Genomic DNA, 43124 nt, shown 5'->3' with positions numbered 1-43124 from the left:
ATCGTGGGAGATTGCAAAGATTGAATACGCCTACCAGCGGAAAAGGGCCTTCACGCGATCTTTCTCCGGCTCCCGCCAGTACGCCGTAGGCCGCACCACCACCCGATCAACCACCGTGCGTAGCGCCCGTTTCCGTTCCGCGTTCGTCATCTTTGGCCAAAGGACGAGCAGCGTGGACACCGCCGCCGCTTCGACGTCCGGGTCCGGGATGTCCACGACGGGGCCGAGTCGTGCCAGCTCCCCACTCAGCGCCGTCTCGCTGGCACGCAGTTCGGCGAGGGACTGCCGGTACACCTCGTCGGAGATCTCCTCCAGCGCGTTGCGGGTCGTCACCCGCACCATGCCCGCCCTGACTGTCTGCAGCTGCCGCTCCAGGCGGTCCCGGTCGCCTCGGGTCGCGGTGATCCGAGCCATCCGCGCGGCTCGCTGACCGGCGTCGGTACATAGCCGTGCCGCGTACTCCGCCACCTGCCGCAGGGTCTCCGCCTCGACAAGAGCGAGCAGGGGCCGGCCGATCCCCGGGCATGCCTCCTGGCCCTTGATGTCGCTGCGCTGGCGGATGCACATCAGCCGGTCGCCCTGGCGCTGTACCGAGTGGCCTCTCGGGCACTCGGTGATCCCAACCATCGGCCATGTGTGCTGCAGCACCCGGGGCGCGGTGCCGGCCTCCTCTGTGAGTCGATCCTGGACACGCTGCCAGGTGTCGGCGTCGACGAGCGGATCATGCTCGCCCGGGTAGACCTGATCTCCGGCGACGACCTGCCCGAGGTAGCTGGGGTTTCGGAGCATCTTCTTCACGTTCGCGCTGACCATCGTGGCACCTCGGGCCGCCGCGAGGTATGCGGTGACCTCGCCGATCGGCTCACCGGCGGCGTAGCGTCGGAACGCTTCGGCGATGGCTGGGCCAACGACAGGGTCAGGGACGAGCCGCTTTTCGCGTTTGACGTAGCCGAGCGGCCGGCCGTGATGCTTGCCCGTTTCGGCCCTCCGGGCGATGGCGTTGGACCAGCTGCGGCCGATCTCCCGCGCCCGGTACTGGGCAACGTTGAGCAGGTTGATGAGCATCATTTCGCCGGCCGGGCTGGAGGTGTCGATCTGCTCGCAGGCGGAGATGATGCGGACGCCAGACTGGGACAGCTCGCGCAGGATCAGCAGCGACTCCAGGACGTCACGGCCGAAGCGGGAGACGTCGTAGACGGCGATGGCGTCGAGCTGTCCGGTGCGGGCGAGCGCCCGGACGCGGTCGATGCCCTCGCGGCTGAAGTGGGTGCCAGAAACGTCGATGTCGTCGATGACGGCGACCTCGGTCATGCCCGTGGTGGCGCGGCGCATCGCGGAGGTCTGCACGTCCGGTGAGTGGAAGTCGTCGCCGCCACGGCCCATGAGGGCGCTGACCCGGATGTAGAGGACGACGCGGGTGGGGCGGTCGGGTACGGCGGCGAGACGGCGACGGGGCGGCATCAGCTGGCGGCGCGGCCTTCCCCGCGTTCGGCCTGGTCGGCGAGGTCGGCCAGGTATTTCAGGGTGCCCCGGATGGCTGTGCGCTCGGCGTCGCTGATGCCGGGTGTCTTCAGTCGGCGGATGATGGTCCGCAGGTCTTCGTCGAAGTCTTCCTCGATGGCGCCCGAGTTGCTGGCAGCCCGAAGGGCGTTTCCGGTGTCGTCGCCGAGGGCCTCGGCGATGGCCTGGACACTGGCCATGTTCGCCCCGCCCTTGCCGGAGATCCACTTGAAGATCGTGGCCCGGTGGATCTTCGATTCGCGGGCCAGTTTGGCGACGCTCCAGCCCGGGCGGTCGGTCATCCGGCGCAGGTACTCCGACCAGCTCTCCCGCAGCTCCCTACCGTCGCCCATGGGTACACGGTAGGCCGACGCATACGGATCTTGGTTGTTCGGTGGGCGTCGCTGTTTCGCGGCGCTAATCAGCAGGCCACCGCGCCTCCTGATCAGTCGCTGTCCGGCGACGTTTTGTATCTGGGCCATCGTGCAAACCTCCTCGTGTGTCGTGTCGACGCGACGATACGGCAGGCGTCGCCCGGCTGACTAGCCCTCGGCCAGATGGGTGCGCCCGTCGCCATATGGCGTCATCCTCTTGCGTCGCGGTATGGCGACGGTCTACGGTGCTGACATGCAAGCGACGCACAAGCGCGACGCTTCTACCCCTCAAAGCGACGCGAAAATTCGTCTCCGACTTGAGGTGTACGACGCGCTCGCGGTCACCCGGAACGTCCGGCGAGTCGTGGCCCAGGCCCGGCTCCACGGGATCGGAAGGCAGCACATGTTCAACATCCGGAGCGGCCGGCACCTGCCGAGCCTCCCGCTGGCCATGCGGATGGCCTCCGACATGGGAACCACCGTCGACGCCCTCTTCGAGAAGGTCGCGGAGCGATGACGCACCCGCCCAGCGCGCCTATTACCCCGCCGCCGCCATCCGGGCCTCGCGCCCCGCGTATCACGCCCCTCGACCCGGACAGCGAGGCCGGCCGGCAGGCCGCCGAGGCCATGTCTCAGGTCCTCGCCGAGATCCAGGTCGCCATCTGGCGGCGCAAGGCCGCTGCCAGGCAGCAGACCGCCGCCTAACCCCTCGCCCCACCCCGACCGAAAGGACTCGCGTGACCGACATCGTCCGCATCCCGTTCCACGGCACCGACCTGCTCGCCGTCGAGATCGACGGCCGGCCGCACGTCGTGCTCCGCGCCGCCTTCGAGGCCATCGGCCTCGACGCCGACCGGCAGATCGCCAAGGTCAAGAGTCAGCCGTGGGCCTCCACTGCTGTTACGGCAGTGCAGGTCCCGGGCGACGACCAGACCCGCAACGTCGTCACCGCCGACGTCCGCACCTTCCTCATGGCCCTCGCGACCATCCCCGCGTCCCGCGTCGCCGAGCACGCCCGGCCCCTCCTGATCGCCTACCAGGCGGAGGTGGCCGACGTCATCGAGGCGTACTGGACCCGGGGCGGCGTCATCAACCCGCGCGCCACCGGCGACCAGCTCGACGCCATCATCGGCCACGCCGAGCGGCAGATGCGCGTGCTGCGCCTCGCCGACGGCCTCGTGGACCGGCGGTGGCTGGAGGTCAAGACCCGCCACACGGTGGCCCGCGCCCTCGGCGAAGAGCCCGAGGTGCCGACCGAGATGCGTCCGCTCACGACCGGTGAGTACCTGGAGGAGCGCGGCGTCACCGGCTCCGACCTGCGGTCCATCGGTTCGGTGTTCGGCAAGCGCCTGAAGGCGGCGTTCGTCACCGCGCACGGCGAGGACCCGCCGGCGGTGGAGCGGTTCATCGGCGGCACCACCCGCCGGGTCGCCGGCTACACCGAGGCGGACCGGCCGCTGTTCGACCAGGTCTGGGAGGCCTGGTACGCGGCGGACTACGACCCGCCGATGGCGCTGATGTCCGCATGAGCGCCAAGCCGTCCACGCCGGCCCCGATCCAGCCGGGCCGCCCGGGCCAGTCCGGGCCGAACGCCCCGAAGCCCACCCCCCGCACCGCCGCCTGAGCCCTGTCCGGGCCGCCCGGCCCGCGACACAGATCAGCGCCCCGCATCCCTGCCAGGACACCGCGGAGCGCCAGACCCCAGGGAGTATCCCATGAACCACCCGACCGCCACCCCGACCCCGACGCCCGACCTGCTCGAGGCCGTCCGCGCGGTGATCGCCGCCGGGCACCTGGACGCCAGCGCCGGCGTCGGCGTCGACGTCGAGCTGATCCAGGGCCAGGCGTACGCGTCGCTGGCCGCCGCGTACGAGGCGCACCAGGCCAGCGCGGCTGCCCCGGCCGTCGGCGACGTCGGCCGTTGCCCCCGGTGCGGCCAGCAGACCCGCTCCTACTCGCGTGGCTGTTCCTACTGCGGCTACGGCACCCCGACCACCCAGGCTGTCGACCAGCTCCTGGACGCCATCCGCCTGATGACCGTCCGCTACGGCGAGGCCACCCACGCCTACGCCTACGCGGTCGACGCCTCCCGCGACGTGCGCATGCGCCACCACCGGGCGACCAACCGCCGCTTCCTGGCGCTCCAGCGCCTCGCCGTCGCCCTGACCGCGTACGGGGCGGTCACCGGCACGTCCGTCGTCATCGAGGACGAGGTGACGAGCGCATGACCGTCTCCGACTGGTCCCGGCGGTACGAGGCCAACGCGAAGGTTCCGTACCTGCCGACCGACGACTACGACTTCGACCACGCGCTTTCCGAGCTGTGCATCGCGGTCGAAGAGATCGACGAGAGGGCCGCGGTCTCCAGCGTCCTGCGGATCCTGCGACAGCGCCGGGGCCTGGCCGCGGAGGTCCTGCACAAGCACGAGCCGACCTGCCGAAGCTGCGGCGGCAACAAGCAGTGCGTGGGCTGCGACGACATCCGCCCGAAGGCGGAACAACTGGCCCCGGGCTGGCAGTTCTTCTCCCGGCTGGGCCGGTGGGAAACCGTCGAGCGAATCGAGCAGGCCAACGAGTACGCGCCGATGCGGGTGTGGACCGACAAGACCGGCCCCGACTACTCGTGGTCCATCCCGGGCTGGCGTCAGCTCGACGCGGTCGCCCCGCCTAGGCGCCCGCACGGCACCCCCGAGATCCGCATTTGCGAGTACCGCTACGACCGCGCCGCGCCGATGTACGCGGTGGTCACCCTCGACACGGTCTACCACGCCGAGAACAAGGATCCCGTGGCAGAGGCCCACTACAGCCGCGAGGGCGGGTGGACGGTGCGCCACCGGCCCGACGGTGGCGGCGACGTCGTCGTCATCAACTGTGGCCCGAGCAAGGCCAAGGCCCGCACCGCGCTGCGCGCGGCCGCCCGCCAGCACGCCAAGGCCCTCGGCGTGAAGGTCACCTTGGAGCCCGCCGGCGGCACCCGGTGACCGCCCCCGACCTGCCCCCGGTGCGCCCGCTCGGGCCCATCCCCGGCACCACGGGCGGCCCCACCTTCTTCCCGGCGACCGCACCACTCATCCCCCTCATCACGGCGGAGACCATGCCCCACCCGTTCACCCTCGCCGACGACCCCGACTTCCCGCGCGGCACCGACCCGGCGCTGCTCGGCGGGTACGTCGAGATCACCCCCGAGAGCGTCGGCCTCGCAGACGACCCGGTCGCGCACGCCCTCTGGGCGCTGGGCCGGCTCACCCCCGACCAGCTCGCCGAGACCCTCGCCTACTACCAGCCGGCGCTCGCCGGCGGGATGCGGTGGGCCGCGTGACCACCGCCGAGCGGTACCTCACCGTCGCCCTGGCCGTCGCCGTCGTCGTCGCGATCGCCGCGGTGGCCCTGGGCCGGATGGACGCACTCGACGCCGACCAGCTCGCCGGCGAGCGCGACGACCTCCGCCGGGACCTCACGGCCGCCCGCCGCGAGCTGCTCGACGCCCATCGCCGTGAGGGGCCGCTCCGGGCGGAGCTGTCCGCGCTGCGGCGGGCCGACACCGCCCAGGCCGCCCTCACCCCCGACGCCGACCTGCTGCCGGCGCTGGACATCCACACCCTCCGCCAGGTCTGGGCGTGCTCGCCCGCCGACTTCAACACCCCCGGAGACGCCCGATGACCGCCACGTACCGCGAGCTGCTGGCCGTTCGCCGGCCCAACGCGGACCACCGCGACCTCCCCACGGCCATCCTGCCCACCGCGATCCGCCGGCCGACCACGGCCCCGACCCCGACCCGCCCGGCCGGCTACACCGGCGAGCACCGCCGGGGCACCCGGTGAGCCCCCGCCAGGTGATCGCCGCCATCACCCGCCGCAGCCCCGGCAGCGGGCCGGAGCCCGACCCCATCGAGCAGTGGGTCGACGGCCTCCGCACCACCACGCCGGCCGGGGCGCTCGCCGACCTCGCCACCACCGCCCCCGTCGACCCGGACGCCGTCCTGGCCGCCACCCGGAAGGAGCAGGCATGACCGCCCCCGCCATCACCCGGACCACCCGCTACCCCGACACCCCCGACCGCAGCTGGCGACTCGACGGCAACTGCGCCACCAGCAGCATCAACATGCACCCCGACGACGGCGACCACACCGGCGAGCAGGCCGCAAAGAAGGTCTGCGCCAGCTGCCCCGTCGCCGCCCACTGCCTCGCCGAGTCCATCGCCCTACGTGACTGGCACGGCATCCGCGCCGCCCTCACCGGACCCGAACGCCGCAACCTCGCCAGCCAACGGCAGGCCCGGCGGTGCGCCCGCTGCCACGACCTGTTCGTGCCGCGGCTGACCACTCAGATCCGCTGCCGGCCCTGCGCCCGCACCAACGACACCCGCTCCCGCCGGAGGAACCGCCGATGACCGCCCCCCGCGCCCTGTGCCGCAAGTGCGGCACCCGGCTCGACCCCGCCGCAGCGGCCGGCCACGACGGCACCCCCGCCGTCTACGACCGGCACCCCGGGTGCGAGCCCGCCGGGCGGCCGCTCCGACTCATCAAGGGAGGACGACGGTGACCACCACCGAGGTGCTCGTCATCACCGAGCCCGGCATCTACCCGGACATGACCGACGCGACGTACCACGCCGACCCGGTGCCCGCCGGCAGCCTCTCGTCGTCCGGCGCCCGCAAGCTCCTCACCACCTGCCCCGCCCGATACGACTACGACCGGCGCCACCCGCCGGCACCCAGCAAGGCGTTCGACGTCGGCCACGCCGCCCACCAGATGATCCTCGGCACCGGGCCGCACCTCGAGGTCGTACCCGGCGACCGGTGGGACACCAAGGCCGCCAAGGCGACAGTCGCCGAGATCCGGGAGGCCGGCGGTGTCCCGCTCAAGCAGGCCGAACACGACGCCGTCCAGGCGATGGCCGACGCCGTCCACGCCCACCCCCTCGCCAACGCCCTGCTCTCCGACGGCCAGCCCGAGCAGTCCCTGTTCTGGCCGGACGACCGAACCGGCATCTGGCGGCGGGCCCGCCCGGACTTCCTCCGCGGCGACGCGATCGTCGACCTCAAAACCTGCGAGTCCGCCGACGAAGAGCACATCCGCAAGGCCATCGGCCGCTACGGCTACCACGCCCAGGGCGACTTCTACCGCGAGGCCGTCCGGGCGCTCCTCGGCCAGGACCTGCCCTTCCTGTTCGTGTTCGTCGAGAAGTCGCCCCCGCACCTGATCCACGTCGTGCAACTCGACGCCGACGCCCTCGCCGCCGGCCGGTGGGTCAACGACCAGGCGCTCGACGTGTTCGCCGAGTGCACCCGGACCGGCGACTGGCCCGGCTACCCGGCCGACATCACCACCATCTCGCTGCCCCCGTGGGCCACCCGCACCGAGGAGTTCACCCGATGACCGACATCGCCGTCCGCAACGACCAGCACCTCACCATCCCCACCGGACACCAGCCCGGCACCGCCCAGCTCGCCCAGTGGGCGCAGGCCGCCGACGCCGCATACCGGCTCGCCGAGACCCTCTGCAACACCCAGTTCGTACCTGCCGCGTACAAGGGCAAGCCGCAGGAGGGCTGCGCCGCGATCCTCGCCGGCGCCGAGGTCGGCCTCAGCCCGCTGGCCTCGCTGCGGGCGTTCGACAACATCCAGGGCACCCCCGCCCCCAAGGCCATCACGTTGCGGGCCATCGCCCAAGGCCTCGGCCACGACATCCGCATCGACGAGTCCACCCCGGAGCGGGCCGTCGTGTCCGGCCGCCGCCGCGGCGACCCCGACTGGCAGACGTCCACCTGGGACCTGGAGCGGGCCCGGCAGATGCAGCTCCTCGGCAAGGACCAGTGGAAGCGCCAGCCCGCCGCGATGCTCATCGCCCGGGCCACCTCCGAGGTGTGCCGGTGGATCGCCTCCGACGCGATCATGGGCATGCCCTACACCGCCGAGGAAATCCGCGACCAGGGCGTCACCGTCGAGGCCCGGCCCGCGCCGCGGATCGTGTCCGCCGCCGACTTCCTCCCCGCCGCCGAGCCCGCGCCCGCGATCGAGGCCAGCGACGACACCATCGCCCCCTGGGAGCCCGGCGAGCGCGACGGGCTGATCACCGCAGCGGACATCCTCGCCGAGATCACCGACGCCGCCACCCAGGACCGCCTCGACGAGATCAAGGCCCTCTGCCTCGACCGCGGCATCCGCGACCCGCAGGTCACCGCCGCCTGGCGGGCCCGCTCCGAGCAGATCGCCCAGGCCGCCTGACGGCCCGCCCCGCCCGGATGAGGCCGGCACCGCGCATCGAGCGCGCGACGGGGCGCCACCCACACGACCAGCACCACGACGACCAGGGGGACCTGATGCACCCGACATACAGCACCACCGAGGTCCACACCCTGCTGTACACCGCCTACCTGCGCGGCCGGTACGACGCCGACATCAACGACCTGCGCGGCACCTGGGCGGAGATGGCCGAACCGCGGGCCACCCGCGAGCAGCGCGTCCAGGCCCGCCTCGACGACATGGACCAGGTCGCCCGCCTCGCCGCCCTGCGCGCCGACCGCCCGTACCGGATCTACCCGGGCGGGCCCGTCGACTGGGAAACCGGCCGGCCCGTCCGGCACCTCGGAGCGGTGGCGGCGTGACCGACATCAGCCTGTGGGAGGGCATGGACACCGTGGCACCGGCCGAGCCCAACCCCTTCGACCCGGCGGAGCACCCGGCCGAGCACGCCGCGTGGGAACGGCAGACCGACGCCGCCCGCACCGAAGTCGAAGCCGCCCGCGCTGAGGCCCGCACCATCCGGGAGCGGCAGCTCCTTGCGGCGGAAACCGAACGGGAGCTGGTCCGGATCAAGGCCCGCGCCGCAGCCGAGGCCGCATACGCCGAAGAGCAAGCCGCCCTCGCCAAAGCCCAGGCCCGCGACGAGACACGCGTCCAGGACGGCGCAACCTTCCTGCTCGACATCCCCCCGACGCCGCCAGCACTGTGGGGCAAGGGCGAGGACATCCTGTGGGCACGCGGCGAAGCGCTGATGATCGCCGGCCCGCAGGGCGTCGGGAAAACGACTATCGCCGGGCAGATCCTGCGGGCGGCAGTCGGGCTCCCCGGCGACGTCTTCGGCTTCCCGGTCGAGCCGTGCACGCGGCGGGTGCTGTACCTCGCCATGGACCGGCCCGAGCAGGCCCGCCGCAACCTGGCACGGATGTTCACCGACGCCGAGGAGGAGCTCGGCCGGGGCTACCTCGCGGAGATCCTGCGGTTCTGGTCCGGCCCCCCGCCAGCCGACTTCGCCGCCGACCCGGCCGCCCTGCTCCGCCTCGCCGAACAGCACGACGCCGACGTGGTGTTCGTCGACAGCCTCAAGGACGCCGCGGTCGGCCTGTCCAAGGACGAGGTCGGGGCCGGGTACAACCGGGCCCGCCAGCTTGCCCTCGCCGAGGGTGTCCAGCTCGTCGAGCTGCATCACACCGTCAAGAACGGTGCGGACGGCGGGAAGCCCAACAACATCAACGGCATCTACGGGTCGACGTGGCTGACGTCGGGTGCCGGGTCGGTGGTGCTGCTGTGGGGTGAGCCCGGCGACCCGGTCGTGGACTTCGTGCACCTTAAGCAGCCCATGAACGAGGTGGGCCCGCTGAAGGTGCTGCACAACCGGGAGACCGGCCTGGCGGAGGTCTACCACGACGAGGACACCGACGTGGTGGCGCTGGCACGACGGTGCGCGTCCACGGGCGTGTCGGCGCAGGAGGGCGCGGTCTGCCTGTTCTCGACGGAGAAGCCGAGTCGGGCGCAGGTGGAGAAGGCCCGCAGGAAGCTCCGCGAGCTGGTGCGCCACGGCCTGCTGATCGAGCGGGGGGCGACGGACGGGCAGGGCGGTCGGGGTCACGGGGACCGCTGGTTCCCGGCGGCGTCGGCCGGGTGGACGAGCGATGAGGAGACCCCCGATGACCGATACGTCTAGTGACGTGAGCGCGACTCACGGTGTTGAAGAAAGTCACGGAGAAAGTCACACGTCGATGTCTGACCAAAAGTCACGGAGAAAGTCACACATCGATGCGTCCGGCGCATCACCGCAGGTCAGAAAGTCACGCGGCCCAGAAGAGAAAGTCACGCGGCCCCTCCCTCGGAAAGTCACGTTTTCCGCCCTTCCTTTAGGGAGGGCGGAACGTGACCCGAGAGGGGGGAGGGATCAAGAAAACACCCCCGCCGCGCAGCCGGCCGACCCGGACCTCGCCGCCCGCCAGGCCGCCGCCCTCCACCGCCTCGCCCGCCAGAAGCCCGCCTTCCGCACCAAGGAGCAACCGTGACCCCCCGCCGCCCCCGCGACATCGGCACCGCCGCCGAAACCGCCGCCGTCCGCCACCTCCACACCGCCGGCTGGCCCCACGCCGAACGACGCGCATTGCGCGGCCACCTCGACGCCGGCGACATCACGGGCTGCCCGGGCGTGTGCATCGAGGTGAAAGGCGGCGACGCAGCCCGCACCGCCAGCGACCTCACCATCAGCCGCTGGATGGAAGAGCTGGCCCGCGAAGTCGTCAACGCTCGCGCCGCCGTCGGCCTGCTCGTCGTGCAACGCGCTGGAGTCGGCCCGGCCAACGCCGGCCGATGGTGGGCGTACATGCCCGCCTTCCAGCTCGCCGCCCTGGTGTGCGAGTCACCCGGCCCCGACGACGACCGCGGCGCCTTCCCGGTGCGAATGCTCCTCGCCGACGCCACCGCCCTGCTGCGCGCCGCCGGCTACGGCACCCCGCCGGTCGCCCCGGACGCCGACACCACCCGGCCCGTCGTCGGCAACTTCGACGGCCGGCGCCGCGACGACACCACCACCGTCCACCTGCCCGCCGCCGACCAGACCGCCTGAGGAGACCGCCGCCATGACCTACGCCGACCGCATCCCGCTCACCCGCCCCGCCGGCCCGCCCACCGGCGGATGGCCCACCGGCGGCACGCCCGTCGCCGGCTGGCACCTCTGCACCCCCTGCGGCGACAGCATCTACCCCGGGGAGCACATCTACGACAACGGCGGGAGCGGCGTCCGCTGCGCTGTCTGCGAGGTCAAGCACCGGGGCGCAGGCACGGCGCCCACCGACACCGACCGGCTCGCCGCCACCCGCACCTGCGGCCACACCGACCAGCAGCACCGCCACGACGACGGCCAGGACGCCGACACCCGCAGCCAGGACCGGGCGGTACGGGAGCTGACCGCCGAGCGCGACCAGGCCCGCGGCGACCGGGGCCGCCTGGTCGACGCCCTCGGCCGCATGATCAGCCTCCCGCCCGCCGCCATCGCCCGCGCCTACAACGTCACCTACACCGGTGCCACGCCCCACGCCGCCGCTGAGCCGCCGCACAGCACCCACGGGCACACCGGGGAGGGTGACGGCGGGACGGACGCGTACGGGGGCGCTGAGGGCGGCGACGAGCGGGACGACTGCGAGCGCCTCGCCGACGCCATGCACCGCGCCGAGACCGTCCGGGTCGACCGCGACGGCGTGCTCTGGTGGCCCGCCCCCGACGGACGATGGACGTTGCGGAGCTGCTCCAAACCGTTGACCCTCGACGAGATCGAGGCCGACTACGGCCCCACCCGAGCCGCCCTGCTGGTCGACGTCGACGACGAGAGCGACACCGACGCGCCGGAGACGCAGGAGGAGTTCGTCCTCCTGCCGCCGCATGGCTGGCTGAACCGCATCGACGAGGTGCTGTGCTGGCACCACGCAGCCACCGGCCACGGGTCGCTGCTCAGTCAGGCCCTCGCCCGGCTCATCCGCTCCTGGGAGGGTCCGGCCGCCCGGACCAGCCCGACCGCCCTCGGGCCGGATCACTGGGGCCCGCGCACCAAGCAGGACGACGTCGCACCGCCCCCCGGTTCCGGCCCGGACCGCGTGCAGGACGACATCGCCGACCGGCTCGCCGGGTGCCTCGCCGACGCCCTCGGCCGCCTCTACCCACGCCGGGACGGCACCTGGGCCGGGCTATACCCCGCCACGGAGATCGACCGCTGGCGGTCGCTGCTCGCCGAGCACGCCGACCAGGCCGCCGACCACATGACCGCCACCAACCCGGCCACCAACCCGGCCACCAACCCGGCCACCACGGAGGCCTGACATGACCGCGCCCACCCTCACCATCCCCGCCTGCTGCATCTGCGACCCGGCCGCCTGCCTGGCCGACGACACCGGGGAGCACTGCGAGATCCGCTCCTGCGGGTCGTGCCTGCACGGCTGCCCCGCCCCGGACGGGCAGTGCTGCGACGCCGACGCCCCGGCCGACCCGCCGGCGCCCCCGCCGGCCGCGTCCACAGTGGAGCTCACCCTCGACGGGGCGGGCTGGCTCGCCCCCGACATCCCCAACGCAATGCGCTGGACGCCCGCCCCCGCCGGACCGCCCGCGTGACCCGCCGCCTGCTGGTCGCCTCCGCCACCGCACTGGTGGCGGGGGCGACCGCCGCCCTCGCCCTCGACGCCGCCACCCGCAGCCCCCGTACCGCCATCTGCGTCGCCCTCGCCGCCGTCTGGCTCAGCCAGGCCATCGGGCCGCTACTCCGCCGGATCATCCCCACCCGCACCGCCGCCCGAGGAGCCTCGTGACCCCGTACCACCTGCACGCCGTCGCCGCCGCCTGGTCCCTCCAGGCGGCGCTGGCCGCCCTCGAGGCCGCCGCCAAGGCCTCGCTCACCGGCGCCATCGACGGCAGCCGCGGCGACCACGACATCGCCATCCCCTCGCAGGTCTTCGGCCGCCGTCACGGCCTCGGCGGCCACGGCGACCCCACCGCCGACCTCGCCCTCGGCGCATGGGCACCAACCCGACCCGACCCCCGGGCCGAAGCCCTCGGCTCGATCCTCCGCGAGCTGGACCCCATCGCCGGCCTACTCCCCGGGGCACCCGGCATGGACCCGGTCACCCGCATCCGGCGCGCGGTGCCGGCGATGTCCGCCCACGCCGCCGGGCGGACCGCCGTCGCCCTCGGCCACCTCGACCGCTCCGCCCGGCGCACCCTCGGCATCGGCCCCGCCCGGGAGCCGCTGGTCGGCATCGCCAGCACCTGCCCCGACTGCGGGCAACGGCGGCTGGAGGTCACCACCGCCGGCCCCGAGGACGCCCGCGCGGTCGTGTGCGGCGCCTGCAACGGCATCTGGCCCCGGGCCGTGGTGCTCAGTGCGGTCGCGGTGACCCGATGAGCCACGCCGTCCAGGTCGACGAGGCCGCCATCGGGCCGGTCGAGGGCGGGCGCTGGTGGGCCATGTTCCGCCGCTACGAGATGGACGGCCGAATCCGGACGACGGCCGGGCTGGCCGAGGTGGCCTGCGAAAGCCGCGCCCACGCCGAGTGGCTCGCCGCTCACATGGTCGACCACGGCGGGCTGCCCCGAACCGCCGTCCGCGTGATACCTGCTGGTGCGGTCGCGGGGGCCGCACACGCCCAGACCGAAGGAGAAGCCCAGCCATGAGCACCACTGTCACCATCACGGTTACCGACACGAAGGTCTTCGGCGTCGGCGGCCCGGAGACCAAGATCACCGTTACACGACCGTCCAGGGCCGCCGCCATCGCCGAGGCGCTCACCATGACCGCCGCCGCGCACCGCCCCGAGATGGACCGTGCGTGGACCGAGATCCGGGACCAGGTAGAGCCGCTGCTCGCGGCGTACCGCGAGGTTGCTGCACCCCGGGTCGCAGCGACTGAGGGGCCCGTCTGACCGTCCGGCCCGGGGCGCGAATCCACCTCACGCCCCGGGCCGCCGGAAGCGCTCAAGGTCAACCATTCACAGCAAGCACTCAGCCAAAGCCCAGAAAACGCGCACCATAATGACGGTTATGCGCGGCCGAACCACTTCAGCCTAGGAAGGTACGATCAGGACCGTGGTCGCTGACGAGAACGAGAACGCCCGCGCCGCCCTGAGTGTCCTCACGGCTTGGGTCACCGAGGGGGAGGACTTCGCCGCGCAGTACGGCGCGCAGCAGATGCTAGGTCCGGACGGAGCGGTTTCCGTCGAGGCCGTCGTCGCCATGGCCACGGGGAACCTTCGCCTTGCTGCTCTGCTCGTCTACCACTTGGCGATCGCGACCGACTCCACGTCGCAAGAGGTCTTGCAGCGGCTTGGCCAGGAGATTGCCAAGTGATCCGAGTCGACGGCCGGGAGTGGGGCACCGCCGTCCAGCTCGCCGAGCGCCTCGGACCCGACGTCACCGAGGCCATGGTCCGCCGCTGGCGCGACCGCAAGGGACTCACCACGGTTGAGGGCTACAGCCCTCTCGACGAGGCCGCCGCCATCGAGGCCACCGTCCGCCGCTCGCCACGCGGACGACCTCGCCGACTTGACCTTGCCGCCGTCTGACCGCATGATTTGTTCACACACCGCGCAGGCGGAGTGTGCCCGCAGCCCGGTAGAGCCTCACCGCTCCCGGGCTGTACTGCGTCCGGGGACGGGACGCGCGGGGAGAGCGGGCCGGCTGCTGCGGCGGCGGCCGGCCCGCACACCGTCCACCCCACCCATCCCCTGACCGGCCAAGGGCCGTGACGAGGTGACCCATGTCCAGCCCTCGCCCCGTCACCCAGGCCGACCACGACCAGGTGCGCGCCCTGCACGCCCAGGGCCTCGGGCGCAACGCCATCGCGAAGGAACTCCGCCGCTCGGGCAAAACCATCAGCAACATCGCCGCCGAGATGGGCCTCAGCTTCGAGCGCACAGGGGCAGCCGCAGCGGCCACCGAAGCGCGGAAGGCCGACGGGGCCACACGCCGCGCCCAACTCCAGCTCGACGCCCTGAACGCGGCCAACCGGCTCATGGGCCAGATGTTCCAGCCAGCCCTCGTCTACAACTTCGGCGGCAAGGAGAACGACTACAACTCGACCACCCTGGACGAGCCCCCGTTCGCCGACAAGCGGAACATCGCCACCGCCATCCAGGCGCTCGCCGGCACCGCCCTGAAGCTCGCGGAGTACGACAAGGCCACCGGCAACGAGTCCGAGAAGAGCATGCTCACCGACCTGCGGCAGGCCCTGATCGACGCCCGCAAGAGCGGCACGCCGTGACCGGCATCGACATTCGCGGCCTGCCCCTGTCGGAGAAGCAGATCGAGTACGTCTGCGAGAGCAACCTCTTCGTCAACCTCGCCGAGGGTGCGATCCGATCCGGCAAGACCGCGTCGGGGCTGCTGCGCTGGTTGATGTACCTCGCCGACCCGAAGACCCCGAAGAGCGGGGACCTGGTCGTCACCGCCAAGACGTACGACACGGCGGTGCGGAACATCTTCAACCCGCTTCGGGACCCGGTGCTCTTCGGCCCGCTCGCGAAGGCGACCACCTACACCCGGGGCGCACCGACCGCCACGATCCTCGGCACGCAGGTCGAGGTCATCACCTTCAACGACGAACGCTCGGAGAACCGGCTCCGGGGCATGACCTGCCGTGGTGCGTACGTCGACGAGTGGTCCCTGATGCCTCGCAGCTTCCACGAGCAGCTCCTCGGCCGGTGCTCGGTCGACGGGTCGCAGGTCTTCGGGAACACGAACCCGGACAACCCGCGGCACTGGCTGATGACGGAGGGCATCGAGCGCGCTCGCCCGGGTGGCCCGCTGGCCGGCGACTGGTACGTGCTGAAGTTCCTGCTCGACGACAACCCGGTGCTCTCTGAGGCGGTCAAGGCGCGGTACCGCCGGCAGTACACCGGCCTCTACTACCGGCGGAACATCCTCGGTGAGTGGTGCGTGGCCGAGGGCACCGTCTACGACGGCTGGGACGAGAAGAAGCACGTCGTCAAGACCCTGCCCGGCATCACCCGGTGGATCAGCCTCGGCGTGGACTACGGCACAACGAACCCCTTCGCCGGCCTACTCCTAGGCGTGGGCGCCGACGGGAAGCTATACCTCGCCCGGGAGTGGCGGTGGGACTCCAAGCGGCAGCAGCGGTCCCTGACCGACGCGGAGTACTCCGCCCGGCTGCGTGCCTGGCTCGACCAGCTGGGCATCCGACCGGACTGGATCTGCGTCGACCCCAGTGCGGCCAGCTTCAACACCCAGCTCTTCCGTGACGGGATGCTCCCCACCTCCGCCGACAACAGCGTGGCCGACGGCATCCGGCTCATCGCCTCCCTCCTCGCCGAGGGCCTGCTCTACGTCCACGAGTCCTGCACCGGCTGGATCGAAGAGATCCCCGGCTACGTGTGGGACGAGAAAGCCGCCCTGTTGGGCGAGGACAAGCCGGTGAAGGTGGGCGACCACTCGCTCGACGCCGGCCGGTACGCGATCAAGACCCCCGAGGTGCTCTGGCGTCCCCTGGTCCGGGGGGCGCTCGACCTCGCAGCCTGACTAAGGAGGGCCTGGTGCCGATCCCTACCGGCGGCGCCTGGCCGCCGCCCGCCCACGAGCCCGCCTACGACGCATACGGCGACTGGGACGCCTGGTACGTGGGCGACCCCGGCGACCTGGCCCAGGTCTACCGTGGGCGCGCGACCACCGGCGGCCGGCCCCGGCCCAGCCAGTACGCGGGCGGTGTCGTGGGGGCGCTGTCCCGCTGGCTCTGGGGCACCCCGCCCCGCGTCGGCGAGCGCGACACCCGGCTGCACGTGCCCGTCCCCGCCGACCTCGCCGCCACCTCCGCCGGGCTGCTCTACGCCGAACCGCCCGCCCTCACCTGCGACACCCCGGCCGTGCAGGAAGCCGTGGAAAAGCTCATCGAGGCGGGGCTCTACACCGTGCTGCGGCACGCCGCCGAGGTCGGGTCGGTGCTCGGCGACGTGTACCTGCGCCCCGTCATCGACCGGGAGGTGGCCCCGAAGCGGGCGATCCCCACGGCGGTGTCGGCCGACGCCGCGATCCCCGTCATCCGGTGGGGGCAGCTCGTCGAGGTGACCCTCTGGTCCACGGTCCACGAGAGCAGCAGCACGGTGCTGCGGCTGCTGGAGCACCACGACGTCGTCGGCGGGGCCGGCCGGATCACGTACGCGCTGCACGAGGGCACCCCGGACGAGCTGGGTCGGGCTATCCCGCTCACCGAGCACCCCGACGTGGCGCACCTCGCCGAACTGCTCGACGCCACCGGCTCGCAGCCGACCGGCCTGGACCGCCTCGACGTCGTCCGCATCCCCAACGCCGGCCCGCAGAGGCGCTGGCGGAAGCTGGGTCCGCTCAAGTACCACGGGCGGAGCGACCTGGATGGCAACGAACCGCTCTTCGACCGCATCGACGAGGTGTGGACGAACTGGATGCGGGACATCCGGCTCGCCCGAGGCCGCATCACCGTCCCGGAGTACATGCTCCAGTCGAACGGGCCCGGCCAGGGCGCGACGTGGGACCCCGACCGGGAGGTGTATTCGGCGGTCAATGGCCTGCCCAACCCGGCAGGCGAGAAGCTCACCGCGACCCAGTTCGAGATTCGGCACGTCGAGCACAAGGCCACCATCGACGCCCTGATGGAAGTGGCCATGCGGCACGCCGGCCTGTCGTCGCAGACGATGGGTGAGGAGGGCGACGTTGCGATGACCGCGACGGAGGCCACCGCCCGCGAGCGACAATCGTTCGTGACTCGCGGGGATCGCACCACGACGTCGAAGCCCAGGCTCGCCGATTACGTGGAGATCCACCTCGCCCTGGAGCGGATCCACTTCGGCGGTCCGCCAGAAGAGCGGCCGAACGTCGAGTTCGGCGACAGCGTCAGCGAGTCCCCGGAAGCAACGGCTCGCACAGCTCAGCTGCTGAGCGCTGCGGGGGCGGCCTCGACGGAGACTCTGGTGCGGATGGTGCACCCCGACTGGGGCGACAAGCAGGTGGAGGAGGAGGTCGACCGCATCAAGGGCGACCAGCCGCCGACCGTCGAGGTGGGCGGGGCGCTCGGCGCGCTCGCCGGCAACGACCCGACCGACGACACCGAGGACCAGGACGACGAGCCGGCGCCCGAGGAGTAACCCGTGGCCCTCACCGGCGAGCAGATCGAGGACGTCACCCGAGGTGCGGTCGACCTGTACCGGGGTGCCGAGCAGGCCATCCTGGCCGAGGTGACCCGCCGGCTCGCCGCCGGCCAGGATGCCCCGGACTGGGCGCTCACCCGAATGGCCGCGCTGGGCTCGCTCCGGCAGGCCACGGAGCGGGTCCTCGCACTGGTCGCCGGCCGCGCCCCGGACCTGATCCACGAGATGCTCGCCGGGGCATACCGCTCCGGGCAGGGGATCGCCACCCGGGACCTGTCCGCCGCCCTGCTGCGGGACGCCCCGGACCTGACCGGGGTGCAGCAGGCTGTACCGCGCATCGCGGTGGTCGAGAACCTGGCCAGCGCGCTGGTGGCCGACATCGAGGCCAAGCACAGCGCCGTGCTGCGCCGGGCGATCGACGTGTACCGGCAGGTGATCGCGCAGGCGACCGCCGTGTCCGTGGCCGGCGGGATGACCCGCCGGCAGGCCTCGCAGTGGGCGTACCAGCGGTTCGTCGACCAGGGCGTGTCCAGCTTCGTGGACTCGGCCGGACGCCGCTGGCGGCTGTCCAGCTACGTGGAGATGGGCGCCCGCACGGTCACTCAGCGGGCCGCCGTCCAGGGCCAGACCGACCGGCTGACCACCCTCGGCGTGGACACCGTGATCGTGTCGGACTCGCCTCGGGAGTGCCCGCGCTGCGCCCCGTGGGAGGGCAAGGTGCTCACGATCTCCGGTGGCCAGCGCGGGCGGGTCGAGCTGTCCAGCATGGTCGCCGCTGGCACGGTGACGGTGGACATCGCCGGCTCGGTGGAGGATGCCCGGGCCGCGGGGTTGCAGCACCCGAACTGCACGCACAGCCTGAGGTCATACCTGCCTGGGGCGACGAAGCGGCCAGTCCGGCCCACGGCCAACCCGCGCGGGTACGAGGCCAAGGAGAAGCAGAGGGCCATCGAGCGCGGCATCCGGAAGTGGAAGGAGCGGGAGGCAAGTGCCCTCGACGACACGGCCAAGGCGAGCGCGGCGGGGAAGGTCAAGGCGTGGCAGGGCGCAATGCGCGACCACCTCGCCGAGCACCCGGAGCTGAAGCGGCTGCCGTACCGGGAGCGGATCGGCGCGGGCAACACCCCACCGACCCGGACGACCCCGAGTGTCCCGGCAACCGCGCCCCGGCCGACGCCCGTCACCGGGCAGGCCGCGCTCGACGCCGCACCGATCAACGTCCGCAGCGACGCCGCGTACACGCAGCTCACGGCCGACGAGCGGGACGCCGTCTACCAGTACCGGGGCACTCTGTACGCCAACCTCAACGGGGCGCTCCGCAGGCAGGGTGGCAAGCTCCCAGCCGGCTTCGCCTTCGACTTCCTCCGGGAGGCCACAAGGCACCTGGACCGGGCGCTGCGAAGGTCGAAGCTGACCGCCGACGTGGTCCTCCACCGGGGCATCCAGGACCCGCTGAGCGTGTTCGGCCAGGCCGCAGCCCGCGCGCTGCCGGTCGGCACCCGGTGGACGGAGCACTCCTACGTCTCCAGTACGGCCAGCCGCAGCGTGGCCGAGGAGTTCGCGCGCGGCGGCGCGATCCTGACCATCCGGGTGCCGCGAGGCACTGGGGCGCTCCAGCTCTCCGGGGCGGAGTACGAGAGCGAGCTGCTACTCCAGCGCGGGCTCCGGCTGCGCGTAGTGTCCGACACGGGGCCCGGTCCGGGCCGGGAGATCGTGGCGGAGGTAGTGCGATGACGCAGCCCGAGCAGGACCAGGGCGACGACGACCGTCAGGCCGCCGCCGACCGGATCACGATGGACTACCGCGTCGAGCTGGAGATGCCCGAGCCCGACGAGGACGAGCAGGACTAGGGGCAGAGGTACTTCTTCACCACCGCGTTGATCTTCTTCGCCACGTCGTCACCGAACCCGTTCGGCTGCTCCGGGGACGTGAACCGGGCGTTGGCGAACATGAGTACCTTGTCTTGGTCGTCGGGGAAGTCCTTGATGGTGCGGCACTGGTCCCGGCCCCGGTCGATGATCCGCTCGGGGTCCTTGTCGCCCACGATGTCGGGGTCGATCTTCCGTAGCGCAGCCAGGTAGGCGTCGGCGGTCTTCTGGTCCGGCTTCGGCGGGATGCCGGCCGCCGCCTCGGCTGCGGCCTTTGCCTCCGCGCTGAGGCCCCCGGACGTCGTCGAGACCGCCGCCGGCTCCTCACCGCCGCCCCCGCAGCCGGCCAGAGCGCCGACCAGCGTGGCGACCATCCAGATGTGACGTGCCCTCATCGATACCTCCCGTAGGTGATGACGCGGGCACGGTACCGGCCACCCGCAAGGCGCGGTGGTCACCGATCCGACACGACCGCCTCAAGGAGGCTTCCGTGCACATCCCCGCCGTGTTCACCAACCCCGTCACTGGCCAGCTCGTCTACCCGGGCAAGATCATCGGGTATCGGCGCGACGGCCGACCGATCTACGTCATCGCCGGCGGATCCGGTGAGGGCGGCGGCGGCGGTGGCGCCGGCGACAGCGGATCCGGCGGCGGCACGGCCGGAGGCGAGTCCGGCCAGGGTGGCAACGACGGCCAGGGCGACGACACCAACACCAGCGGCAAGCCGAACATCGAGGGCGAGTTCGACGCCGCCCGGGCGAGCCGAGCGATCCAGGCCGCCCGCGAAGCCGAGAAAAAGGCCAAGGGCGACGCAAAGGCCGCCAAGGACCAGGTCACGGCGATTCTCGCCGCCGCCGGTCTCAAGCCCGACGGCACCAAGGACCCGGCCGAGCAGCTCAAGGAAGCCTCGGCCAAGGCCACAGGGGCCGAGGCGAAGGCCCGCAACGCCCAGATCGAAACGGCCGTCCTGCGCCGCGCCGGCAAGGCCGGTGGAGACCCGGACGCCCTCCTCGACAGCACGTCCTTCATGAACAGCATGAAGGACATCGACCCGGACGCCGCCGACTTCGGCGACCAGGTCACCGCCGCAATCAAGGCCGCGGTGAAGTCCAACGGCAAGCTCGCCGCGACCGGCCAAGGGCCGGGTCGTCAGGGGGCCGACCACACCGGAGGCGGGACCAGCAGGGGCCGCTCCGCCAACCTGACCGATGCCGTCAAGCGCAAGCTCGGCGGCTGACCCGAGAGGGCAAGCCCATGCCTACCAGCCTCGCCGAGGCCAGCAACAACGCGCAGGAGGACTTCGACGCCAGCGTGATCGACGAGTTCCGCAAGGAGTCGACGATCATGGACATGCTCGTCTACGACGACGCGGTCAACCCCGCGGGCGGCGGCGCGACCATGACCTACGGCTACCGGCGCCTGGTCACCCAGCCGACCGCCTCGACCCGTGAGCTGAACACGGAGTACGTGGCCAGCAACGTGCAGACCGAGAAGCACAACGTCGACCTGGCCGTGATGGGCGGCGCGTTCACCGTGGACCGGGTCATTGCCCGGATCGGTGCGAACGCCTCCGGCGCGGTGGCGCTGAACCTGGCGCAGAAGATCAAGGCGACTCGGACCACCTTCCAGGACATGGTGATCAACGGTGACGTGGCCGTCGACGCCGCCGGCTTCGACGGACTCGACAAGGCGCTGACCGGGTCGAGCACCGAGATGAACGCGGCCACGGTCACGAACTGGTCCGACCTCGACACGAACGCCGCGACCAAGTTCACCGCCCTCGACCTCCTGGACGAGTTCCTCAGCCTGCTCGACGGCACGCCCACGCTACTGCTGGGCAACACGAAGCTCCTGGCGAAGATCCGGGGCATCGTCCGGCGGACCGGGCTCTACACCCGGGACCCGATCGAGGGCCTCCTGGGCCCGAACGGGCGGCCCATCACCCGGGAGAACTACGGGTCCGTGACCTTTGCCGACCCGGGCAACAAGGCGGGCAGCAACGAGCCGATCATCCCGGTCGAGACCCGGAACATCAGCGGCAACCAGACCAACCTCACCGACCTGTACGCGGTCCGGATCGGCCTCGACGGCTTCCACGGTGTGACGACCGTGGGCAGCCAGATGGTGGCCACCTGGCTGCCGGACTGGTCGACGCCGGGCGCCGTCAAGTCGGGCGAGGTGGAGCTGGGCCCCGTCGCGGTCGCACTCAAGGCGACCAAGGCGGCGGCTGTCCTGCGAAACATCAAGGTGGGCTGACATGCACAAGATCACCACGCCCGTGGAGGGCTTCAACGGCATCGTTGCGGGTGTGCACTTCCGCGACGGCCAGGGCCAGACCGACGACGACGGCGCGGTGGCCTACTTCCGCCGTCACCGTTACGGCGTCGAGCCGATCGACCAGCCGACGGTCAACCCGGAGGCCTCGCCCGAGCAGCCGGAGCGGCCCGCCCGTGGCGATTCCAAGGCCAAGTGGGCCACCTACGCCGTGAGCCCCGACGGGGGCATGACCGCCGACGCGGCCGAGGCCCTCACCCGCGACCAGCTCGCCGAGAAGTACCTCGGCCCGAAGGAGGCGTGACCGATGACGGTGCACGGCCGCTCCAGCATCCCGGTCGCCGACAGTGCGGCCCACGACCTGCCGTACAACGCCCTTCCGGGGGTGCCGCAGACCTCGTTCGCGCGCTCCAACATCCCGGTATGGGCGTGCACCAGCGACCTGGCCGCGACTGGCACCGGTGTGGCCATCGGCGTCCGGATCTTCCTCCGGGCCGGCGACGTCATCACCAACGTGGCGTTCGTCGCGGGCAACACGGCGCTGGCGACCGGCACGGCCGGCTGGCACGCGCTGTACGACCCGGATGGGGCGATCCTCGCCCAGTCGCCGGCGCAGGGCGCAACGGCCTGGGCGGCGAACACCGCCCGCAAGCTGGCGCTCAGCAAGCCGGTCACGATCACGAGGGACGGCTGGTACATCGTGGCCACCTCGGTGACCGCGTCGACCGTTCCGACGCTGATCGGGTGCGCGCCGGTCGTGACCGCCACTGCGGCGGTCGTGGCGGGCGTCTCGAAGGCGTTGGGCTTCACGTTCGGCAGCGCGACGGGCGACGTCGCTCCGGCCTCCACGGGGGCGCAGACCGGTGTGGCGAAGTGCCCGCTGGTGCTCGTGTCCTGACCTGATCGAGGGCCCGGCCGTGCACGCGGTCGGGCCCCCACCTGGACGCGCGAGGGAGTGCTGATGGCAGCGACCGGGTACACCGGGCAGGTCGGCGGCGGTGATGGCGGGGTGGCCTCCGTCAACGGCCAGGCCGGCGCGGTCGTCCTCGACGCCGGGGACGTGGGCGCGGAGCCGTCCGGCGCGGCGGCCACGGCGGTCAGCGCGCACGCGGCGGCCACCGACCCGCACGGCGACCGGGCGTACGCCGCCGGACTGGCGGCCGGCCTGCTGCCCCGGGCCGCATCGGTCGCGGGCGACCAGACGGTCACGGTCAACCGGCCGCCCACCGGCGCCGAGCAGGCCGACGTGTGGCAGGCGCAGTACGCCGGCGCTCGCGGCATGTACGCCAACGGATACGGATGCGCGCGGGCGCGGGTGCCGAACCACGCGGACGCTGCTGATCAGTACGCGTTCCGTGCCCAGTGCCACTCCAGCAAGGACGGCACTGGGCAGCCAATCGGCAGCTTCGCCAACAGCGCCAACGTCGACCAATTCCACACCCGGGCGAACGGCGACAGCTACGCCGCCCGGGACCTCCACGTCGGCCGTGGCCTAGTCTTCGACTCCGCGCCGGCCTGGCTGGCCGTCACGCTCGGGACCGGGGTCACGTGGGCGGGTGCCCCCTACCCGACCCCGGCGAGTCAGCTCGGCCTGCTCGACCGGGTGCACCTCAAGGGCCGCATCTCCTGGGCGGCAACGATCGGCTCCGGAGCGACCCTCCTCATCCTCGACGCGGCTCACAAGCCGACCGAGGTGCAGACGTTCAGCGTGCGGACCGGCGCCCCGTCGAACCTTGCCGCGATCCTGACCATCGACACGGCCGGGGTGGTCGTCCTCGCGGTGTCCACGGGCAACGCCGGCTACCTCGGGTTGGACGGCCTCAACTTCTACCGGGGGGCCTCGTGACCTTCGTGGCTGGCCGCACGGCCACCCTTACCGTGCAGTGGTACGCCTACCCGGGTGGCCCGGCCGCCGTGGTGACCGGTGTGCAGGTCCGGATCGCGCCGGCCGGCGGCGGCACGGCCGTGGTCGGGCCGACCAGCAGCGGCGTCACCGCCGAGGCGACCGGGCTTTACTCGTACCGGTGGGAGGTGCCCGCCGACCAGGCCGCCGCGGACTACGTGGTCACCTGGACCGGCCTGGATGGTGACGGGGACGCAGTCACCGCCTCCGAGGTGATCAGCGTCGCCTCGCCACCGGTCGCGGGCGGGTACGCCTCCGTGGACGACCTCACCGAGCGGCTCGGCCGGACCCCGGCCAACGCCGAGCACCTCATCGTCCGGGCGTCGCGGGACGTGGACCGGGCGCTGTTGTGCGCCGTCTACGACCCCGACGACCAGGTGGTGATCGACGCCCTGCGCGAGGCGACCCTGGAGCAGGTCGCCGGTCGCCTCGACGCGGATGCCCGGGCGGGGCGGCGCGCCGGCTTCACCATCGGCCGGCTCAGCGTCCAGGCATCCGCAGACCCGGGCGACCAGCCAGTGCTGATCGGCGGCCTCTGGGAGCAGGCGTGGACGGTCCTCCAGGCGGCCGGCCTGACCGGCCACGGCCCGCAGAGCAGGTGAGCCGTGACGTGGGAAGAGTTCTGCGAGCTGCACATCCCCGAGCCGCGGACCATCCAGGTGGCTGCGCTGACCGGCTCCGGCGCGTACGGCGACGAGTACGCCGACCCCGCCGACGTGGGCCCGTGCGTCGTCGACGACACCACCCGCCGGGTCGTCGCCCAGACCCAGGACGCCGAGGGCGCTGAGGCGGTCAGCTCCACCGCGGTGTTCGCGCCGATGGCCACCGTCGCCCCGCCCGGGTCGCTGGTGACCCTGCCGTGGACCGGCCGGACGGCCCGGGTGCTCGCGGTCAGCGTGATGGAAGACCACGGCCTCGGGCTGCCCGAGCACGTCGAGCTATCCCTGGAGTGACCATGGCCGACGATTTCCGGCTCGACTGGGACGGCGACAAGGTGCTCGCCGCGCTGTCCGGTGCGTCGTTCGACGGCACCGAGGTGGCCGCCGAGCACCTGCTCCAGGTGTCGTCGACCCTCGTGCCGCACGAGGAAGGCGACCTGGAGCGCAGCGGGGAGGTTTCGAGCGACCGCAGCAGTCAGACCGTGGCCGTGTCGTACGACAGGTCCTACAGCGTCCGCCAGCACGAAGACATGACCCTGCGGCACGACGACGGGCGGCAGGCGAAGTACTTGGAGGAGCCGATGGGCACCGAACGTGCCGTCATGCTGGCGCTGATCGCGAAGGCCGCCCGCAAGCCCCTGGGAGGCTGACGTGGACACCGGTGACGGCTGGACGTCTCGACTCGTGACCGGCCTCGCCGAGCACCTGGCCGCCGCCGACATCGGCACCTGGCGGCCGTCTGGCAGCTACCCGGCCAGCGAGGTCGGCATCTACATCCGCGCCATCCCGCCCAGCCCGGACCGGATCATCACGCTCGCCCCGTACGTCGTCGCCTCCCCGCCGGGGACGGCCGACTACACGATGGGCGTCCAGATCCGCGTACGCGGCACCAAGGACCCGCGCACCACGGAGGACGTGGCCGATGCGGTCTTCGACGCGCTCGACTCCGCCGCTGCCCTCACCTGGGGCGGCATCCCGATCGTCCAGGTCTACCGGCAGTCGTACGCCGCCCTCGGGGCGGACGCGAACGGCCGGTGGGAGACCAGCAGCAACTACTACGTCGAGGCCATGCGCCCGACCAGCAACCGCACCGACTGACCCGAGGAGTACGTCATGGCGACGACCCCCACCGACCGCAGGACCATGCTCGCCCGGCGCCTCCGGGTCGACATCGACACCGCGGCCTACCCGACCAGCCTCTACCAGCAGCTCATGGGTATCCAGGAGCTGAAGCCCGTCGACGAGCTGCGCACCGAGTCCGACGAGGCGTACGAGGACGACGGCGCGGGCCGCGAGTCCGTCACCGGCTACAACTGGCGGCTGGAGATCAAGCTGCTGCACTCGACCAACGCGGCCGGGACCAGCTTGGACCCGTTGCACGCCTTCCTTCGCACCAAGTTCCTGGCCGCCAAGAGCAACGTACGGCTCGGCGAGTTCGGCGTGCGCTGGTACGACCGTAACGGCATCGGCGAGGCCCACGAGGGCCGCGCCTACGTCAAGCAGTGGTCGCCTGACGGCGGTGGCGGCGGCGCGCAGGACACCGTGTCCATCGTCATCCAGGGTCAGGGGCCGCTCGCCTCCGACGTCGCCAACCCGGCAGCCAACCTCACCCCGGTCGTGACCGGGCTGGCTCCGACGGGCGGCGGCACGGCCGGCGGCACCCTGGTCAACGTCTACGGCGGGCGCTTCGCCGGCACGAGCGGCGCGACGGGCGTGAAGTTCGGTGCCACCAACGCCACCAACTACACCGTCGTGTCCGACTCGCACATCGTGGCGGTCGCCCCCGCCGGCAGCGCAGGCACCGTCCAGGTGATCGTGACCAACACCGGCGGGGCCAGCCCGAACGTCGCCGCCGACAACTACCTGTACGCCTGATGGGTGCGAAGCTCGCCGACCTGGACGAGTACTGGTCGCCGGGGCTGGAGCTGACGGTGCGGGGCCGCAAGTATGTGGTCCCGCTCGCCAGCGCCGAGCTGGGGCTCTGGTGCCGACGGCTGGCCCAGATCACCGGGGACGTGCACACCGCCTCCACGGACGCCGACATGCAGGCCGCGGTGGAGCGGATTGAGGCCCTGCCGGAGTTGCCCGGCGGGCCGGACGTGTCCCTGCCGGAGCGGGTCCTCGGCCCGGTCTACCAGCAGATGGCGGGTGACGGAGTCGAGGACCCGTACATCCAGTTCAGCGGACAGGCCGCCTACATCTGGATCATCGGCGGCGAGGATGCGGCCGAGCGGTTCTGGACCTCCGGTGGTCGCCCCCCGGAAGCATCGGGCCCGACGAACCGCAAGGAGCGTCGGGCCGCTGGGAGCAGTACGGGCGGGGCCGGCAAGACCCGCACACCGGCCTCTACGAGTGGTACGAGGTCCCCGAAGAAGTCCGCCGCGAGCGGGCCGGGGAAGGCGTCTCGTGGACGGAGATCCTCGCCCACTGGCGGCTGATCGAGGCCGACCTCCACGACGTGTACGGCGTTGACGTGGAGAACCGCGGCCTGATGCGCCGACGGTCGTGGCGGTGGCTGGAGGTCCGCATCACCGGCCTGCTCGCCGCTGACACCCGCCTCTATCGGGCGCTCGCTCCGGAGCCGGAGACACCGTCTATCCCGGGACTGCCCGGGACCTGAGCCCGGAGGGAGGGCGTCGTGGCGCTCAAGCTCGGCGAGTTGGTTGCGTACCTGAAGGCCGACGACACCGCCCTGGACCGGACCATCAAGGCCGCCCGGGGCAAGCTGGAGCAGGCTGGGCAGAAGGCCCGCGAGTACGGGCCGATGGTTGGTGCGGCCCTCGCGGCCGGTATCGGTGCCGGGCTGCTCGGCGGCCTGGAGCTCGAGGGCGCGCGGGCGAAGCTCGCCGCCCAGATCGGTGACCCGGTGCTCGCCAAGCAACTCGGCGACGTCGCGGGGAAGGTGTACGGCCGCGGCTTCGGCGAGTCGGCCGCCGACGCCATGCTCGCCGCCCGGGCCGTCATGCAGGGCGGGCTCCTGCCTCCGGGTGCCGACGCGGCGGTCATCGAGGACATCACGGTCAAGACGCAGGCGTTGGCGCAGGCCTTTGACCTGGACGTGACGCAGGCGGCCCGCGCCGCCGGGCAGATGGTCAAGAACGGGCTCGCTCGCAACGCCGAGGAGGCCCTGGACCTCATCACCAAGGGTTTTCAAGAGAGCGGCGACCAGGCCGGTGACCTGCTCGACTCGATGTCGGAGTACAGCACCCAATTTCGCAAGCTCGGCTTGTCCGGGGCGGACGCGATGGGCCTGATGAATCAGGGCGTAAAGGCCGGTGCCCGCGACCTGGATACGGTCGGCGACGCATTGAAGGAATTCGCTATCAGGGCGGCGGACGGCAGCAAGAGCAGCGCGGAGGGCTTCGAGGCCATCGGCATGAACGCCGAGAAGATGACCAACATTTTCGCCAAGGGCGGGCCCAAGGCGCGTGAAGCTCTCGGCACCGTGCTGGAGCGCATCCAGGCGATGAAGGACCCCACGGAGCGCGAGGCCGCCGCTGTGGCCCTGTTCGGCACCAAGGCCGAGGACCTTCAGGGTGCTCTCGGGGCCCTGGACCTCGACACCGCAGCGAAGTCCCTCGGGGAGGTCGGCGGCGCTGCGGGCCGGGCCGGTGACGCCCTGGAGCAGTCGGCCGGTCAGAAGCTGGAGGCCTTCAAGCGGCAGACTCAGGCCGCGCTGGTCGAGAAGCTCGGCGAGGCGGTCCCCTACATCGAGTCGACGTTCGGGTGGTTGCAGAAGAACTCGGGCTGGGTGACGCCGCTGGCGACCGGCCTCGGCATCCTCGCCGGGGCCATCGCGCTGATCGTTGGCGCGATGAAGGTCTGGGCGGTCGTGCAGACCGTCCTCAACCTCGCGCTCTGGACCTCCCCGATCACGTGGATCGTCCTGGGGGTGGTCGCCCTGATCGCCGGCATCGTGTACCTCGCGACACAAACGCAGTTCTTCCAGACCATCTGGGAGGCCGTCTGGGGTGCGATAAAGGCCGTATTTGATTTTGTCGTCAACTGGATCGTTGGCGGCTGGACGTGGCTTTTCGAGACGGTCGTATCACTGGCTAAGGGCTGGTGGGCCCTGTTCAGCGGCTTCTGGGGCATGATCGGTGACTTCTTCGTCGGCCTCTTCAAGCGCTGGTGGGGGCTGTTCACTGGCTTCTGGACGACCATCTTCGACGGGGTGGCCGCCGGGTGGAAATGGGTGACCGGGAAGGTCGGCGCATTCGTTTCGTTCGTCGGATCACTGCCGGGCAAGATTAAGGCGAAAGCGCGCGGAATGTTCGACGGGATCAAGGACGCGTTCCGGACGGCCCTGAATTGGATGATCGGCAAATGGAACGGCTTCTCGCTGACGCTCGGCGGCGGGTCGATCATGGGCATGGGCATCCCCTCGGTCACCTTGGCCACCCCGAACATCCCGATGCTCGCCAAGGGCGGTCACATCCTCGGCGCGGGCACGGCGGTGGTGGGTGAGCGCGGTCCGGAGCTGGTGCACCTCGGCCGCGGGGCCACCGTGCAGCCGCTCGCCGGCGGATCGGCGATGGCCGGACTGATGCGGCTCCTGATCAGCGGCGAGTTTCGCATCAGGGGCGGGGACCTGGTGCTCGTGCTGCGGGAGCAGGTGCAGCTCAAGGGCGGCGGCAGCGTCCAGGCCGCGCTAGGACAGGGGTAATCGTGGGCAGAGACGTTCGGATCCGGATCGCGTTCGGGGCCACCATCGCCTCGCCGCCGGACACGTGGTCGTGGACGGATGTGACTCCGTACTGGCACACCCCAGACGACGTCACCGTGTCGTGGGGCACGTCCAGCTCCGCGAGCAAGGTGGAGACGGCCACCCTCGGGCTGTCGCTGAAGAACAACGACAGCCGCTTCACGCCGTTCAGCGGGCGGTCGCCGTACTGGCCGCACGTGATCGAGTGGACGCCGATCGAGTACGCCATCGACCTGGGCGACGGCGCCGGCTGGCGCACCCGATTCAGCGGCTTTGTGCGGAGCTGGTCCGTGGCGTGGCCGGGGCGGAGCGCGCTGATGGCCGTTGCCCGTATTCAGGCGGTCGGCATCCTCGGCCGCCAGGAGCGTGGCCGGCCGCCGGCCCGGTCCGCGATGCGCCGCGCCACCATGGCCAGCAGCCCTGGCGCGTACTGGCCAGCGGAGGACGGTGGGGACTCCACCCAGGCCGCCTCCGCGATCCCGGGGCACCCGCCGATCAGCACATCGGGCGTGGTCCAGTTCGCCGACCTGACCGTCGAGACATCCGGCGGCAATGCGGCGATCGGGAGCCTGCCGCTGCCGGACCTGTCGGCCGGTGGCCGCCTGGTCGCGGCCATCCCAGGCGACGTGACCACCGCCTGCACGGCGGCAGGGCAGTACGCCATCGGGTTCATGGCCGAAGTGGAGGACAGCTCGCTCGCCGGGGAACTGGCCCTACTGGAGTGGGTTACTCCGGGCGGGAGCCCCTACGTCCGGTGGCGGCTCGTGTTCCTCGCCGGCCCCGGCCTGACCTGGAACCTGCGCGGGTACGACGCGACCGGAGCTGCGACGCACATCAACGGCGGGGCTGGCCAGCCCTTCGGGCACTGGCGCATCACGGCAGCTCAGACCGGTGGCAACATCACCATCAATCTGTACCTGGGCTCGACTTTCGCGACCACGTCCGTCGTGGCTGGCACCCTCACCGGCCCCTCCCGCGTCACGGCGAACGCGGACGGCACCACCGCCACCGCGCCGGTGCCGATGGGCCACGTGACCGTGTGGCCCACCGCCACGCCGTCCCTGCCGATGGCGGGCGGCATCTTCGACCCGTACGGGACGTACATCTACGCGCCGGACGTCCAGCCGTGGGCTCGCGAGGCCGCCCACCTGCGCCTCGCCCGACTGTGCGCGGAGGAGGGGCTCCCCTTTACGCCGCCCACCGTGGCGGAGGAGGGCATTACCCGGATGGGCCCGCAGCCGGCGGGTACCTGGGCGGAGCTGGCCGGCCAGTGCGCCGACTCCGACCAGGGCCTGCTGTATGAGGAGGGCTACGGCTTCGGTTACCTGCCCCGGGTGGACCTCTACAACGCCCCGCCGGTGCTCGTGATCGACGCCGCTGCGGGACAGCTCGGCGGGGACCTCGCCCCGGCCACCGAAGACCCGAACCGCCGCAACGCCTGGACCGTGTCCCGGGATGGCGGGTCGTCGGCGACCGTCCGCGATGAGGCCCTCATCGCCCGGCAGGGCGAGATCGAGGGCACCACCACGGTCAACCACCTCGACGACTCCCTGCTGGACGGGCATGCGGCGTGGTGGCTGCGGCGGCACTCCGTCCAGGACGTGCGGTATCCGTCCCTGCCCATAGACCTGTACGCGCATCCGGAGCTGGCCGCGGCGTGGTGCGACGTGCGGCCGGGCTCCCGGGTGCAGGTGGTCCACCCGCCGCCGCAGAGCGTCCCCGGCGTCGTCGACCAGCTCGTGATGGGTGCGACGGAGACGTACCACGGGCGGCGGGAGTGGACGGCCACCCTCAACGTCATCCCGGCCGCGCCATGGCAGGTGGCGACTGCGGGCGGGCAGCAGCGGGCGGCCGCTGGCGGCTCCACCTTGGCCGCCGACATCGACGCCACCGCGACCACCATCCTGCTGGCCAGCTCCCCGGCGTCCGGGCCCTGGACCACCGACCCGGCTCGCTACCCGCTCGACATCCGCCTCGGCGGTGAGCAGGTCCGACTGTCGGCGATCACCGGCACGTCGAGTCCGCAGACCGCCACCGTCGCGGTCCGCGCCGCTAACGGCGTCCAGCGGACGTGGGCGGCCGGTACCCCCATCGAGGTGTGGCAGCCCGCCGTGGCAGCCCTGTAAGGAGAGACTGATGACCATTCTTGCTGGTGACGACCTGTCGGCCGCCCGCCTAAACCGGCTGCAGCCGGTCGTCTACTCGACGGCGACGTCCGCCAGCCTGGCTCTGACCGCGACGCAGACGGACCTACCCGGCGGTGGCATCACCTTCAACACGACGGCCGCCGGGGCGGTCTGGGTGGCGTGGGCCGCCTACGACTTCAACCAGCTCGCGGCGACGACGAACGACTGCTTCGGCCGCCTCGTCGTCGATGGCGCCACTCAGACCGCCCTGGCAGCGTTCGGCGGCGTCGCAGTGTCCGAGCGGGGCTCGGTGTCGCAGACCTGGACCGGGACGCTGGCGGCGGCCGGCTCGCACACGATCAAGCTCGCCGGCCGGGCGACGGCCGCCTCGCAGTACGAGGTGCTGCCGGCCACGACGACCCTCGTGCTGATGATCCTGGAGGTGGCCTGATGCCCACGTACGCCCAACTCCAAGCCGAGCCGTACTGGAACCGGGAGATCGTGACCCCGGAGGTTGACTGGCTCGGCGACGAGCTGTGCCGGCGCACCAACCGACCTCGGGCGGCCTTCGGCGCGAAGGGCGACAGCCACCACCTGCGTGGCGCCCACCGGTCGCAGGAGTGGATCCGGCGGTCGCGGCACTGCACGAACCGCACGTACACCGTCCAGTCGGGGCTCACGGTTGAGCAGGAGCGGCACATCGCCGGCGTGGACTTCACCCCCGCGTCGGCCGCCGACATGATCGCGCAGTCGAAGCGGCTGCTCGCCGCGATGCAGGCCGGGCAGATCGACGAGGTGCGCGAGTTCTACGGCAACGTCGACGGCAACAAGATCGTCGATGGCTGGGACAACGTGCGCGACCGCGCCGCCAGCTCGGACAGCAGCCACCTGTGGCACTGGCACCTCACCCTCGACCGCCGGCACTGCCGGAACACGAAGCTGATGGAGCGCATCCTCGCGATCGCGCTCGGAGACACCCAGGAGGACGAGATGAGCAAGACGGCCGAGAGCGAGATCCACGCGGTGCACGCGGCCATGTTCAGCGGCGGGTCGAGCATGGGCCGCCGGGTCGACCCGGACGGCGCGGGCGCGGCGGCGGCGGGTAACAGCGTCGTGGCGAAGCTCGACTACATGATGTCCCGCCTCGACGGGATGGCCGCCGGAGTGACCACCCTGGCCGGGCGGGACTGGACCGACGAACCGGCCATCGTCGCGGGGGTGCTCGCTGGGCTGGGCCCGGAGCGGCTCGCCGAGGCGCTCACGGCGGCCGGACTCACCCCGGAGGCCATCGCCGCCGCGGTGCCACCGGACATGGCCCGCCGGGTCGTCGACGAGCTGTCCGCCCGGCTCGCCGCCGCAGGCCCGGGCCAGGCACGTGAGTGACGCTCCAGCAACGCGTCCCGGTGCCCTGGCTGCGGGACATCGTCTTCCTGGTGCTGGGCGGGGCCGGGTTCGGGTACAGCGTGGTGACCGGGGCGGGCTGGCCGCCGCTGTTGGTGTCCGCCGCCCTGATGGCCGGGCCGGGCGTGGTGCAGCTTTGGCTGGCGGGGCATACCCCGGGCGGTGGGCTGTCGTCGGTGCCGGCCTCGCCGGAGCCGCCGCCGCCCTCGCCGTCGCTGCCGTCCGCACCCTCGGCGGGGGGTGAGCGGTGAGCCCGCACAGGCGACCCGTCCCCGTCTGGTACGCGCTGGTGGCCGCCCTCGTGTCGGCGCTGGCCGTGGCCGGGGCGTGCATCGCGTACACGGAGCATGTCTCGCGGCGGCAGTGCACGGTGCTCCGGACCGAGGTGGCCGCGTACCGGGAGGTGCCGCCGACCACCCCGACCGGGGAGCTACTCGCCCGCGCCAAGGAGCAGCTGCTGCGCGACCTGCACTGCTGACCCTGCTCTACCCCTCTCGGCCCGGACCAGCGTGGCCCGGGCCTCGTCAACCCTGGAGGCATCATGACCACCCCCACCACCCCGGCCGCGCCCGTCGAGGCGAAGGTCAAGTCGTCGGCCGCGTGGACGTACCTGCTGGCCCTCGGCGGCCTGGCCGTCGTCAACGGGGTCAGCGACACGACCTTGCTCACGGACCTGCCGGACGTCCTGGAGATCTTCGTCGCGCCGCTCGTGCCGGCCGCGGCGGCGGGCATCGGCGGGTACCTGGCGCGGCACACCCCGCGGCCGGATCTTGGCCGCTCCTGAGCCAGCCGCCGACCAGCTCACACGAAGCGGCCCCACCTCGCCGAGGTGGGGCCGCTCGCTGTGTCCGGGGTCAGCGAGGCTTGCAGAGGTCCGCGTACGCCTCGGCGAGCGCCGCGTCCACCGTGCCCGGCGCCCAGGTCTGGCCGCAGCCGAGCAGCGCCCGCGCCTGCGCGTCTTCGCGGCTGATCTTCGGCGCGTCGGCGGGAGCGATCTTCAGGTACGCCTTGTACGGGTCGACGGTGGGTTTCGGCGCTGACGTGACCGGCGCTGGCGAGCTGGCCGGTGGCACGGGGGACGAGGGGGCTGGGTCGCCGCCGCAGCCGGCAAGGACAACGGCGGCCAGGACGACGATGGCGGCCGGGAAGGTACGGATCATCGGGGCACCGTAGCGGCGGCGGGGCGGCGGGACTGTCCGGGAGGCGACAGCGGCCCAGTAGGCTCCCGATCGCGGTGCCGCCGGTGAGCTCCCGGCCGGTGCCGACCATCCCTCGACGCGCCCCGCTGGCTCCGGCCGGCGGGGCGTCGTCGCGTCTACGGTGTCCGGTATGGACGCTGACGAGACCACCCCGGCCGCTCTGCCGCCGGGGGACATCACTTGGGACGGCACCACCCTGACCGCCGGCGGGGTGGTGCTCGCCCCAGGCCGGTACCGGCTGGGCGACACGGATCACGAGCTGCTCGTCGTCGAGGGCGGCCCGGACGACGACGTGTAGTCCGCACGACAGCGCCCCCGCTTGCCCCTCGCGGGGTGGGCGGGGGCGTCTGCGTGTCCGGGCCCGGACGTCGGTGGCCTGCCGACCGGTGCCGCCCCACCTCCCGAGGGTGTGGCCGGCGGCTGGAGGGTGGCCGCGCCGACCCGGTCAGGATGCCCGACGGGGGCCGGGCGCGACCCGGGCCTGTGGACAGCGGGGCCGCCTGTGGATAACGCCCTGATCATGCCCGGGATGTGCTACGGGCGGCGGGGTGGGAAAGCGCAATCCTGACCGCTGCTGACGACTCGGCCCCGGCCTCCACCAGGGAGGCCGGGGCCGCAGTGCGTCCGGGGGTCACGCGGGCAGGGCGACCTGCTCGGCGGCGGGGATCCAGTGCGCGATGTGCCGCGCGGCCTGCTCCCGGGCGCCCATCTCGGTGCCGGCCCAGTCGGTGCGGCCGCACGTGCACGACCAGTGCGCCTCGCGGACGGTGATGGCGTGCCCGGACCTGCCGGGGTCGCCGGCGGGGTGCGCGGGGAGGTGCTCGACGCGGGCCCGGTCGCCGTCCTCCAGGCCGTAGCCGCGCTCCAGGTTGTAGAGGTCGGCGTACCGCTGGGCGTCGGGGTCGGTGGCGAACACGGCGAGGGGGCGGTCGTCGGCGTACTCGCCGGCGCAGACGATGGGCAGGTGCTGCATGGTCGGTCCCTTCGGTCGGTGCGGTCGCGGGGGTGGGGCCGGCCGGGTGGCCGGCCCCGGGGGTGGTCACACCCAGCGCAGCCGCTCGGTGCGGCGCATCAGCACCCGGCGGCCGGTGTGGGTGGTGCGGACGGTGCGGGGGGCGAGGGCGGCCTCGGCGCGGGCGGTGAGGAGGTAGTGGCGGGCAGCGGGGGCGCCGTCGAAGTACTCGTCGGGCTTGCCGAGGCAGCGGACGCCGGCGAACTTGACGGCCGCGCGGCCGGTGCGGATCTTCTCGGCCATCTTCCGGTCTGCCTTCGTCATGTCCGTCTCCCTCGTTCTCGTTCGGTGTTCCCTGCCTGTGCCAATAGTCTAACCCATCTGGTTGACGAACGTCAACCGAGAATCCCTGATCAGTACAACTTTCTCACCTCACTTGGAGTTGACGCACGTCAACCGTGGTGTACCGTGTGGACATGACCGCCACCCCGCCGCGCGACCCGCGCATCCCCGACCTGGTCTCCCTCCAGGAGGCGGCCGACATCCTCGGCATCAGCAAGCAGGCAGTCCACAAGCGAATCAAGGCCGCCCAGCTCGTCGGCGCGCAGGTCGGTTCCGCCTGGGTGTTCCGCCGCTCCGTCGTCGAGGCCGCCCGGCCCGCCCCCGCCCCGGAGTAGGAACACGCTTTCCTGCCCTCTCTGAACACGGAACGCCCCCGCCGGCCGGAAGGCCATGCGGGGGCGTTCGTCTGTTCGGAGGAGATCAGGCGGGGGGCTCGGGTCGCTCCGGCAACTCGGCGTCGGGCTCCCTTAGGTACCAGGTGATGAAGCGACGGAGCACCTCGGACCGGTTCGTGCCGGCGAGCTTGGCGCGCTCGGCGAACTGTCGCCACAGGTCGCTGGCCACGCGGAAGCTCTGGAGGGACGTCCCCTTACTCACGGTCGGAAGGGTGTCATAACGGCGCGGAGGGTTGGGGCTTGCGGGTGTCATAACACCCACTGTACGGTGGGTGTCATAACACCCACAAGCCCCGGAGACGGGGCGACCCCCGGGCGGCGACTGCAACGCCAACCGGGGGCCTAGGACGGGAGAGGACCCCGACCCATGACCCGCATCTTCCACCACGACGCCCTGAGCGCGCTGCCCCGCTACGAGTACACCGACCCGTCCGTCTTGGCCGGCATCGCCGCCGGGGCGTCCTGGGCGGACCCGACGATGGACCCGACCAGCATCGACTGGGCGGAGCGCCAGGCCCTCGCCCTGGTCCCGTTCGAGGTCGTCGACGGCCGCCCCGTCAGCCCCGGCGCGCCGACCGGCATCCGGTACGGCCGCAACCTGTTGGGCCACTGGGGTGAGCAGCGGTGCGCCGACGCCCTGGTCATCGCCCGCACGTCCGGCGCGCACGGCGGATGGCCGTGGCTGCTGATGGTCGAGCGCGCCGACGGCCACGGCTGGGCGCTGCCCGGCGGCTACTGCGACCCGGGCGAGGGCCCGGTGACGGCCGCCATCCGCGAGCTCCGCGAGGAGACCGGGCTGATCGTCAGCCCGGCGACCTGCCGACTGCGGGTGCTGCCCGCCCGCGTCGTCCCCGACCCCCGCGCGAGCGACGAGGCGTGGATGGTCACCACCCCGCTACGCATCGACGTCGGCATGGTCGGCGACCGGCTGCCGGACGTGACCGGCCTCGACGACGCCCGCCGGGCGGCGTGGATCGGCGCGGTGGACTACGCCTGCGTCGTCCGGCACCTGGACATGGCCTACGGCGGCGGCGTGTTCGCCGCCCACGCCGGCCTGCTGCGCGACGTCCTGCGCTGACCCGCGCCACCCCTCCGCTCCGCTCACCCCTCGCGTGAGGAGGTGCCCGTGATGGGTGCCCGCATCAACCGCTGGGTCTACCGGGTCGTCGGCGTCTGCGCCGTCCTGGCGGCCCTGGCCTTCCACCACAACCACACGACGCGCCCCTGCTCGGCCGACCAGGTCGGTGCCGGCGGGATGTGCGTCTCGACCTCCCTGGAGATGACCCGATGAACCCGCTGCTGCTGATCCTCGCCGGTGGGCTCGGCCTGCCGCCCGCCGTGTTCCTGACCGCCCGCGCCCTGGTGCACCGCCACGGCGACCCGGCCGCCGCTTCGGCATACCTGGACTGGTTCCGCGCCGAGCAGGCCGCCGAGCGGGCCGCCGCCCCGGTGCCCGCGCAGACCCGCACTTCCGCCAGCGCCCGCCCGAAGGAGTTGACCCGATGACCGCCCCCACCGTGAACGGCACGAAGTACCCGCAGCCGGTCGACGCGCTGCTTCCCCTGGCCCGGAACTTGGCCGCCGAGCTGGGCGAGGTGCCGTCGCGGAACCGGCTGATGCGTGAGTTCCACATCGGTGCGCCGAAGGCCGAAGAGCTGCGCGACCTGCTCGCCCGAGAGCAGGTACGCGACGCGCTCGGTCTCGACCAGGCCATCCAGGCCGGCTGGACCGTCGAGCAGGTGGCCGACGCCTTCGACGTCGATCGGGAGCAGGCCGAGCGCGTGCACAGCGTCGTCACCGGTGCCGGTGACCCCTGGGCCCACGCCGAGCCGATCGGCCCGGACCCGGTCGACGTGCCCCTCGGACCCGCCGCCGAGCCGGCGCAGACCCGGGTGTCCGAGGCGACCGAACCCGCCCCGGGCGTGCCCGCCGAGGTCCCCGCCCGGACGGTCGAGCTGGCCGTCGCCGCACCGGTCGGCACCCTCCCGGCCGCCCTGCCCACCCCGGCGGACACCCGGGCACAGCCCGCCGTCGAACCCGCTCCGGAGCCCGTCACGGCCCTCCCGGCGGCTGACGTGTCGCCCGAGGTCACGCCGGTCGGTCACCCGGATACGGCCACCCCGCCCGCGCCCCGTCGGCGGGCCGTCGCCTGGCCAGTGATCCTGCTCGCCGCGCCCGCGTTCGTCGCCGTCTGGTCCGGGTGGGTCGGACTCGGCGGACTCACCGGATTCGGCGTCGTGCACCCGCTCCCCGGGATCGCCGACTCGGTGAGCCTGGACACCGCCATCACCCTGCCGGTCGGCGTCGAGACGTACGCCGCGTACGCCCTCTACGTCTGGCTGTCCGGGCGGGTGCCCGACCGGGCCCGCCGGTTCGCCCGCTGGTCCGCGATCGGGTCGCTGATCGTCGGCGCGCTCGGCCAGATCGCCTACCACCTGCTCGTCGCCGCCGGGGTCACGTCGGCCCCGTGGCAGATCACCACCGCCGTGGCGTGCCTGCCCGTAGCCGTGCTCGGCATGGGCGCGGCCCTCGCCCACCTGGTCCGGGAGGACGCCCGATGATCCGCCGTAAGCCGCCGGCCGCGCTGATCATCGCGACCTGACCGTGACGGAGGCAACCGTGCTGACCTGCACGAACTGTGGCAACACCAAGGGGTGGCGCAACGCACGCCAGACCGCCGACGGCACCCAGTCCGCGACGTGCGGCGCGTGCGGCACCAAGGTCACGAGCAAGGGCGGCGTGGCAATGGGAGAGGTCACCGGCGGGATGCGGCAGGAGCGCTGACCGCCCCCGTGGCCGCCGGCTCATCACCCGGCGGCACGCGGGAGCGGCCAGACCACCTGGCAGCCACAAAAGAGGAGGGGACATGCCCAGCAGGGAAGAGAAGCGTGAGGCCATCCAGAAGCACAGGGACGCGCGGGAGAACCTGGCGCGCGTGAGCTCTCAGAGCACGGAGGAGACGGACGCGTACCTGGAGGCGAACTCCGCCGTCATCGAGGCGGAGAAGGGGGTCCCCTGGTACCGGCGCTGATCCCTCATCCATGACCGCCCCCGTCGGGCACCCGCCCATCACCGGGTGCCCGCGCGGAGCCGGCCAGACGCCTGGACGGCACGACGAGAGGAATCCCGACGATGGCCAAGAAGCTGATCGCCGCCGTGAAAGCGCTGACGCGCTGCCCGGCGTGCAAGGGCACCGGGCGGGTGCCGCACTACACCCAGGGCTGCAACGACGTCATCGACAAGAACGGCCGCAACGTCGCCTACACGAACTGCACCGCGATGAAGACCTGCGGCAGCTGCGGCGGCTCGCGCCGCTCCCGCTGACCCACCCAGCGCGGGGCCCGGCCGAGCAGGTCGGGCCCCGCACCCCCCGCACGGAGGACGTCACCGACATGACCGACCAGATCCGGCGCGACGACATCGTCCAGGGCGTGCCGCAGCAGCGCGACGCCGAGTCGTACACCATCGAGGCTGAGCAGCTCGGCGAGCCGGTCGACCCGCCGGGGCGGCCGGCGACGTTCGCCGAAATCAAAGCGCGCGCCGACGACCGCCCCCCGATCATTCCCGCGGCGCTGCGCAACCCCGAGCAGCGCAGGGAGCTGGCCCGCTGGTCCCTCGGATACACCGCGTACCTGGTCGGCAAGCACCTCTACAACAGCCCGAAGTACACCGCGAAGATGGCTTTCTGGGCGCCCGTCGGCCTCGTCCGCGGCACCGGCCGCATCATCCACTGGGCCAGCGCGGAAGAGGGCAACTGGACGCTGCGGCAGCAGGCCGCCAACCGCGACGACCCTGCCGCGTGGATGGCCCTGGACCGGGTCCGCGAGCGTCAGGCCCGGTTCCGGTGGATGCTGGTCGCCGCCGGCCTGCTGGCGCTGATCGCCGTCATCGCCGTGCTCGCCTCACCGCTCGCCCCCGGGTGGGCGCTGCCGCTGCTGGCCGCCGCCGGCGTGCCCGTGCTGGCCTGGGCGGGCCGGCCGGCGGACCGGCCGATCCTGGACCGGGTCAGCATCGGCCCCAAGTTCACCAAGCTCACCGCCGAAATGGTCCGCGCCGCCGTCATCGCCCTGGCCATCGGCGTGAAGGAGCCGCGCAGCATCGAGTTCAAATTCCCGATCCACGCGGATGGACCTGGCTGGCTGGCCATCTTCGACCTGCCCGGCGCGATCGTCGCCACGAAGCTGCTGGAGAAGCGCGACGGCCTCGCCGGAGCGCTACGGCTGCCCGTCGACCAGGTGTGGCCGGAGGTCGGCCCGGATCACCCCGGCCAGGTCGCCCTCTGGGTCGGCTACCAGCCGTCGTCGAAGATGGGTCAGCCGAAGTGGGCCCTCGCCGACTCCGCCGCCCGGACCAGCGTGTTCGAGCCGCAGCCGTTCGCCACCGACGCCCGGCAGCGGCCCATCTCCACCGTGCTGTTCGAGCGAAATTTCCTCATCGGCGGCCAGCCCGGCTCGGGCAAGAGCTACGCCGCCCGCACCCTGCTGACCATCGCGATGCTCGACCCCGTCGTGGAGCTGAAGGTGGCCGAGTTCAAGGGCGTCGGGGACTTCCTCGACGTGCAACACCTCTGCTCCACGTACGTGGTGGGCGTCGACGACGAGGCGTTCGAGACGGGCAACGACATCATCGGTTGGGCGCTCGCGGAGTGCGAACGGCGTGGGAAGCGGATCCTCGCCGCCAAGAAGCGCGGTGAGGCCCCGCACGGCAAGGTGACCCCCGAGCTGGCCGCGAAGCCGGGCTCCGGGCTGCACCCCGTGTTCATCCTGCTCGACGAGGTCCACGAGCTGTTCGCGGACCAGCCGGGTGCCGCTGCGGCGTGCGAACGGGCCATCAAGCGCGGCCGCGCGCTGGGCATCATCTTCGCCCTGGCCACGCAGATCCCCGACAAGGACAGCCTCCCGCCGAACATCACCCGCTGCATCACCACCCGCTGGTGCCTGTCGGTCCTCGGCCAAGTGGAGAACGACATGATCCTGGGCACCGGGGCGTACAAGCGGGGCTTCACCGGCACCGTCTACCGGCCCGGGGTGGACGCCGGGTGGGGCGTCATGGTCGGCGTCGACAAGCCGGGCAGCGCCCGCTCATTCTTTCCCCGGCCGGATGTCACCGCGGCGATCGTGGCCCGCGCCGGCCAGCTGCGCGGCCAGTCCGTCATCGGTGACGACGTCCAGCGGGTGCAGGCCAGGGACATGCTCGCCGACGCCCGGGCGGTGCTACTGCCGGGCGAGGCCGGCCTGCCGTGGGCGGTGCTCGCCGAACGCCTCGCCGAGCTGGCCCCGGAGTTCTATACCGGGATCACCGCCGACATGGTCCGCGAGTCCCTCGCCCCGTACGGCGTCGAGTCGCAGGACGTGAAGCCGAAGGGCAGCCGGAGCAACGTCAAGGGCGCCCGCCGTACTGCCTTGGACGCCGCGCAGCAGCGCCGTGAGATCGAAGCCGAGTAGGTCGCGGGGGCTGGTCGCGGCACGCTTCCTGGTCGCGGAAGTGCGACCAGCCCTGCGACCGGCCCCCACCAGCACGAACCCCCGTTTGGTCGCGGGTCGCGGCAGCCCGCCGAGGCCCCGAAAACCGCCCCCTGGGAGACCCTGTGAGAGGCACCATCGCCACGGCCTGCATCCTGCTGACCCTTGCCCTGGTCTACGGCCTGTCGTGCGTCGTCAGGCCGTTCCGTGACTGCTGGGTCTGCTCCGGCCAAGCCCACCACCGCAGCAAGTCCAACCCGGCGCTGTCGCGCCCGTGTCGCTGGTGTCGGGCCACCGGCAAGCGGCTCCGGCTCGGCCGCCGGGCGTGGAACCGGGCGCGGTCTCTCCACCGCGACGCCCTCTGACCCCGAACATGACACCGCCCCCGACCACGCCGGCCGGGGGCGGTCGCGCGTCCGGCCCCGGTCAGGCCCGCACCCGCACCGGGGCCGCCGCACGCCGCTGCTGCTGGACCACCGCCGGTGCCGGCGCGAGCAGACGCAGCCCGCCGAGCTGGACGTACAGCTCCCGCTTGGCGACGGCATCCCCGCCCGGCCCGAGCACGTACCCGGTCAGCCACACCCAGCCGTAGTACGTGGGCCGGTCGTCGACGGCCACCAGGCGCAGCCGTAGCGCCCGCTCCCCGCCGAACTGCACCGAGGCCTGGCCGTCGATGTGCACCACCGCCCCGGGGCGGAGCTGCGCCAGGTCGACGCCGGCGCGGCGGTCGGCGGTCACCGCAGCAGCCCGGCGATGCCGACGACGAGCAGCACCAGGACGACGGCGGCGCAGATCCAGCCGGCGATGACCTCGCGGGTGGCCAGGGGCAGCCGGCGGGGCGGCTGCGGGACGGTCTGCCCGTCGGCGAGCGGCGCCCGACCGTCGACGACTGGGTGCGCGTGCGGGAGCGGGCCGGTGTGCGGGCGCTCGTCCATCGGATGCCTCCAGGCGTAGCGGAGGGTGCCTGGCCTCGCACTCTACGAGGGCGCTAGGGCGCTAGGGCCCTAGGTCCCCAGGTGAGTCGTCCGTGAGACTGTCCATTAGTGATCAACTACTCTGCGGAGAGGGCCGTCTACCGGCAGCTCGCCGACCTGCTCCGGGAGCAGATCGCCGCAGGCCAGCCCCCACCCGGAGGTCGCCTCGCATCCACCCAGCGCATCGGGCAGGAGCACGCGGTCGGCCGGGACACTGTGCGCCGCGCCCTGGCCGTGCTGGTCGCCGACGGCCTCATCGTCATGGAGCGCGGATACGGTGCCCGGGTGGCAGTGGAACCGGAGCTGACAGTCGTGGCGGTGCCCCGGGGTGCCCGGGTGCGGGTGCGACCGCCCACCGAGGCGGAGCGGGCCGAGCTGGGCATCGAGCCCGGAGCGGCGACCGCGGTCATCGTCGTGACCGTGGGCGGCCGGCTGCGCGGGCTGTACCGGGCGAATCAGACGGAGCTGCGCTTCTCCTGACGGCGAATGCCGGCCGATCGGGCGGACCTCACCGTCTTCTGAGCTGTGTAGGTCGGCCCGCTGATCGGCGATCTTGACCGTTCGTACACTCGTGCGAACAGTTAATTCTGCGAATCCCACGGCGCGCAATTTGCAAATCGCGCAAGGTGAATGCGGACATACGCGGGCATTGATCGTTGTTGGCGCTGAGCAGGCATCGAAGAGCGCTCGCACAGCTTGCCCTGCTGCGTCAGGATGGCTGCTCTGGTCTGATCCACTGGACCGACAGCGTGGCCCTCGGGGGAGGCAGCGTGCGACCGCCGCGCATCACAACTGCAACCTCCCTGCGCCCGCACCCACGCGCCGCCAATCCCCTGCACCACAGCAACGAGGAGTTGACCCCATGCACACCACGATCGGCCGTACCGCCGCAGCCCTCGCAACCTCGTCCCTGCTCGCCGGCCTGATCGTCTACTCCATCCGCCGAGCCCAGGGCGCACGAGGGGTCACCACCGCGCCATCCATGATCGGAAATGTGATTCCGCTGCTGCCGGCCATGGACCGGGAGACCGCCGACGCCGTAAGGCGCATCCGCCGCCGGCTGGCCAGCGGCCACTAGTCACTGAGGGGTAATAGATCTTTGCAATCTCCCACGAT

At 72.3% G+C, this 43124-nt stretch carries 67 protein-coding genes; 58 read left to right on the top strand and 9 right to left on the bottom strand.

Annotation, left to right across the window (positions count from 1 at the left end; genetic code table 11):
* Nucleotides 1–30: 30 nt before the first annotated feature.
* A complete protein-coding gene (locus SNR22_RS27830) occupies nucleotides 31–1461 on the bottom strand; it encodes a recombinase family protein (protein WP_320069641.1) in 1431 nt (476 codons plus the stop codon).
* Complete coding sequence (locus SNR22_RS27825; RefSeq protein ID WP_320069640.1) at nucleotides 1461–1853, bottom strand: helix-turn-helix transcriptional regulator; 393 nt, start codon at nucleotides 1851–1853, stop codon at nucleotides 1461–1463. The genes SNR22_RS27830 and SNR22_RS27825 overlap by 1 nt, the downstream gene beginning before the upstream one ends.
* A gap of 534 nt (nucleotides 1854–2387) precedes the next feature.
* On the opposite strand from SNR22_RS27825, the gene SNR22_RS27820 reads away from it, so the two are divergent.
* The 27 genes from SNR22_RS27820 (at nucleotide 2388) to SNR22_RS27690 (ending at nucleotide 19482) form a co-directional block, all read left to right on the top strand.
* Nucleotides 2388–2579, top strand: a complete 192-nt coding sequence (locus SNR22_RS27820) for a hypothetical protein (protein WP_320069639.1) — start codon at nucleotides 2388–2390, stop codon at nucleotides 2577–2579.
* Nucleotides 2580–2611: 32 nt separating this feature from the next.
* Nucleotides 2612–3403 carry a phage antirepressor N-terminal domain-containing protein gene (locus SNR22_RS27815; protein ID WP_320069638.1) on the top strand — a complete coding sequence of 264 codons (792 nt, stop codon included), beginning with the start codon at nucleotides 2612–2614 and terminating at the stop codon, nucleotides 3401–3403.
* A 186-nt stretch (nucleotides 3404–3589) separates the two neighbouring features.
* Nucleotides 3590–4102 (top strand): hypothetical protein, encoded by a 513-nt coding sequence (locus tag SNR22_RS27810; RefSeq protein ID WP_320069637.1) that lies wholly within the window; start codon nucleotides 3590–3592, stop codon nucleotides 4100–4102.
* A complete protein-coding gene (locus SNR22_RS27805; RefSeq protein WP_320069636.1) occupies nucleotides 4099–4854 on the top strand; it encodes a hypothetical protein in 756 nt (251 codons plus the stop codon). Before SNR22_RS27810 ends, SNR22_RS27805 begins: the two co-directional genes overlap by 4 nt.
* Nucleotides 4851–5192: a hypothetical protein gene (locus SNR22_RS27800; protein ID WP_320069635.1), complete on the top strand. Its 342-nt coding sequence runs from the start codon at nucleotides 4851–4853 to the stop codon at nucleotides 5190–5192. The genes SNR22_RS27805 and SNR22_RS27800 overlap by 4 nt, the downstream gene beginning before the upstream one ends.
* A complete protein-coding gene (locus SNR22_RS27795; protein ID WP_320069634.1) occupies nucleotides 5189–5533 on the top strand; it encodes a hypothetical protein in 345 nt (114 codons plus the stop codon). The genes SNR22_RS27800 and SNR22_RS27795 overlap by 4 nt, the downstream gene beginning before the upstream one ends.
* A complete protein-coding gene (locus SNR22_RS27790; protein ID WP_320069633.1) occupies nucleotides 5530–5694 on the top strand; it encodes a hypothetical protein in 165 nt (54 codons plus the stop codon). The genes SNR22_RS27795 and SNR22_RS27790 overlap by 4 nt, the downstream gene beginning before the upstream one ends.
* Complete coding sequence (locus SNR22_RS27785; RefSeq protein WP_320069632.1) at nucleotides 5691–5882, top strand: hypothetical protein; 192 nt, start codon at nucleotides 5691–5693, stop codon at nucleotides 5880–5882. Before SNR22_RS27790 ends, SNR22_RS27785 begins: the two co-directional genes overlap by 4 nt.
* On the top strand, nucleotides 5879–6262 hold the full coding sequence (locus SNR22_RS27780) for a WhiB family transcriptional regulator (RefSeq protein WP_320069631.1): 384 nt from the start codon (nucleotides 5879–5881) through the stop codon (nucleotides 6260–6262). The genes SNR22_RS27785 and SNR22_RS27780 overlap by 4 nt, the downstream gene beginning before the upstream one ends.
* The gene (locus SNR22_RS27775; RefSeq protein ID WP_320069630.1) at nucleotides 6259–6414 is read left to right on the top strand and encodes a hypothetical protein; all 156 of its coding nucleotides are present in this window, start codon (nucleotides 6259–6261) and stop codon (nucleotides 6412–6414) included. Before SNR22_RS27780 ends, SNR22_RS27775 begins: the two co-directional genes overlap by 4 nt.
* Nucleotides 6411–7250, top strand: a complete 840-nt coding sequence (locus tag SNR22_RS27770) for a PD-(D/E)XK nuclease-like domain-containing protein (protein WP_320069629.1) — start codon at nucleotides 6411–6413, stop codon at nucleotides 7248–7250. Before SNR22_RS27775 ends, SNR22_RS27770 begins: the two co-directional genes overlap by 4 nt.
* A complete protein-coding gene (locus SNR22_RS27765; protein ID WP_320069628.1) occupies nucleotides 7247–8098 on the top strand; it encodes a hypothetical protein in 852 nt (283 codons plus the stop codon). Before SNR22_RS27770 ends, SNR22_RS27765 begins: the two co-directional genes overlap by 4 nt.
* Before the next feature lie 95 nt (nucleotides 8099–8193).
* On the top strand, nucleotides 8194–8478 hold the full coding sequence (locus SNR22_RS27760; protein ID WP_320069627.1) for a hypothetical protein: 285 nt from the start codon (nucleotides 8194–8196) through the stop codon (nucleotides 8476–8478).
* Nucleotides 8475–9797 (top strand): AAA family ATPase, encoded by a 1323-nt coding sequence (locus SNR22_RS27755; RefSeq protein ID WP_320069626.1) that lies wholly within the window; start codon nucleotides 8475–8477, stop codon nucleotides 9795–9797. Before SNR22_RS27760 ends, SNR22_RS27755 begins: the two co-directional genes overlap by 4 nt.
* A gap of 342 nt (nucleotides 9798–10139) precedes the next feature.
* The gene (locus SNR22_RS27750; protein ID WP_320069625.1) at nucleotides 10140–10700 is read left to right on the top strand and encodes a hypothetical protein; all 561 of its coding nucleotides are present in this window, start codon (nucleotides 10140–10142) and stop codon (nucleotides 10698–10700) included.
* Nucleotides 10701–10713: 13 nt separating this feature from the next.
* Complete coding sequence (locus SNR22_RS27745) at nucleotides 10714–11946, top strand: hypothetical protein (RefSeq protein WP_320069624.1); 1233 nt, start codon at nucleotides 10714–10716, stop codon at nucleotides 11944–11946.
* A 1-nt stretch (nucleotide 11947) separates the two neighbouring features.
* Nucleotides 11948–12235: a hypothetical protein gene (locus SNR22_RS27740; RefSeq protein WP_320069623.1), complete on the top strand. Its 288-nt coding sequence runs from the start codon at nucleotides 11948–11950 to the stop codon at nucleotides 12233–12235.
* Nucleotides 12232–12429 carry a hypothetical protein gene (locus tag SNR22_RS27735; RefSeq protein WP_320069622.1) on the top strand — a complete coding sequence of 66 codons (198 nt, stop codon included), beginning with the start codon at nucleotides 12232–12234 and terminating at the stop codon, nucleotides 12427–12429. The genes SNR22_RS27740 and SNR22_RS27735 overlap by 4 nt, the downstream gene beginning before the upstream one ends.
* Entirely contained in the window at nucleotides 12426–13022 is a 597-nt protein-coding gene (locus tag SNR22_RS27730) for a hypothetical protein (RefSeq protein ID WP_320069621.1), read from the top strand. The genes SNR22_RS27735 and SNR22_RS27730 overlap by 4 nt, the downstream gene beginning before the upstream one ends.
* Nucleotides 13019–13291 (top strand): hypothetical protein, encoded by a 273-nt coding sequence (locus tag SNR22_RS27725; protein ID WP_320069620.1) that lies wholly within the window; start codon nucleotides 13019–13021, stop codon nucleotides 13289–13291. Before SNR22_RS27730 ends, SNR22_RS27725 begins: the two co-directional genes overlap by 4 nt.
* Entirely contained in the window at nucleotides 13288–13539 is a 252-nt protein-coding gene (locus SNR22_RS27720) for a hypothetical protein (RefSeq protein WP_320069619.1), read from the top strand. Before SNR22_RS27725 ends, SNR22_RS27720 begins: the two co-directional genes overlap by 4 nt.
* 163 nt (nucleotides 13540–13702) lie before the next feature.
* A complete protein-coding gene (locus SNR22_RS27715; RefSeq protein ID WP_320069618.1) occupies nucleotides 13703–13963 on the top strand; it encodes a hypothetical protein in 261 nt (86 codons plus the stop codon).
* Nucleotides 13960–14178 (top strand): hypothetical protein, encoded by a 219-nt coding sequence (locus SNR22_RS27710; RefSeq protein ID WP_320069617.1) that lies wholly within the window; start codon nucleotides 13960–13962, stop codon nucleotides 14176–14178. The genes SNR22_RS27715 and SNR22_RS27710 overlap by 4 nt, the downstream gene beginning before the upstream one ends.
* 194 nt (nucleotides 14179–14372) lie before the next feature.
* Entirely contained in the window at nucleotides 14373–14876 is a 504-nt protein-coding gene (locus SNR22_RS27705) for a helix-turn-helix domain-containing protein (RefSeq protein ID WP_320069616.1), read from the top strand.
* Entirely contained in the window at nucleotides 14873–16150 is a 1278-nt protein-coding gene (locus SNR22_RS27700; protein ID WP_320069615.1) for a PBSX family phage terminase large subunit, read from the top strand. The genes SNR22_RS27705 and SNR22_RS27700 overlap by 4 nt, the downstream gene beginning before the upstream one ends.
* A 14-nt stretch (nucleotides 16151–16164) precedes the next feature.
* Nucleotides 16165–17745 (top strand): phage capsid protein, encoded by a 1581-nt coding sequence (locus SNR22_RS27695; RefSeq protein ID WP_320069614.1) that lies wholly within the window; start codon nucleotides 16165–16167, stop codon nucleotides 17743–17745.
* Nucleotides 17746–17748: 3 nt separating this feature from the next.
* Entirely contained in the window at nucleotides 17749–19482 is a 1734-nt protein-coding gene (locus SNR22_RS27690; RefSeq protein ID WP_320069613.1) for a phage minor capsid protein, read from the top strand.
* Nucleotides 19483–19594: 112 nt separating this feature from the next.
* Here the strand turns inward: SNR22_RS27690 and SNR22_RS27685 are convergent, their stop codons facing one another.
* Complete coding sequence (locus SNR22_RS27685) at nucleotides 19595–20011, bottom strand: hypothetical protein (RefSeq protein ID WP_320069612.1); 417 nt, start codon at nucleotides 20009–20011, stop codon at nucleotides 19595–19597.
* A gap of 95 nt (nucleotides 20012–20106) precedes the next feature.
* Between SNR22_RS27685 and SNR22_RS27680 the strand changes: the two genes are divergently transcribed.
* From SNR22_RS27680 to SNR22_RS27590, 19 genes are all read left to right on the top strand, one after another.
* Nucleotides 20107–20853 (top strand): hypothetical protein, encoded by a 747-nt coding sequence (locus SNR22_RS27680; RefSeq protein WP_320069611.1) that lies wholly within the window; start codon nucleotides 20107–20109, stop codon nucleotides 20851–20853.
* Nucleotides 20854–20870: 17 nt separating this feature from the next.
* Nucleotides 20871–21872 (top strand): major capsid protein, encoded by a 1002-nt coding sequence (locus SNR22_RS27675; protein WP_320069610.1) that lies wholly within the window; start codon nucleotides 20871–20873, stop codon nucleotides 21870–21872.
* Nucleotide 21873: 1 nt separating this feature from the next.
* On the top strand, nucleotides 21874–22194 hold the full coding sequence (locus SNR22_RS27670; RefSeq protein WP_320069609.1) for a hypothetical protein: 321 nt from the start codon (nucleotides 21874–21876) through the stop codon (nucleotides 22192–22194).
* Nucleotides 22195–22197: 3 nt separating this feature from the next.
* A complete protein-coding gene (locus SNR22_RS27665) occupies nucleotides 22198–22788 on the top strand; it encodes a hypothetical protein (RefSeq protein ID WP_320069608.1) in 591 nt (196 codons plus the stop codon).
* A gap of 63 nt (nucleotides 22789–22851) precedes the next feature.
* Complete coding sequence (locus tag SNR22_RS27660; protein WP_320069607.1) at nucleotides 22852–23736, top strand: hypothetical protein; 885 nt, start codon at nucleotides 22852–22854, stop codon at nucleotides 23734–23736.
* The gene (locus tag SNR22_RS27655; protein WP_320069606.1) at nucleotides 23733–24395 is read left to right on the top strand and encodes a hypothetical protein; all 663 of its coding nucleotides are present in this window, start codon (nucleotides 23733–23735) and stop codon (nucleotides 24393–24395) included. The genes SNR22_RS27660 and SNR22_RS27655 overlap by 4 nt, the downstream gene beginning before the upstream one ends.
* A 3-nt stretch (nucleotides 24396–24398) precedes the next feature.
* Nucleotides 24399–24746 carry a hypothetical protein gene (locus tag SNR22_RS27650; RefSeq protein WP_320069605.1) on the top strand — a complete coding sequence of 116 codons (348 nt, stop codon included), beginning with the start codon at nucleotides 24399–24401 and terminating at the stop codon, nucleotides 24744–24746.
* 2 nt (nucleotides 24747–24748) lie between these two features.
* Nucleotides 24749–25102, top strand: coding sequence for a hypothetical protein (locus SNR22_RS27645; protein ID WP_320069604.1), 354 nt, complete (start codon nucleotides 24749–24751; stop codon nucleotides 25100–25102).
* A 1-nt stretch (nucleotide 25103) separates the two neighbouring features.
* Complete coding sequence (locus SNR22_RS27640; RefSeq protein ID WP_320069603.1) at nucleotides 25104–25550, top strand: minor capsid protein; 447 nt, start codon at nucleotides 25104–25106, stop codon at nucleotides 25548–25550.
* Between the two features lie 15 nt (nucleotides 25551–25565).
* On the top strand, nucleotides 25566–26327 hold the full coding sequence (locus tag SNR22_RS27635; protein WP_320069602.1) for a phage tail tube protein: 762 nt from the start codon (nucleotides 25566–25568) through the stop codon (nucleotides 26325–26327).
* Entirely contained in the window at nucleotides 26327–26890 is a 564-nt protein-coding gene (locus SNR22_RS27630) for a hypothetical protein (RefSeq protein ID WP_320069601.1), read from the top strand. The genes SNR22_RS27635 and SNR22_RS27630 overlap by 1 nt, the downstream gene beginning before the upstream one ends.
* Nucleotides 26869–27072, top strand: a complete 204-nt coding sequence (locus SNR22_RS27625; protein WP_320069642.1) for a hypothetical protein — start codon at nucleotides 26869–26871, stop codon at nucleotides 27070–27072. The genes SNR22_RS27630 and SNR22_RS27625 overlap by 22 nt, the downstream gene beginning before the upstream one ends.
* A gap of 18 nt (nucleotides 27073–27090) precedes the next feature.
* Nucleotides 27091–29118 (top strand): phage tail tape measure protein, encoded by a 2028-nt coding sequence (locus SNR22_RS27620; protein ID WP_320069600.1) that lies wholly within the window; start codon nucleotides 27091–27093, stop codon nucleotides 29116–29118.
* A gap of 2 nt (nucleotides 29119–29120) precedes the next feature.
* On the top strand, nucleotides 29121–31283 hold the full coding sequence (locus tag SNR22_RS27615; protein WP_320069599.1) for a hypothetical protein: 2163 nt from the start codon (nucleotides 29121–29123) through the stop codon (nucleotides 31281–31283).
* A gap of 10 nt (nucleotides 31284–31293) precedes the next feature.
* Complete coding sequence (locus tag SNR22_RS27610) at nucleotides 31294–31734, top strand: hypothetical protein (RefSeq protein WP_320069598.1); 441 nt, start codon at nucleotides 31294–31296, stop codon at nucleotides 31732–31734.
* Nucleotides 31734–32666, top strand: coding sequence for a hypothetical protein (locus SNR22_RS27605; RefSeq protein WP_320069597.1), 933 nt, complete (start codon nucleotides 31734–31736; stop codon nucleotides 32664–32666). The genes SNR22_RS27610 and SNR22_RS27605 overlap by 1 nt, the downstream gene beginning before the upstream one ends.
* Complete coding sequence (locus SNR22_RS27600; protein ID WP_320069596.1) at nucleotides 32663–32935, top strand: hypothetical protein; 273 nt, start codon at nucleotides 32663–32665, stop codon at nucleotides 32933–32935. Before SNR22_RS27605 ends, SNR22_RS27600 begins: the two co-directional genes overlap by 4 nt.
* Nucleotides 32932–33162 (top strand): hypothetical protein, encoded by a 231-nt coding sequence (locus SNR22_RS27595; RefSeq protein ID WP_320069595.1) that lies wholly within the window; start codon nucleotides 32932–32934, stop codon nucleotides 33160–33162. Before SNR22_RS27600 ends, SNR22_RS27595 begins: the two co-directional genes overlap by 4 nt.
* Before the next feature lie 63 nt (nucleotides 33163–33225).
* Entirely contained in the window at nucleotides 33226–33468 is a 243-nt protein-coding gene (locus SNR22_RS27590) for a hypothetical protein (RefSeq protein ID WP_320069594.1), read from the top strand.
* A gap of 70 nt (nucleotides 33469–33538) precedes the next feature.
* On the opposite strand, the gene SNR22_RS27585 is transcribed toward SNR22_RS27590, so the two are convergent.
* Nucleotides 33539–33844 carry a hypothetical protein gene (locus SNR22_RS27585; protein WP_320069593.1) on the bottom strand — a complete coding sequence of 102 codons (306 nt, stop codon included), beginning with the start codon at nucleotides 33842–33844 and terminating at the stop codon, nucleotides 33539–33541.
* Nucleotides 33845–34013: 169 nt separating this feature from the next.
* Between SNR22_RS27585 and SNR22_RS27580 the strand changes: the two genes are divergently transcribed.
* The gene (locus SNR22_RS27580) at nucleotides 34014–34181 is read left to right on the top strand and encodes a hypothetical protein (RefSeq protein WP_320069592.1); all 168 of its coding nucleotides are present in this window, start codon (nucleotides 34014–34016) and stop codon (nucleotides 34179–34181) included.
* A 333-nt stretch (nucleotides 34182–34514) separates the two neighbouring features.
* Here SNR22_RS27580 and SNR22_RS27575 read toward each other — a convergent pair whose 3' ends face one another.
* On the bottom strand, nucleotides 34515–34856 hold the full coding sequence (locus SNR22_RS27575; RefSeq protein ID WP_320069591.1) for a hypothetical protein: 342 nt from the start codon (nucleotides 34854–34856) through the stop codon (nucleotides 34515–34517).
* A gap of 66 nt (nucleotides 34857–34922) precedes the next feature.
* On the bottom strand, nucleotides 34923–35159 hold the full coding sequence (locus tag SNR22_RS27570; RefSeq protein ID WP_320069590.1) for a hypothetical protein: 237 nt from the start codon (nucleotides 35157–35159) through the stop codon (nucleotides 34923–34925).
* A gap of 152 nt (nucleotides 35160–35311) precedes the next feature.
* Between SNR22_RS27570 and SNR22_RS27565 the strand changes: the two genes are divergently transcribed.
* Nucleotides 35312–35512, top strand: a complete 201-nt coding sequence (locus SNR22_RS27565) for a helix-turn-helix domain-containing protein (RefSeq protein WP_320069589.1) — start codon at nucleotides 35312–35314, stop codon at nucleotides 35510–35512.
* Between the two features lie 85 nt (nucleotides 35513–35597).
* Here SNR22_RS27565 and SNR22_RS27560 read toward each other — a convergent pair whose 3' ends face one another.
* Entirely contained in the window at nucleotides 35598–35774 is a 177-nt protein-coding gene (locus SNR22_RS27560) for a hypothetical protein (RefSeq protein ID WP_320069588.1), read from the bottom strand.
* A 165-nt stretch (nucleotides 35775–35939) separates the two neighbouring features.
* Between SNR22_RS27560 and SNR22_RS27555 the strand changes: the two genes are divergently transcribed.
* From SNR22_RS27555 to SNR22_RS27520, 8 genes are all read left to right on the top strand, one after another.
* Complete coding sequence (locus tag SNR22_RS27555; RefSeq protein ID WP_320069587.1) at nucleotides 35940–36650, top strand: NUDIX domain-containing protein; 711 nt, start codon at nucleotides 35940–35942, stop codon at nucleotides 36648–36650.
* 51 nt (nucleotides 36651–36701) lie between these two features.
* Entirely contained in the window at nucleotides 36702–36863 is a 162-nt protein-coding gene (locus SNR22_RS27550) for a hypothetical protein (RefSeq protein WP_320069586.1), read from the top strand.
* Nucleotides 36860–37078 carry a hypothetical protein gene (locus SNR22_RS27545; RefSeq protein WP_320069585.1) on the top strand — a complete coding sequence of 73 codons (219 nt, stop codon included), beginning with the start codon at nucleotides 36860–36862 and terminating at the stop codon, nucleotides 37076–37078. The genes SNR22_RS27550 and SNR22_RS27545 overlap by 4 nt, the downstream gene beginning before the upstream one ends.
* Nucleotides 37079–37188: 110 nt before the next feature.
* Nucleotides 37189–38133: an ABC transporter permease gene (locus tag SNR22_RS27540; protein ID WP_413775722.1), complete on the top strand. Its 945-nt coding sequence runs from the start codon at nucleotides 37189–37191 to the stop codon at nucleotides 38131–38133.
* A 43-nt stretch (nucleotides 38134–38176) separates the two neighbouring features.
* Nucleotides 38177–38356: a hypothetical protein gene (locus tag SNR22_RS27535; protein WP_320069583.1), complete on the top strand. Its 180-nt coding sequence runs from the start codon at nucleotides 38177–38179 to the stop codon at nucleotides 38354–38356.
* Between the two features lie 348 nt (nucleotides 38357–38704).
* Nucleotides 38705–38896 carry a hypothetical protein gene (locus SNR22_RS27530; RefSeq protein WP_320069582.1) on the top strand — a complete coding sequence of 64 codons (192 nt, stop codon included), beginning with the start codon at nucleotides 38705–38707 and terminating at the stop codon, nucleotides 38894–38896.
* Between the two features lie 68 nt (nucleotides 38897–38964).
* Nucleotides 38965–41016 (top strand): cell division protein FtsK, encoded by a 2052-nt coding sequence (locus tag SNR22_RS27525; protein ID WP_320069581.1) that lies wholly within the window; start codon nucleotides 38965–38967, stop codon nucleotides 41014–41016.
* A 143-nt stretch (nucleotides 41017–41159) separates the two neighbouring features.
* On the top strand, nucleotides 41160–41399 hold the full coding sequence (locus SNR22_RS27520; RefSeq protein ID WP_320069580.1) for a hypothetical protein: 240 nt from the start codon (nucleotides 41160–41162) through the stop codon (nucleotides 41397–41399).
* A 61-nt stretch (nucleotides 41400–41460) separates the two neighbouring features.
* Here SNR22_RS27520 and SNR22_RS27515 read toward each other — a convergent pair whose 3' ends face one another.
* Nucleotides 41461–41772 carry a hypothetical protein gene (locus tag SNR22_RS27515; protein ID WP_320069579.1) on the bottom strand — a complete coding sequence of 104 codons (312 nt, stop codon included), beginning with the start codon at nucleotides 41770–41772 and terminating at the stop codon, nucleotides 41461–41463.
* Complete coding sequence (locus SNR22_RS27510; RefSeq protein WP_320069578.1) at nucleotides 41769–41969, bottom strand: hypothetical protein; 201 nt, start codon at nucleotides 41967–41969, stop codon at nucleotides 41769–41771. Before SNR22_RS27510 ends, SNR22_RS27515 begins: the two co-directional genes overlap by 4 nt.
* Nucleotides 41970–42077: 108 nt before the next feature.
* On the opposite strand from SNR22_RS27510, the gene SNR22_RS27505 reads away from it, so the two are divergent.
* The gene (locus SNR22_RS27505) at nucleotides 42078–42488 is read left to right on the top strand and encodes a winged helix-turn-helix domain-containing protein (RefSeq protein ID WP_320069577.1); all 411 of its coding nucleotides are present in this window, start codon (nucleotides 42078–42080) and stop codon (nucleotides 42486–42488) included.
* A gap of 382 nt (nucleotides 42489–42870) precedes the next feature.
* A complete protein-coding gene (locus SNR22_RS27500; protein WP_320069576.1) occupies nucleotides 42871–43086 on the top strand; it encodes a hypothetical protein in 216 nt (71 codons plus the stop codon).
* Nucleotides 43087–43124: the final 38 nt, after the last annotated feature.

The sequence above is a fragment of the Micromonospora sp. RTGN7 genome (assembly GCF_033804645.1).
Taxonomy (GTDB): Bacteria; Actinomycetota; Actinomycetes; order Mycobacteriales; family Micromonosporaceae; genus Micromonospora.
Note: the sequence above shows the minus strand (reverse complement) of the source record. Positions and strands in the feature narration are given on the sequence as shown.

Coding starts and splice junctions, on each gene's coding strand:
- SNR22_RS27530 (WP_320069582.1), top strand. CDS start 38,705: ATGGCCAAGAAGCTGATCGCCGCCGTGAAAGCGCTGACGCGCTGCCCG.
- SNR22_RS27810 (WP_320069637.1), top strand. CDS start 3,590: ATGAACCACCCGACCGCCACCCCGACCCCGACGCCCGACCTGCTCGAG.
- SNR22_RS27555 (WP_320069587.1), top strand. CDS start 35,940: ATGACCCGCATCTTCCACCACGACGCCCTGAGCGCGCTGCCCCGCTAC.
- SNR22_RS27635 (WP_320069602.1), top strand. CDS start 25,566: ATGGCGACGACCCCCACCGACCGCAGGACCATGCTCGCCCGGCGCCTC.
- SNR22_RS27645 (WP_320069604.1), top strand. CDS start 24,749: ATGGCCGACGATTTCCGGCTCGACTGGGACGGCGACAAGGTGCTCGCC.
- SNR22_RS27670 (WP_320069609.1), top strand. CDS start 21,874: ATGCACAAGATCACCACGCCCGTGGAGGGCTTCAACGGCATCGTTGCG.
- SNR22_RS27720 (WP_320069619.1), top strand. CDS start 13,288: ATGAGCACCACTGTCACCATCACGGTTACCGACACGAAGGTCTTCGGC.
- SNR22_RS27575 (WP_320069591.1), bottom strand. CDS start 34,856: ATGCAGCACCTGCCCATCGTCTGCGCCGGCGAGTACGCCGACGACCGC.
- SNR22_RS27660 (WP_320069607.1), top strand. CDS start 22,852: ATGGCAGCGACCGGGTACACCGGGCAGGTCGGCGGCGGTGATGGCGGG.
- SNR22_RS27630 (WP_320069601.1), top strand. CDS start 26,327: ATGGGTGCGAAGCTCGCCGACCTGGACGAGTACTGGTCGCCGGGGCTG.
- SNR22_RS27830 (WP_320069641.1), bottom strand. CDS start 1,461: ATGCCGCCCCGTCGCCGTCTCGCCGCCGTACCCGACCGCCCCACCCGC.
- SNR22_RS27675 (WP_320069610.1), top strand. CDS start 20,871: ATGCCTACCAGCCTCGCCGAGGCCAGCAACAACGCGCAGGAGGACTTC.
- SNR22_RS27705 (WP_320069616.1), top strand. CDS start 14,373: ATGTCCAGCCCTCGCCCCGTCACCCAGGCCGACCACGACCAGGTGCGC.
- SNR22_RS27510 (WP_320069578.1), bottom strand. CDS start 41,969: ATGGACGAGCGCCCGCACACCGGCCCGCTCCCGCACGCGCACCCAGTC.
- SNR22_RS27565 (WP_320069589.1), top strand. CDS start 35,312: ATGACCGCCACCCCGCCGCGCGACCCGCGCATCCCCGACCTGGTCTCC.
- SNR22_RS27570 (WP_320069590.1), bottom strand. CDS start 35,159: ATGACGAAGGCAGACCGGAAGATGGCCGAGAAGATCCGCACCGGCCGC.
- SNR22_RS27760 (WP_320069627.1), top strand. CDS start 8,194: ATGCACCCGACATACAGCACCACCGAGGTCCACACCCTGCTGTACACC.
- SNR22_RS27500 (WP_320069576.1), top strand. CDS start 42,871: ATGCACACCACGATCGGCCGTACCGCCGCAGCCCTCGCAACCTCGTCC.
- SNR22_RS27540 (WP_413775722.1), top strand. CDS start 37,189: ATGCGTGAGTTCCACATCGGTGCGCCGAAGGCCGAAGAGCTGCGCGAC.
- SNR22_RS27550 (WP_320069586.1), top strand. CDS start 36,702: ATGGGTGCCCGCATCAACCGCTGGGTCTACCGGGTCGTCGGCGTCTGC.
- SNR22_RS27775 (WP_320069630.1), top strand. CDS start 6,259: ATGACCGCCCCCCGCGCCCTGTGCCGCAAGTGCGGCACCCGGCTCGAC.
- SNR22_RS27790 (WP_320069633.1), top strand. CDS start 5,530: ATGACCGCCACGTACCGCGAGCTGCTGGCCGTTCGCCGGCCCAACGCG.
- SNR22_RS27745 (WP_320069624.1), top strand. CDS start 10,714: ATGACCTACGCCGACCGCATCCCGCTCACCCGCCCCGCCGGCCCGCCC.
- SNR22_RS27805 (WP_320069636.1), top strand. CDS start 4,099: ATGACCGTCTCCGACTGGTCCCGGCGGTACGAGGCCAACGCGAAGGTT.
- SNR22_RS27545 (WP_320069585.1), top strand. CDS start 36,860: ATGAACCCGCTGCTGCTGATCCTCGCCGGTGGGCTCGGCCTGCCGCCC.
- SNR22_RS27780 (WP_320069631.1), top strand. CDS start 5,879: ATGACCGCCCCCGCCATCACCCGGACCACCCGCTACCCCGACACCCCC.
- SNR22_RS27525 (WP_320069581.1), top strand. CDS start 38,965: ATGACCGACCAGATCCGGCGCGACGACATCGTCCAGGGCGTGCCGCAG.
- SNR22_RS27820 (WP_320069639.1), top strand. CDS start 2,388: ATGACGCACCCGCCCAGCGCGCCTATTACCCCGCCGCCGCCATCCGGG.
- SNR22_RS27590 (WP_320069594.1), top strand. CDS start 33,226: ATGACCACCCCCACCACCCCGGCCGCGCCCGTCGAGGCGAAGGTCAAG.
- SNR22_RS27580 (WP_320069592.1), top strand. CDS start 34,014: ATGGACGCTGACGAGACCACCCCGGCCGCTCTGCCGCCGGGGGACATC.
- SNR22_RS27605 (WP_320069597.1), top strand. CDS start 31,734: ATGCCCACGTACGCCCAACTCCAAGCCGAGCCGTACTGGAACCGGGAG.
- SNR22_RS27725 (WP_320069620.1), top strand. CDS start 13,019: ATGAGCCACGCCGTCCAGGTCGACGAGGCCGCCATCGGGCCGGTCGAG.
- SNR22_RS27665 (WP_320069608.1), top strand. CDS start 22,198: ATGACGGTGCACGGCCGCTCCAGCATCCCGGTCGCCGACAGTGCGGCC.
- SNR22_RS27765 (WP_320069628.1), top strand. CDS start 7,247: ATGACCGACATCGCCGTCCGCAACGACCAGCACCTCACCATCCCCACC.
- SNR22_RS27685 (WP_320069612.1), bottom strand. CDS start 20,011: ATGAGGGCACGTCACATCTGGATGGTCGCCACGCTGGTCGGCGCTCTG.
- SNR22_RS27585 (WP_320069593.1), bottom strand. CDS start 33,844: ATGATCCGTACCTTCCCGGCCGCCATCGTCGTCCTGGCCGCCGTTGTC.
- SNR22_RS27825 (WP_320069640.1), bottom strand. CDS start 1,853: ATGGGCGACGGTAGGGAGCTGCGGGAGAGCTGGTCGGAGTACCTGCGC.
- SNR22_RS27610 (WP_320069598.1), top strand. CDS start 31,294: ATGACCATTCTTGCTGGTGACGACCTGTCGGCCGCCCGCCTAAACCGG.
- SNR22_RS27740 (WP_320069623.1), top strand. CDS start 11,948: ATGACCGCGCCCACCCTCACCATCCCCGCCTGCTGCATCTGCGACCCG.